General features: G+C 44.3%; 59 protein-coding genes, 1 pseudogene and 1 riboswitch (1 of these 61 running past the window's edge). Of the genes and pseudogenes, 18 read left to right on the top strand and 42 right to left on the bottom strand.

From position 1 onward, the window contains the following. The 8 genes from A7K91_RS18595 to A7K91_RS18560 form a co-directional block, all read right to left on the bottom strand. Positions 1-457: the 5' portion of a TetR/AcrR family transcriptional regulator gene (locus tag A7K91_RS18595; protein WP_068685512.1), read on the bottom strand. Its footprint begins 320 nt before the window's first position; only the first 457 of its 777 coding nucleotides appear in the window; the start codon lies at positions 455-457; its stop codon lies beyond the left edge, outside the window. A 362-nt stretch (positions 458-819) separates the two neighbouring features. Then, positions 820-3,117: a glycoside hydrolase family 2 protein gene (locus A7K91_RS18590; protein WP_068685511.1), complete on the bottom strand. Its 2,298-nt coding sequence runs from the start codon at positions 3,115-3,117 to the stop codon at positions 820-822. Then, positions 3,117-5,411, bottom strand: coding sequence for a glycoside hydrolase family 3 C-terminal domain-containing protein (locus A7K91_RS18585; RefSeq protein ID WP_068685510.1), 2,295 nt, complete (start codon positions 5,409-5,411; stop codon positions 3,117-3,119). Before A7K91_RS18585 ends, A7K91_RS18590 begins: the two co-directional genes overlap by 1 nt. A gap of 27 nt (positions 5,412-5,438) precedes the next feature. Then, a complete protein-coding gene (locus A7K91_RS18580; RefSeq protein WP_068685508.1) occupies positions 5,439-6,326 on the bottom strand; it encodes a carbohydrate ABC transporter permease in 888 nt (295 codons plus the stop codon). Between the two features lie 18 nt (positions 6,327-6,344). Then, positions 6,345-7,211 (bottom strand): ABC transporter permease, encoded by an 867-nt coding sequence (locus A7K91_RS18575; protein WP_082967577.1) that lies wholly within the window; start codon positions 7,209-7,211, stop codon positions 6,345-6,347. Positions 7,212-7,372: 161 nt separating this feature from the next. After that, positions 7,373-8,881, bottom strand: a complete 1,509-nt coding sequence (locus tag A7K91_RS18570; RefSeq protein WP_068685505.1) for an ABC transporter substrate-binding protein — start codon at positions 8,879-8,881, stop codon at positions 7,373-7,375. A gap of 155 nt (positions 8,882-9,036) precedes the next feature. Beyond that, entirely contained in the window at positions 9,037-10,638 is a 1,602-nt protein-coding gene (locus tag A7K91_RS18565; protein ID WP_068685503.1) for a response regulator transcription factor, read from the bottom strand. Positions 10,639-10,654: 16 nt separating this feature from the next. Then, the gene (locus A7K91_RS18560) at positions 10,655-12,397 is read right to left on the bottom strand and encodes a sensor histidine kinase (protein WP_169833429.1); all 1,743 of its coding nucleotides are present in this window, start codon (positions 12,395-12,397) and stop codon (positions 10,655-10,657) included. 218 nt (positions 12,398-12,615) lie between these two features. Between A7K91_RS18560 and A7K91_RS18555 the strand changes: the two genes are divergently transcribed. Continuing rightward, entirely contained in the window at positions 12,616-13,575 is a 960-nt protein-coding gene (locus A7K91_RS18555) for a metallophosphoesterase family protein (protein ID WP_068685499.1), read from the top strand. Positions 13,576-14,050: 475 nt separating this feature from the next. On the opposite strand, the gene A7K91_RS18545 is transcribed toward A7K91_RS18555, so the two are convergent. From A7K91_RS18545 to A7K91_RS18525, 5 genes are read right to left on the bottom strand one after another with little or no spacing between them, the layout of a single operon-like run. After that, positions 14,051-14,662: a hypothetical protein gene (locus A7K91_RS18545; protein WP_156739654.1), complete on the bottom strand. Its 612-nt coding sequence runs from the start codon at positions 14,660-14,662 to the stop codon at positions 14,051-14,053. A gap of 59 nt (positions 14,663-14,721) precedes the next feature. After that, complete coding sequence (locus tag A7K91_RS18540) at positions 14,722-16,011, bottom strand: ABC transporter permease (protein WP_068685487.1); 1,290 nt, start codon at positions 16,009-16,011, stop codon at positions 14,722-14,724. Further along, the gene (locus A7K91_RS18535; RefSeq protein ID WP_068685485.1) at positions 16,008-16,883 is read right to left on the bottom strand and encodes an ABC transporter ATP-binding protein; all 876 of its coding nucleotides are present in this window, start codon (positions 16,881-16,883) and stop codon (positions 16,008-16,010) included. The genes A7K91_RS18540 and A7K91_RS18535 overlap by 4 nt, the downstream gene beginning before the upstream one ends. Before the next feature lie 36 nt (positions 16,884-16,919). Further along, the gene (locus tag A7K91_RS18530; RefSeq protein ID WP_068685483.1) at positions 16,920-17,243 is read right to left on the bottom strand and encodes a hypothetical protein; all 324 of its coding nucleotides are present in this window, start codon (positions 17,241-17,243) and stop codon (positions 16,920-16,922) included. Further along, a complete protein-coding gene (locus A7K91_RS18525) occupies positions 17,221-17,793 on the bottom strand; it encodes an RNA polymerase sigma factor (RefSeq protein WP_068685481.1) in 573 nt (190 codons plus the stop codon). Before A7K91_RS18525 ends, A7K91_RS18530 begins: the two co-directional genes overlap by 23 nt. 243 nt (positions 17,794-18,036) lie before the next feature. On the opposite strand from A7K91_RS18525, the gene A7K91_RS18515 reads away from it, so the two are divergent. After that, entirely contained in the window at positions 18,037-18,312 is a 276-nt protein-coding gene (locus tag A7K91_RS18515) for a SemiSWEET family sugar transporter (RefSeq protein ID WP_068685477.1), read from the top strand. Between the two features lie 116 nt (positions 18,313-18,428). Here A7K91_RS18515 and A7K91_RS18510 read toward each other — a convergent pair whose 3' ends face one another. Further along, the gene (locus A7K91_RS18510; protein ID WP_068685475.1) at positions 18,429-18,893 is read right to left on the bottom strand and encodes a VOC family protein; all 465 of its coding nucleotides are present in this window, start codon (positions 18,891-18,893) and stop codon (positions 18,429-18,431) included. 97 nt (positions 18,894-18,990) lie between these two features. Between A7K91_RS18510 and A7K91_RS18505 the strand changes: the two genes are divergently transcribed. Then, a complete protein-coding gene (locus A7K91_RS18505) occupies positions 18,991-19,908 on the top strand; it encodes a helix-turn-helix transcriptional regulator (RefSeq protein ID WP_068685473.1) in 918 nt (305 codons plus the stop codon). Between the two features lie 22 nt (positions 19,909-19,930). Here the strand turns inward: A7K91_RS18505 and A7K91_RS18500 are convergent, their stop codons facing one another. Next, positions 19,931-21,139 (bottom strand): hypothetical protein, encoded by a 1,209-nt coding sequence (locus tag A7K91_RS18500; protein ID WP_068685472.1) that lies wholly within the window; start codon positions 21,137-21,139, stop codon positions 19,931-19,933. A gap of 193 nt (positions 21,140-21,332) precedes the next feature. Then, positions 21,333-21,953, bottom strand: a complete 621-nt coding sequence (locus A7K91_RS18495) for an NAD(P)-dependent oxidoreductase (protein WP_068685470.1) — start codon at positions 21,951-21,953, stop codon at positions 21,333-21,335. Between the two features lie 502 nt (positions 21,954-22,455). Here A7K91_RS18495 and A7K91_RS18490 point away from each other — a divergent pair. From A7K91_RS18490 to A7K91_RS18480, 3 genes are all read left to right on the top strand, one after another. Beyond that, positions 22,456-22,809 carry a hypothetical protein gene (locus A7K91_RS18490; RefSeq protein WP_068685468.1) on the top strand — a complete coding sequence of 118 codons (354 nt, stop codon included), beginning with the start codon at positions 22,456-22,458 and terminating at the stop codon, positions 22,807-22,809. A 50-nt stretch (positions 22,810-22,859) separates the two neighbouring features. Beyond that, positions 22,860-23,207 (top strand): SH3 domain-containing protein, encoded by a 348-nt coding sequence (locus A7K91_RS18485; protein ID WP_068685466.1) that lies wholly within the window; start codon positions 22,860-22,862, stop codon positions 23,205-23,207. A 208-nt stretch (positions 23,208-23,415) separates the two neighbouring features. Then, positions 23,416-23,808, top strand: coding sequence for a hypothetical protein (locus A7K91_RS18480; protein WP_068685464.1), 393 nt, complete (start codon positions 23,416-23,418; stop codon positions 23,806-23,808). 162 nt (positions 23,809-23,970) lie between these two features. Here A7K91_RS18480 and A7K91_RS18475 read toward each other — a convergent pair whose 3' ends face one another. The 3 genes from A7K91_RS18475 to A7K91_RS18465 form a co-directional block, all read right to left on the bottom strand. Then, the gene (locus tag A7K91_RS18475; RefSeq protein ID WP_068685461.1) at positions 23,971-24,879 is read right to left on the bottom strand and encodes an alpha/beta fold hydrolase; all 909 of its coding nucleotides are present in this window, start codon (positions 24,877-24,879) and stop codon (positions 23,971-23,973) included. Between the two features lie 13 nt (positions 24,880-24,892). Beyond that, a complete protein-coding gene (locus A7K91_RS18470) occupies positions 24,893-25,504 on the bottom strand; it encodes a DUF2239 family protein (protein WP_068685459.1) in 612 nt (203 codons plus the stop codon). Between the two features lie 206 nt (positions 25,505-25,710). Then, the gene (locus A7K91_RS18465) at positions 25,711-26,412 is read right to left on the bottom strand and encodes a TetR/AcrR family transcriptional regulator (RefSeq protein ID WP_068685457.1); all 702 of its coding nucleotides are present in this window, start codon (positions 26,410-26,412) and stop codon (positions 25,711-25,713) included. A 137-nt stretch (positions 26,413-26,549) separates the two neighbouring features. Here A7K91_RS18465 and A7K91_RS18460 point away from each other — a divergent pair, with 137 nt between their 5' ends. Both A7K91_RS18460 and A7K91_RS18455 read left to right on the top strand, forming a co-directional pair. Further along, positions 26,550-27,902: an MATE family efflux transporter gene (locus A7K91_RS18460; RefSeq protein WP_068685455.1), complete on the top strand. Its 1,353-nt coding sequence runs from the start codon at positions 26,550-26,552 to the stop codon at positions 27,900-27,902. 274 nt (positions 27,903-28,176) lie between these two features. Continuing rightward, on the top strand, positions 28,177-28,638 hold the full coding sequence (locus A7K91_RS18455) for a CBO0543 family protein (RefSeq protein WP_068685453.1): 462 nt from the start codon (positions 28,177-28,179) through the stop codon (positions 28,636-28,638). Positions 28,639-28,734: 96 nt separating this feature from the next. On the opposite strand, the gene mnhG is transcribed toward A7K91_RS18455, so the two are convergent. Genes mnhG through A7K91_RS18425 form a run of 6 tightly spaced genes read right to left on the bottom strand, consistent with a single transcriptional unit; the run spans position 28,735 to position 34,444 of the window. Next, complete coding sequence (gene mnhG / locus A7K91_RS18450; RefSeq protein ID WP_068685555.1) at positions 28,735-29,109, bottom strand: monovalent cation/H(+) antiporter subunit G; 375 nt, start codon at positions 29,107-29,109, stop codon at positions 28,735-28,737. Beyond that, positions 29,102-29,386: a Na(+)/H(+) antiporter subunit F1 gene (locus A7K91_RS18445; RefSeq protein WP_068685451.1), complete on the bottom strand. Its 285-nt coding sequence runs from the start codon at positions 29,384-29,386 to the stop codon at positions 29,102-29,104. Before A7K91_RS18445 ends, mnhG begins: the two co-directional genes overlap by 8 nt. Beyond that, complete coding sequence (locus A7K91_RS18440) at positions 29,383-29,712, bottom strand: Na+/H+ antiporter subunit E (protein WP_068685449.1); 330 nt, start codon at positions 29,710-29,712, stop codon at positions 29,383-29,385. Before A7K91_RS18440 ends, A7K91_RS18445 begins: the two co-directional genes overlap by 4 nt. Positions 29,713-29,724: 12 nt before the next feature. Next, positions 29,725-31,239 carry a Na+/H+ antiporter subunit D gene (locus A7K91_RS18435; RefSeq protein WP_068685447.1) on the bottom strand — a complete coding sequence of 505 codons (1,515 nt, stop codon included), beginning with the start codon at positions 31,237-31,239 and terminating at the stop codon, positions 29,725-29,727. Next, positions 31,236-31,571, bottom strand: a complete 336-nt coding sequence (locus tag A7K91_RS18430) for a Na(+)/H(+) antiporter subunit C (protein WP_068685445.1) — start codon at positions 31,569-31,571, stop codon at positions 31,236-31,238. The genes A7K91_RS18435 and A7K91_RS18430 overlap by 4 nt, the downstream gene beginning before the upstream one ends. Before the next feature lie 2 nt (positions 31,572-31,573). After that, positions 31,574-34,444 carry a Na+/H+ antiporter subunit A gene (locus A7K91_RS18425; RefSeq protein ID WP_068685443.1) on the bottom strand — a complete coding sequence of 957 codons (2,871 nt, stop codon included), beginning with the start codon at positions 34,442-34,444 and terminating at the stop codon, positions 31,574-31,576. A 350-nt stretch (positions 34,445-34,794) separates the two neighbouring features. Beyond that, positions 34,795-34,946: riboswitch (cyclic di-AMP (ydaO/yuaA leader) on the top strand. 118 nt (positions 34,947-35,064) lie between these two features. Here A7K91_RS18425 and A7K91_RS18420 point away from each other — a divergent pair. The 3 genes from A7K91_RS18420 to A7K91_RS18410 all read left to right on the top strand — a co-directional run bounded on the left by A7K91_RS18420 (position 35,065) and on the right by A7K91_RS18410 (position 37,055). Next, positions 35,065-35,436, top strand: coding sequence for an adenine nucleotide alpha hydrolase family protein (locus A7K91_RS18420; protein ID WP_068685441.1), 372 nt, complete (start codon positions 35,065-35,067; stop codon positions 35,434-35,436). A gap of 78 nt (positions 35,437-35,514) precedes the next feature. Then, on the top strand, positions 35,515-36,372 hold the full coding sequence (locus A7K91_RS18415) for an alpha/beta fold hydrolase (protein ID WP_068685439.1): 858 nt from the start codon (positions 35,515-35,517) through the stop codon (positions 36,370-36,372). 302 nt (positions 36,373-36,674) lie between these two features. Beyond that, positions 36,675-37,055, top strand: coding sequence for a hypothetical protein (locus tag A7K91_RS18410; RefSeq protein ID WP_068685437.1), 381 nt, complete (start codon positions 36,675-36,677; stop codon positions 37,053-37,055). A gap of 118 nt (positions 37,056-37,173) precedes the next feature. Here the strand turns inward: A7K91_RS18410 and A7K91_RS18405 are convergent, their stop codons facing one another. The 8 genes from A7K91_RS18405 to A7K91_RS18370 form a co-directional block, all read right to left on the bottom strand. Further along, positions 37,174-37,401 carry a hypothetical protein gene (locus tag A7K91_RS18405; protein WP_068685435.1) on the bottom strand — a complete coding sequence of 76 codons (228 nt, stop codon included), beginning with the start codon at positions 37,399-37,401 and terminating at the stop codon, positions 37,174-37,176. Positions 37,402-37,554: 153 nt separating this feature from the next. Continuing rightward, on the bottom strand, positions 37,555-38,316 hold the full coding sequence (locus tag A7K91_RS18400; protein WP_068685433.1) for an SMI1/KNR4 family protein: 762 nt from the start codon (positions 38,314-38,316) through the stop codon (positions 37,555-37,557). Positions 38,317-38,568: 252 nt separating this feature from the next. Next, positions 38,569-39,633 (bottom strand): NAD(P)-binding domain-containing protein, encoded by a 1,065-nt coding sequence (locus A7K91_RS18395; RefSeq protein ID WP_068685431.1) that lies wholly within the window; start codon positions 39,631-39,633, stop codon positions 38,569-38,571. A 125-nt stretch (positions 39,634-39,758) separates the two neighbouring features. Further along, positions 39,759-40,205, bottom strand: coding sequence for a MarR family winged helix-turn-helix transcriptional regulator (locus tag A7K91_RS18390; protein ID WP_068685428.1), 447 nt, complete (start codon positions 40,203-40,205; stop codon positions 39,759-39,761). Between the two features lie 279 nt (positions 40,206-40,484). Next, complete coding sequence (gene arsC / locus A7K91_RS18385) at positions 40,485-40,907, bottom strand: arsenate reductase (thioredoxin) (protein ID WP_068685425.1); 423 nt, start codon at positions 40,905-40,907, stop codon at positions 40,485-40,487. 21 nt (positions 40,908-40,928) lie between these two features. Further along, positions 40,929-41,984: an ACR3 family arsenite efflux transporter gene (gene arsB, locus A7K91_RS18380; RefSeq protein WP_068685423.1), complete on the bottom strand. Its 1,056-nt coding sequence runs from the start codon at positions 41,982-41,984 to the stop codon at positions 40,929-40,931. A 13-nt stretch (positions 41,985-41,997) separates the two neighbouring features. Then, positions 41,998-42,321 (bottom strand): ArsR/SmtB family transcription factor, encoded by a 324-nt coding sequence (locus tag A7K91_RS18375; RefSeq protein ID WP_068685421.1) that lies wholly within the window; start codon positions 42,319-42,321, stop codon positions 41,998-42,000. Positions 42,322-42,485: 164 nt separating this feature from the next. Continuing rightward, positions 42,486-43,016, bottom strand: coding sequence for an arsinothricin resistance N-acetyltransferase ArsN1 family A (locus A7K91_RS18370; protein ID WP_068685419.1), 531 nt, complete (start codon positions 43,014-43,016; stop codon positions 42,486-42,488). Between the two features lie 333 nt (positions 43,017-43,349). On the opposite strand from A7K91_RS18370, the gene A7K91_RS18365 reads away from it, so the two are divergent. The 5 genes from A7K91_RS18365 (at position 43,350) to A7K91_RS18345 (ending at position 47,827) form a co-directional block, all read left to right on the top strand. After that, positions 43,350-44,408 (top strand): sensor histidine kinase, encoded by a 1,059-nt coding sequence (locus A7K91_RS18365; RefSeq protein WP_068685417.1) that lies wholly within the window; start codon positions 43,350-43,352, stop codon positions 44,406-44,408. Positions 44,409-44,838: 430 nt separating this feature from the next. Continuing rightward, the gene (locus A7K91_RS18360; RefSeq protein ID WP_082967571.1) at positions 44,839-45,402 is read left to right on the top strand and encodes a class I SAM-dependent methyltransferase; all 564 of its coding nucleotides are present in this window, start codon (positions 44,839-44,841) and stop codon (positions 45,400-45,402) included. Between the two features lie 55 nt (positions 45,403-45,457). Further along, the gene (locus tag A7K91_RS18355; protein WP_068685413.1) at positions 45,458-46,153 is read left to right on the top strand and encodes a response regulator transcription factor; all 696 of its coding nucleotides are present in this window, start codon (positions 45,458-45,460) and stop codon (positions 46,151-46,153) included. Further along, positions 46,137-47,225 carry a sensor histidine kinase gene (locus A7K91_RS18350; protein WP_068685411.1) on the top strand — a complete coding sequence of 363 codons (1,089 nt, stop codon included), beginning with the start codon at positions 46,137-46,139 and terminating at the stop codon, positions 47,223-47,225. The genes A7K91_RS18355 and A7K91_RS18350 overlap by 17 nt, the downstream gene beginning before the upstream one ends. Positions 47,226-47,269: 44 nt before the next feature. Continuing rightward, entirely contained in the window at positions 47,270-47,827 is a 558-nt protein-coding gene (locus tag A7K91_RS18345; RefSeq protein ID WP_068685409.1) for a class I SAM-dependent methyltransferase, read from the top strand. 148 nt (positions 47,828-47,975) lie between these two features. Here the strand turns inward: A7K91_RS18345 and A7K91_RS18340 are convergent, their stop codons facing one another. Next, positions 47,976-48,980 (bottom strand): NADPH:quinone oxidoreductase family protein, encoded by a 1,005-nt coding sequence (locus tag A7K91_RS18340; RefSeq protein ID WP_068685407.1) that lies wholly within the window; start codon positions 48,978-48,980, stop codon positions 47,976-47,978. Between the two features lie 167 nt (positions 48,981-49,147). On the opposite strand from A7K91_RS18340, the gene A7K91_RS18335 reads away from it, so the two are divergent. Then, positions 49,148-49,741 carry a TetR/AcrR family transcriptional regulator gene (locus A7K91_RS18335; protein WP_068685405.1) on the top strand — a complete coding sequence of 198 codons (594 nt, stop codon included), beginning with the start codon at positions 49,148-49,150 and terminating at the stop codon, positions 49,739-49,741. A gap of 173 nt (positions 49,742-49,914) precedes the next feature. Here A7K91_RS18335 and A7K91_RS18330 read toward each other — a convergent pair. Together A7K91_RS18330 and A7K91_RS26145 are read right to left on the bottom strand one after the other, a co-directional pair. Beyond that, positions 49,915-50,124, bottom strand: a pseudogene (locus tag A7K91_RS18330) (manganese catalase family protein); the annotation flags it as partial. 40 nt (positions 50,125-50,164) lie between these two features. Further along, positions 50,165-50,707, bottom strand: a complete 543-nt coding sequence (locus tag A7K91_RS26145; RefSeq protein ID WP_082967570.1) for a bifunctional transcriptional activator/DNA repair enzyme AdaA — start codon at positions 50,705-50,707, stop codon at positions 50,165-50,167. A 149-nt stretch (positions 50,708-50,856) separates the two neighbouring features. On the opposite strand from A7K91_RS26145, the gene A7K91_RS18325 reads away from it, so the two are divergent. Continuing rightward, complete coding sequence (locus A7K91_RS18325) at positions 50,857-51,483, top strand: flavin reductase family protein (RefSeq protein WP_068685403.1); 627 nt, start codon at positions 50,857-50,859, stop codon at positions 51,481-51,483. Between the two features lie 166 nt (positions 51,484-51,649). Here the strand turns inward: A7K91_RS18325 and A7K91_RS27475 are convergent, their stop codons facing one another. From A7K91_RS27475 to A7K91_RS18295, 6 genes are all read right to left on the bottom strand, one after another. Then, the gene (locus A7K91_RS27475; protein ID WP_068685401.1) at positions 51,650-51,991 is read right to left on the bottom strand and encodes a transposase; all 342 of its coding nucleotides are present in this window, start codon (positions 51,989-51,991) and stop codon (positions 51,650-51,652) included. Positions 51,992-51,998: 7 nt separating this feature from the next. Next, the gene (locus A7K91_RS26765) at positions 51,999-52,631 is read right to left on the bottom strand and encodes a transposase (protein WP_068685399.1); all 633 of its coding nucleotides are present in this window, start codon (positions 52,629-52,631) and stop codon (positions 51,999-52,001) included. After that, a complete protein-coding gene (locus A7K91_RS18310; protein ID WP_068685397.1) occupies positions 52,628-53,008 on the bottom strand; it encodes a transposase in 381 nt (126 codons plus the stop codon). The genes A7K91_RS26765 and A7K91_RS18310 overlap by 4 nt, the downstream gene beginning before the upstream one ends. A gap of 181 nt (positions 53,009-53,189) precedes the next feature. Then, a complete protein-coding gene (locus A7K91_RS18305) occupies positions 53,190-53,663 on the bottom strand; it encodes a hypothetical protein (RefSeq protein WP_068685395.1) in 474 nt (157 codons plus the stop codon). Positions 53,664-53,783: 120 nt separating this feature from the next. After that, complete coding sequence (locus tag A7K91_RS18300) at positions 53,784-54,842, bottom strand: fibronectin type III domain-containing protein (RefSeq protein WP_245697639.1); 1,059 nt, start codon at positions 54,840-54,842, stop codon at positions 53,784-53,786. 521 nt (positions 54,843-55,363) lie between these two features. Further along, a complete protein-coding gene (locus A7K91_RS18295; protein ID WP_068685393.1) occupies positions 55,364-56,668 on the bottom strand; it encodes a Kelch repeat-containing protein in 1,305 nt (434 codons plus the stop codon). Positions 56,669-57,113 lie beyond the last annotated feature (445 nt).

Genomic DNA, 57,113 nt, shown 5'->3' with positions numbered 1-57,113 from the left:
CCAGCAGCCATTTTTTAAGCGCCTCCGACGGATTATCTGACGCAAGCATGGATGCGGCATTCATAGACACATAACGGATTTGCTGCTGCAGCCGAAGCTCCAGCAAAGCCAAAAAAAGCTCTTGCTTACTGGAAAAATGCCAATATACCGCGCCTTTTGTCATTCCGGCATAATCGGCAACCAGATCCAGCGAGGCCTGATTATATCCCAGGCTGGAAAATACGGCGCCTGCCGCTTCTATGATGCGAGAGCGAGTATCGGAATGCTGCAGTTCCTCATTCTTTTGATTATCGCGCAGCCAATTTCTCATTTCGCTTTTCCCGCCAAAGCAACGGCTGACAGTAGTCCAGTGTACGCCCGCCAATTCAGCGACTTCGGCAAGCGTAATCTGATCATAGGGCTTTTGGGCCGCTAGCTCTAAAGCAGACTTATAAACCTCATCTTTAGCAGACATCATCTATACACCTCTTTATGTTATATTAACATACCGTTAAGTATGCTTTTATCGTATCACGAATTTGCTTTTCTGAATAGCAAAAAAAACCAGCCAGAGCATTCCGGCTGGTCTGATCATGCAAAAGGCTGGTCTAATATGCAAAAAGCTGACCGTGAATTCCCGATCAATGAATTCGCCTAATAAGGCGACCTTGCGTTTGCAGCTCTATTCTGAGGCTGTGAATAGCTGCAATGACAGCCTCTTCATTGGCCACGGTTGAGGAACGTCTCGCAGGATCGTACTGGACTGGGAGCAGCTTGATCGGATGTCAAACGGGCTTCGCTACGATTAAATACAATTCAATACAATCGCGTGAAATTACCTTACGATTGTGGTTTGGGAATGACATTCAGCTCCCGGTTTATGACGGTCAGCAGCTCCGGCGGAATATGATAAAACGCAAGCTGAGACATTTTCTGAATCGACATCACGTTCATCGTTGCTTCAAAAAACGGATTGGCCGTAAACTGTCCGAAATATTTCAGAAAAACAGCTTTGGCCGTTTCGTCCTTGTAAAGATCATCAATCGTATCGAACGTAGAATAATAACCGTCCTTCAGCTCAATCTCCTCTGCGTCCGACAGATCGAATTTTTCAAACCAGTTGATTACGTGGTCATTGCCTTCCTTCTTCGGAAGCACGTATGCCGGATCTGCTTCTTCAACCCGGCGAACAATGATATGATTATCGCAGCTTGTGCCTGAACCATCATCCCCCACAGCACGCAGCGTATGCTCACCCAGAGATAAAGAGATGTCCTTGACCACTTTAAGCGGCTCTTCATTGTCAATGGTGGCAATTAGCTTGTCGTTCAGGTAAACGCTGATATGGCGCATATTGCTAAGAATGACAAAATCATTGGATTCCTGATGCCGGTTGACGAACCGGCGTCCCGCTACATGCACAAAAGGAGTTTTGGACCAATAGGCTTTGTACAAATAAAACGCGTCTTTTTTGAGCTTGCGGTCAATGGTGACGAGACCTTTCAGGTTTTTCCCCGTTTCGCCTCCCTCCCGCCGGTTGGCGCTGCCGAAGTCGAACATGTTCCATACATATCCCCCTAGCACATAGGGACGGGCGTTAATCGTTTGAATCGCGTTTTGATGGAACAGCAATTGATATTCTTCGGTATAATCCTGAACGCCGGGAGAATAGGAATGAAACTTTGGATTGGTATCGACCCCATATTCGGATAAAATGACCGGGATGGACGGATTCGTATTGTGAAAAGCATCAAAACGGTCGCCAAGATCCTTGATTTCCCCATAATACCAGCCGTAATAGAGGTTGTATCCGACAAGATCGGTATACGTATTGATAATGCTGTCATCCTCAACCCCGTTAATATTGGCCTGAACCGTCATCCGATGAGGATCAAGTTGTTTTGCCAAGGCCTCAAGCCTCTGTATCGTGCTGCGGGTATGCTCCGTCTCAACGGCGATTGTAATTTCGTTTTGAACGCCCCAGCCATAAATCGAAGGATGGTTATAGGCTTGTTTGATAAGCCGCTCCAGCTGATCGTCGGCATTTCTGTTTTCAGGGTCGATGGATGACGGAATGGATATAAACGGAATTTCCGCCCATACAAGCAAGCCGTGCCGATCGCATAAGGTGTAAAAATAATCGTCGTGCTGGTAATGGGCAAGACGTACGCTGTTTGCGCCGACCTCCATAATCAAAGACATATCCAGCTCCATATGGTCTTTTGTTATGGCATTGCCAATGCCTCCAAAATCCTGATGGCGGCATACGCCATTTAGCTTGATCGGCTTGCCGTTCAGGAGCAGCCCCTGCTCCGTTGTTGCTTCAATGGTTCGGAACCCGATCTCTATGTTGCGAAAATCCCGGGTCTGGCCGTCTGATTCAACGCTCACGACCGCCGTATAAAGATAAGGCTGATCAATACCATCCCATAAAATCGGCTGATGAATCTCTTTACTCAGCTGGAATGCAGCTTCACCCTCTAGCAACAGCTTGGCTTCCGATTCTATTACCGTACGCCCTTCGCCGTCTTGAAGACATAACCGGATGGTTGCTTCTTTGTTTTCACCGGTTTCGTTGATCACCCGGCCGCTTGCGGTAAGCAGGAAGGAATCGCTGCCCGTTTTTTCCTGCGTCAAGTAGATGCCGTCCCTGCCCTTGTCCATAACATCGAAATGAACGGCGTCCATAATAAGAAGATTGACTTCCCGGTAAAGTCCGCCGTAAAACGTAAAGTCGGCCAATAGAGGAAAAATATCATTGCGATAGCTATTGTCCACCTGAATGGAGATCAGATTGCTGCCGGACCGCACATAGGGCGATAAAGGGATTCTGAACATGGCGTAGCCGCATTGGCTTTCACCGGCAAGCTGACCATTGACATACACTCGCCCGCTATTGCCGGCAGCGCCAATCTCCAGAAAAATCGGATTGGCCAATACCTCCTCCGAAAACTGAAGGCTGCGCTGATACCAGCACGAGCCGCGATAATACGTTTCATGCCCGCCTTGCCCATCCTCCATGTTCCAGGTATGCGGCAGCGTAACGGCTTGCCCGCCGCTGATTGGCTGATTAGCGAAATCCGGCGCATCGCTCCTGCTGAATATCCAATTATCGTTAATCGGAATAACATGCGACATTACTCCACGCTCCCCTTGCCCAAAATAGCATTCAATTCGCCGACCAGACTCTCCAAATCCGCTTCGCTAAACCGGCCGCCGCTAAAAGAAATCAATGCGCGCAGCGGCAAATACCGCAACATCGCCTCTACCATTTCGGATGCTTCACCGCCGGCATCGCCAAGGGCGCCAAACGGATTATTTTGCTGAAGGAAATTCGTTATTGCCGTGCGCGTCCTTCCATCTGCCAATAAATCGCCAATAGTGGAATTTCGCGTTACGGTAACGTGAACGGGAGCGGTTGTGGAAATGACGTTAACCTGCCCGACCAACCCGATTTCTGCACATGATTTGCCGATTAACAGCTCGAAGGCTCCGGTTTCAACACGCCAGTCTTTTAACCCGGCATCATAAAAAGCAAACGATCGTTTATCCAGCGTAAAAGCGGCCGTTTTTGTTTCTCCCGGCTCCAGCTCTACCTTCGCGAACCCTTTAAGCTCCTTATCCGGCCGGATAACCGAGGTCTTCAACTCCCGCACATACACCTGGACAATCTCTTTGCCCCGTCTGTCTCCCGTATTGGTCACGTCCACGTATATGGTCATCTGCTCATCGTCGCGCATTTCCTTGACCGGCACGACCAGATTGCTGTAGGAGAAGGTTGTGTAGCTAAGTCCATGTCCAAAAGGAAATAGCGGCTCCAGCTTTATGGCATCGTAATACCGGTATCCGACAAAAATGCCTTCGCGATATTCCACCGTATCCTTTTCGCCTCCGTAATAGAGATGAGCGGGCGTGTCCTGGAGCCGCTTCGGGAACGTTTCCGCCAGCTTGCCGCAAGGATTGGCATCGCCAAACAGCAAATCGGCAATCGCGCCGCCTAATGCCTGTCCGCCCAAATAAGCCTCCAGCACCGCTTTGGCGCTTGAAATCCAAGGCATTTCAATAGGCGCTCCGTTGCTGAGCACAATAACCAAATTTGGCTGTACAGCCGCAACAGCCTGGATCAGTTCAATCTGGTTGGCCGGCAGCCGGAGATGGGAACGGTCGTAGCCCTCGGATTCGTAACGATCCGGCAAGCCGGCGAACAAAACGGCCCTGTCCGCTTTAGCTGCAATACGCAGCGCTTCGGCAGTCAAGTCATCGTCCGCATCGTCCCGATTCAACTCGTACCCCTTGGCAAAAGCAACCTGGACGTTTTCTCCCGCCGACTCCGTAAACGCCTCCAAAATATCGTCCAGCTTTGTTGGATTAACATGCGAGCTGCCCCCGCCCTGATAACGCGGCTTAACCGCCAGCTCCCCGATAACGGCAATTTCGCCTTCTCTGCGGAGCGGCAACATATGTTCATCATTTTTGAGCAGCACCATGCTTTCACGCGCTATCCTTCTTGCCAGCTGATGATGCGCGGATTTATCGTATTCGGCATTTGCCTTGCTGCCGTCCGCCGCTTTGAACACAATCCGCAGCACCCGCTCCACCGCTTGATCCAGCACAGCCTCGCTCAGCTTGCCGGAGGTTACGGCTTCCACGATTTTGCGGTCGCCTTCCCCGTTGCTGGAGGGCATCTCCAGCTCCAGGCCGGCGGCCAAGCCGTCCACCCGTTCGTTCACCGCTCCCCAATCGGACACAACAAACCCTTGGAAGCCCCATTCTTCGCGTAAAATATCGTTTAGCAAAATGGCATTTTCGGAGGCAAAGGTTCCGTTTACTTTATTGTAGGAGCTCATTACTGTCCAAGGCTGAGCCTCTGTAACGGCGCCCTCGAAGCTCGCAAGATAAATTTCACGCAACGTCCGTTCATCCACAACCGAATCGGAAGTCATTCTGCGATGCTCCTGATTATTTGCGGCAAAATGCTTAAGAGAAGTTCCGACGCCTTGGCTTTGCACCCCTTGAATATGATGGGACGCCATTTGAGAGGAAAGATAAGGGTCCTCGGAGAAATATTCAAAATTGCGGCCGCAGAGCGGAGACCGTTTAATATTGACGCCGGGCCCCAGCAGTACTGATACATCCTCAGCCTGGCATTCCTCCCCAAGCGCCCGGCCCATGCTCTGAATCAGCTCCCGGTCCCAGGAGCAGGCAACGCCCGCGGCAGATGGGAAACAGGTGGCCGGGACGCTGTCGAATAATCCGACATGGTCAGCCCCTTCCTTCTGCTTGCGGAGACCATGCGGCCCGTCCGTTACCATTATGGATGGAATGCCTAATCTTTCAATACCCTTGAGCCGCCAAAAGTCCTGGCCGGAGCATAACCCGGCTTTTTCCTCCAGCGTCATTTGAGCGATCAATTGCTTTAAATCCCGTTCCATAAAGACAAGCTCCTTTCTTCTGCTGCATTATTTCACTGCGCCAATCGTAATGCCTTTAATGAAATATTTCTGGAAAAACGGATAAGCGATCAATATAGGAAGCACGCCCACAACGGCAATGGCCATTCGCACCGATGTTGTCGGCATCTCCGCCATTGCTTCACCCGCTGTTGACGAAAGATTGCTGTTATTGGATAAAAATTGAATGTCCGTAATGATTCGATTCAGAATATTTTGAATACTGAATAGGCTCGGGTCCGTCACATACGTCATGCCGTTAAACCAGTCGTTCCAATACATAATGGCTTCGAACAATCCAATGGTGGCCATAATTGGCATGGATAACGGAAGCACGATTTTGTAAAACGCCTTGATTTCTCCCGCTCCGTCGATTTGAGCCGCTTCGATCAAGGCTGGCGGTACAGAGGTCATAAAAAACGTGCGAACCAGCAATACGTGAAAACCGTTCATCAGCAAGCCGGGGACGATCAACGCCCAAATCGTATTTTTAATTTCGAACACCTGCGTGTAGATCAAATAAGTAGGAACAAGCCCCCCATTAAACAGCAGTGTGAAAAAAACGAAAAACGCCCAGAAGTTTTTCCACGGAATATCTTGACGCGACATGGGATAAGCCAGCATGGAGGTCATCGCCAGGCTGGCAGCAGTGCCAACGACGGTAATAAATATCGTAATGCCGTAAGCTCTTCCCAGCTCTCCCCAATGGTCCCACAAATAATCGTATGCCTTTAAGCTGAACTCCTGCGGAAAAAAGGAATAGCCGTTGTTGATAATGCTTTGCTCACTCGATATCGAGGATATGATCAATAATGCGAAAGGAATCAGGCAGGCGAAGGAAAACGTCATCAGAACGCTATGCGCCAGCCATTTGATCCATTTGCTTTCATGTGCCATGGTTTCTCATCCCTTCCGCTAGAATAAAGCGTTTTCTTTGTTGAATTTGCGTACCGTATAGTTGGATAGGATAACAAGCACAAATCCGACGATGGACTGATAAACGCCGGCAGCCGACGACATCCCGATATCGCCCAGGTTCATTAAAGCCCGGTAAACATAGGTGTCGATAACGCTTGTTGTATCCGATAGGATGCCGGAATCCATAGGCACCTGATAAAAGAGGCCAAAATCGGAATAAAAAATACGGCCAATGGCGAGCAGCGTCATAATTGTAATGACTGGCATAATGAGCGGGACGGTGATTTTACGGATTTGCTGCCATTTGGAGGCTCCGTCAAGCGTTGCGGCTTCATAATACTCCGGGTCGATGCTTATAATCGACGCCAAATAAATGACGCTTAGGAAACCAATGCCTTTCCAGATATTTACGGTGGTCAAAATGTAAGGCCAATATTCCTTGCTGGAATACCATGAAATTTCCTCAAGGCCTAGCAAGGGCAAAATAGACTTGTTAAGCAAGCCGGAATCGCTGCTCAGCATAGCGAAAACCAAATAGCTGACAATGACCATAGATATAAGATGCGGCAAAATGACGACACTTTGATAAAACCGCTGATACAGCTTGGCGCGGATTTCATTAAGCAGGATAGCGATAGTGATGGCGCCTAGCGTATTCACTATGATAAAAGCACCGTTATACAACAAGGTATTGCGCGTAATAATAAAAGCATCCGATGTTTTGAATAAATATTCAAAGTTTTTAAGTCCAATCCAGTCGCTGCCGAATATCCCTTTTGCGAAATTGATATCCTTAAACGCAATAATCATGCCGAACATGGGCAAATAATTGTTGATCAACAAGTACAATAAACCCGGAAGCATAAGAAGCAATAATGGAGCAAACCGCTTCCAACGATTTTTTGCCACTTCATCCACGACCTTTCCTGCTGTAAATAGGGCTTATCGGAAACGCCATCCAGCTCCTTCTGTTTCTGATCCGGCTGGATGGCGCCGATTTCTACAAGAAGCCCATTGCCCTTTTGTTATTGTGCGGCAGCCCAGGCATCCAGCTGCTTTTGCTTCTCGGCAATGATTTTTTCGATGCCCGCATCTTTAAGCTTTGAATTAAATTCCGGCAGTACCTTGTCGGGGTCCAGCGCACCGCATTCCAGGGCAATTCGATATTGCGTAATGACATTGGACACGGCGGCATATTCCGTTTTGACAGGTGAGGAATCAAAGGTGAATCCAAGCGCCTTGGACTTAACCGCCGTATCGTTAAAGTCCTTCATTTTTTCCCAGAGCTGTTCATCGTCGCCTTTAAACGTATAGGACAGGAATTGATTGCCGAACATCCAGCCAAGTCCCGCATAACCAACCGTGCTTGCAGTAACGCCTTCCGGATAATCAATGACATTGTCAGACACTTTCAAATAGTGCGTTCCTTCGATTCCCCAATCCAGCAGGTTAACAACGTCCTTGTCGCTATACATGAGATTCAGAAACTGCATCGCTTTTTCCGGGTTTTTGGAGTTTTTGGCGATGCCCCACATAATGTTTGTAACCGTGTTTGTTTTTGCCGTTGGCGGCAGCATTTCAGCAGAAACGATCGGCATGCCCGTTTGGCGCTCCTCTTGAACGTCGAAGCCTGGCTTCATGGCCGCCAGCGCGCTTCCGCCTTTTCCGGCTTTAATCAGGTCTGACTTGGACTCTTTAACGGTAACGGCATCCTTGCCAATATAGCCGGCTAAATACCACTCTCTCATTTTTTTGACGGTTGCGGCATATTCCTCGGTTTCGAACCAGTTGACAACCTCAAGGTTTTGGCCGTTGTCCAGAAGCACGCCCATGTCGTCGCCAAGTGAATCCCTTGTGCTGAAGGTCGTAACCGGCGAAGCGTTAACGCTGTTTACGATGGGCACCATATTAGGTTCGCTTTCTTTAATCTTCTTTAGAATCGGCTCCAGGTCATCCAGCGTTTTGACGTTGGACAGGTCTATCCCGTGCTTGTCCGCCAGCGCTTTTGGCATATAAAAGCCGTATTTCTGGGCCAAATCTCTAATGGTTGGAACGCCATATGTTTTGCCGTCAATGAGAGCAGCCTTGGCATAGTCCGGCCCAAGCGCCTCGACGATGCCGCTTCCATGCTCCTTCAGCAAGCTGTCCATTTCAACCAATTGGCCCTTGGAAACCTGGTTTGCATAGCCGGTTCCCATCAAAACCATCAAATCCAGCTTTTCGTTGCTGGTCAACATGAGATTGATCTGATTTTGCCAAGCACTGAAGCTGATAGGCAGCAGTTTGACAGTCGCATTGATTTTTTCCTTTGTAATCTCGTTAAGCGCCTGCTCGATTTGCAATTGATCCTTTGGCACGCTCCCGAACGTGAAGTAGGCTACTGTCAATTCATAGCTCTCTTCCGTTTCGTTCCCTTTAGCAGGTTCGCTTTCACCAGGTTTGGCCGGACCGTTGCTTGACCCGTTTGACCCGCAGGCAGCCAGCAGTAAAGCCAAAACTATAAACGCGATGCCCCAGCTTGGAAATTTTCTCATGTGTATCCCCCGTCCGTAGAATGTTGAATCCGAAGCTCAATGTTAGCGTTTTCATATGAAGCACAGCCTCGAATTACTTCTAATAGTAAGCTACTGCGCGACGCTCAACTACCACGATATCGACCTCAAAATGCCACCTTGTCGACCAGCGCCGATTAATGCTTCTGCTCCTCTTGTCTGAATTCAAGCGGATTACGATCCGTATATTTCCGGAAAATGCGCGCAAAATGCGAAAAGTTCGTAAAACCAACCTGCAAGGCCACGGCATGAACGGGAATGCCCGTTTTGCCCAATAGCTGCTTGGCCACCGCAATCCGCTCCCGAACGGTATATTCCGTTACCGAAACGCCGCTAACCTTTTTAAAAATCCGGTCGAGGTAGTCCGCGTTTAGGAACACATGCCGGGCAATATCTTCGCGCGTCAAGCTTTGATCCAGGTTTTGCTTGATATATGCCTTCGCCTTGTCAACAACGGAATCCGATTGCTCCACAGTGCGAACGTATTGGGTAGCTTTGCCCACGATGTGCCTGCTCCAGTTATTCATGTCCTTTACAGAGCGGGAGGCGTAAAGCGCCATTTCCATGGATTGATCGTCGCTGAACAACTGTCTGGCCTGAATGCCCTTTGCCTGCAAAAACGAATATAGCAGCTGCAGCAAATCCTGCTGGAATTGATGCAGACGTTTGGCATCCAGCCCCTTTGCCAGGCTTGCCGCCGCCAGAAAACGTGCAATTTCATCAATAAGCTTGTCCGCTTGGCCCTCCGTCAACAAGGTGGACCAAACCGCGAATTCCGGATTTTGATGAGCTTCAGGTATAACGGGTACTTCGTCCAATTGAATGACCAGATTATCCTGCGCTACGTTATTCCTGTCCACAATCAACAGCTTATCCGTCATAGCGGGCAGCTCGTGCGCAGAAGCCAAATGGCCTATATAGCTATTCAAATCGCAATAAAAATAGTCCGCGCAGGAGGCAATAAACGAGGCGCAGCTTTGCTTTAACATACGAGCCTCGGCTTCGCCATAATGCTGAAAGGACAAAATAGCGAGCAGGCTTCCTTCACCCCAATTTAACAGATGGCCGTAGACGCTATGCTTCAGGAGCAGCTCCTCTGCGGAATTGCGCAGGGCAAACTCCAGTATTTTGGTTTCGCGCTTGCTTAACGGTTTATGCCAGCGCTTGACGACGATCAGCACGGGCACAAACCGCAAGTCATTGGAAAACGGAATGTTGCGCTCCTCTGCGGCCTGGCTGATGGCCTCCTTGTGAGTGGGAATGGTCCGATTCAGAATGTCCAGCCAGAATCTCTCGATTAACAAAGGCTGATGCTGAAGCCAGAACTGGCCATAATGACTGGTCTGGGATTTATTGTTTTCTTCCACTCGCTTTTTTAATGCTTTTGCCATAACATTCTCAAGCTCCGGAATGGGCACCGGCTTTAGCAGATAATCGAGACAGCCAAGCTGAATCGCTTTTTTTGCATAATGAAAGTCTTCATGGCAGGTCAAAAAAATCGACTCCGTCTCCAGCTGGTTTTCCTTCACCCATTCCAGAAGCTCCAGTCCGCTGCCAAGCGGCATCTCGATGTCGCATAACAGCAAATCAATGCCGTCAGCCTCCTTAAAAATCTCTTTTGCTTGCTGAATATTGTAAGCCGTATAAACGGAGGAAACACCGGCTTTGTCCCAGTCTACTGCTTTTTTGATCCCTTCCACGGCATGAAATTCGTCGTCCACAATCAACACGCTAAACATGATGGGCAGCTCCCTTCTAGGATGAGGCTTGAATGGGCAGCACCAGCTCTATGCGGGCGCCCGAAGGCTCATGGTTGGATACATGCAGTCGGGCCGCATCTCCATAAAGCAAACCAAGCCTTCTTTTGACATTCCAAATGCCGATATGCTCTCCATGCTCGTCCACGATGCGATTCCCTTTGGAAATTTCACTTAAAACCTCCTCGGAAAACCCGCTTCCCGTATCTGTGATCCAGATCTTCAGAAGCGGCTCGGAATCAACAGCCTCCTCCAGCTCCATGCAGACGTTTATGTCAATCGAAGCATCCGGAGTGATAGCATGCTTGATCGAATTTTCAATAAAGGTTTGAATAATCAATGGAGGAATCCTCGTATCCTTCAAATATTCGGGCATGGATAAACGAAACGACATCTTTCCGGGAAAACGCAGCTCCTGGATTCGCATATAATTGCGAATATGCCTGATTTCGTCCTTTAAGGGCACCAATGTTAAATTGCTCCGAAACATATAACGGAAATATTGAACAAGACTCATAGACATTTCCTGAATTAATTCATGATTCCGGACATGCGCCAGGTTATAGATAATATTTAAAGCATTCATAAAAAAATGGGGATTAATCTGAAGCTGCAAATGCTGAAGCTCGGCTTTTTGCTTACTCAGCTTTTCTTCATATACGTGGATGCGAAGCTCCTTAACCTGGCCGATCATTTCATTAAACGTTTCATTGACGACCCTGAACTCGTTGGATGTGGGAAAAGCTTCGATCCGCGTGTTTAAATTCCCTTCGCCAATACGTTTCATCACGATAAGAATACGATTGAGCGGGCGCAGCACCATTTTTCTCAAGACAAGAAAACAAACGGGGATCAAGATCAAGCCGCCAATGGGAACCATAAATGAAATGGCTCTTAAATAAGGCAGGTTTTCCAATACCTCTTTGTCCGGAATGAGTGCGATCAGGCTGAAATTCCCCTTCGCCGATTTCTGGGCAAGCACAAGATACGGCTCGTGGTCGCCGGACAAGTAATAGTCGTGCTCGTCGTTGTTCAGTTGAATGCGGTTATCCTGAACAACCTCTTCATTTGTCATTGGCGTTCCGGCTTCGGTAGCGAACAAGGAAACCCCTTTTTCGCCTAATGAAATCAAATCCAGCGGAACCGACAGCTTTTCCATGTTTGCCCAAGCCCCTACATAGGCATCCTTGGTTTGCAGGAAACGGAGCAAATAATATTTTTTATCAATTTGTTTGACCTTCCACTGGCTGTCCGTTGTCCCCTCTTGCTGGATGAGCTGCTGAATACTTTCCCGCACGTAACCGCTTATGGCCATTCTATCCTGAATGCTATCGTAATCTTTGTAAACCTCGATATAATCCCCCCCGTTCACGGTATACACAAACAAGGAATCAATAGAGGGATGAGACGAAATATCGGCCTTCAGCTTGTCATCAAGACGAACCTTGGCTAAAACACGGTTTTGCTCCGAATAATAAAACTCAAGCTCCTGCAGGTCTTTATCATTTACGATAAGATTGGTTAAATATTTATCGACATCATTTAAGTTGCTATCAATCTGGGCCATGTACATCGTAATTAAATTCCGGTTGGATTCCGCGACTTTGCTGTGTACAACCTTAATTGCATAGCCATTGTTGTAAATCAATAAAATCACCATTGGAACGGTAAGCAGCAGCAAGCCCACCACCAGCTTGAAGCGTATGGAGTTCCAGCTTAGACGAAACAGTCCGTTTTTCATGTCGATCATCCTCTCAGATGGCACACCAAGTCTAATATACCCTTATCATATCGGAACAACACGAGCGGAAATGATACAATCTCGACCTAATTCTGACACAGAGTCGACGAAAAAAACACAAATTCCTATGCAGGGCCGAACAGGAAACGTCATTTGCGAAGGAATGGAATAATGGGAACGAGATACGGGGAATTCAATAAACTCGGGAGGAAAACACTATGCGAAAAAAACGAGTGAACGCAAGCCGAATCTTTGGTATCATGCTCATACTATTGTTTTGCTCATTGAACAAAACGGCGGCAAAAAACGACGAGCCTCAAATGACCTTTTCCGTGCTCAGCGATATTCATATTGTGGATTTAGATAAAGTCTCGCATCATCTGTTTCTGGAAGCCCTCAAGGATCACAGGGAAATAAATCCGCAAAGCTCTTTTCTGGTGCTAAACGGGGATATAACGGATGGCTACAGAGAAGATTATGAGCGGCTGAATCAGTTGCTAGGCCAGATTTCGCACCCCGCTATACATGCCGCTATGGGGAATCACGAGTATTACCAGGTATGGGACAGATATCAATTGGGCCATAAGCTCAACCCGGACTGGACAAGCGGGCAAGCCAAGGAGCTTTTCCTCTCGTATTTTAATTATGGAGAAGTTTATCATGATTTTTGGCTTGGCGGGTATCACTTTATTTTTCTGAGCGGAGAACGATATCGGGATGAGGACCCTGCTGTAAGGGAAGATGCTTACTTAAGCCAACGCCAGCTTCAATGGCTTTCAGAGCGGCTTAACGATGAGCCTGCAAGCTCTGCCGAACCCAAACGCCCTGCTTTTGTATTTGTCCATCAGCCGCTTAAGCATTCTCTGGATGGCTCGGCTTTGGAGAGAGGGATTGTCCAGCACGAACAACTGCGGCATATTTTGAGTAAAAAACATAGGCAAATCATCCTGTTTACCGGTCACACTCATGAGGATGTGGAGGATACAAAGCAATTTCGTTATGATCAGTTCTACATGGTTGGAAGCGGAGCTGTAAGACAGGTCGTAAAAAACCAGTCGCCATGCAACAAAAGCGAAAGTCTCGTTGTGGAGGTCTACGAGAACCGGATAGTCATAAAGAAACGCGAGCATCTGCAAAAGCGGTGGATTCTCCCCCATGATGTTATTGAGCTGAAATAACCAATTCACTAATCAGGTTACCTGCACGACAAAAAGCTCATTTAAAACCGGCTCAACCTAATAATCACCACAATGCATATAACTTGTACGAAATATCGCACAAAAATAAAGTTCCACCCCCTCTGAATGGATAATATTGTACGATTTTTCATATATAACGACCCTAATGGCATTCAAAAGCTCACCTTTTATACGCAATTTCATACAAAAGACAGCAGCCGTGAAGATCCAGCAGGCAGAACCAGTACATGATGCAATACGTGATACAAATCGTGACACAATGCCGAGACTGTCCGATGACTTTTCGGACAGCCCCATAAGAAAGCCAGGCATCAGTGAGTTCAAGCACATAATAATGTTTTGACTGTTTTGAGTCATAAAAACAGCCCCCTCTTAGCTCTTAGCCGAGAGGGCTGTTCCGTGTTTAGGCGTTTGGCTTGGCGCAATAGTGTTTCCTCAACGGCTTTTTACTTCTTCAAAAGGCTCTTTTCTTTATCAATCGAGGCAGCAGCCATGCTGAAACGGCCAAACAAAGCAAGGCCAACACGAGGAGCCACAGCTTGTCCGTATTCCAGGTCCCGTCTGACATGCTGAACAAATACAACTGTCCCGTCCATTTTCCTTTTGTCATCCAGTCCAGCAGGTACCATGCGAAGACAACTATATATCCCCCAGATAATCCGCCCAAAAGAATGGCTGCCAGCAAGGCAACAGAACCTAGCGCCAAGCCGGTCATAAAGACTCCTGGAATAAGCGGCAGTTCAAAGTCTGCTCCCATTAAGGCCGCACCCCCGTAAAAAAGGGCTGTCAGAACAGCTAGCCATGCTGCGGATATTAACCAGCGGCATACAAAAACCGTTTCATGGCGTTGTTTCTTTGACAACAAGCCTTCGCCTATTCCGCCAGCTTCCAGCAATGCGAGGGGCGGCAATAGAAGCAATGACAGCAGCGCCACAAAGCGCTCGCCCCAATACGCGGCATCAACAGCCCCCATAAGAGATGGGTTGCAAAAAAGCGAAAGCACGATAACAATCAGGAATGACAATAACCAAAGCGGCCCGGCAAGAAGACGCAGATTCCATATCAAAAGGGCCGCTGCTCCCTCCCCTCTGCGTAAGGAGAAGGGCACAGCCGATAATGGAGCGCTCATCCTTCACTTCCATTCTTCACAAGCCTGCCTGCTTGCCTTCTGCGAAATCCAAAGCCAATTTTGGCCCCTTTCCCGCTGCTCCGTTTGCGTTCCCATATCATAACTGCCGCAGCAACCATTGCAACGGCCAGCAGAACGTAGAAAATGCGATTTGCGATAATTGCATTTTCGTACCGATAAAAGGTTTCCTGCTCTGCCCCTGTATTAAATCGTAGAAAAAGCTTGAAAAACCGATAGTCTCCAATCAATGGCAAGGCCGAAATAAACCACCATACGATTTGAAGCGGGATCGCGATAATGCCGTTGCCAACCGCCATGCTGATCAGCAATCCAAAAGCAAGGGTGACCAGTATGGTTGGAAGCAGCCAGCCGGACGTATAGGACAGAAAAATCGGCAAGGCGTCTCCAAAGGTCCCCGCCTCCTCAAGCGCTCCTGACGTTTGCCAGGCGCCAACTGCCGCAAGCAGCAAATAAAGGAATGAAATGATAATGGCATGGGCCAAATATCGGGCGCCTACATAACGCCATGCCTTAATTGAACGGCTGGAAACAAGCTCCATCATTCCGCTGCTTCTATCGCGTCCCATCATGAAGGCCCCCAGAAAAACAGGAAACAATCCCGCCGTAAGCCCCATATAATCGCTGAATAATCTGGCCATCCCGGCGTATATCCCATTATCCGCCACCCTTTTTTCATACTCATCCAACGAGGCCGCATACATGTTCATCGCGTCCTCAAATGTTTCAATCGGCTCCATGAAGGAGACGCCATCCCTCATATAGCTCGTCCATCCTCCCAGATGGCTGTCCAGATCCGCCGCCATTTGCAGCACTTCGATTCCGGTATAAGCAGACGGCTCCTTCACAACCTCCTGGAGTCTCGACATACTTTCCTTCATATGTTCACGATCGCTCTGCGATAATTTGCGTTTGCCTGAAAATGCCCCAAAAATAATTCTTTGCTCCATCCATCCCCTCTGCAAATCATTCTTCAGCATCGAGAGGTATCGCTCCGCTAAAAATTCGGGATCGGTTGCCTTCTGAAAACCGTAAACGGGCATCGGAGGCACACCTTGCGATCCCCCGCCATCCCCCGTTTCCCCATCCATTGCCAGTGCTTTTTCTGTTATTTCTACAGGCGGCGCAGGAGCCTTGCCCTCACTCCAGCTTTCCTCAGTTGCGTAATTAGTCCAATAAAACACAAAAATAACAGCCAAGAACAGATACAGCACCCTATTCCGGCCTAACATGCCCATTTCCTTGCGAAGCAATGTCAAAAAGCTCATTGGAGGCTCCCCCCCGCCTTGACCAGGCATAGGTAGCCGTCCTCCATGGTTGGCTCTGCAGCCTCAGCCCCGGGTAGCGGAGGGGAATCAGAAAGCAGTCGGACACTCATCCGGGAGCCCTTGGCTACTGCTGAAACGATGTTGAAGGACTGATTGGCCATATGCCATTCAGAGCTATCCATTTCGGCCGCCCACACCTTTCCCCTGGCTTGCTCCGCCAGCTGAGCAACACTGCCTTGAAAGGGAACCGAGCCTTTTGTCAGCACAGTGACTTCCCGGCAAGAGGATTCAATATCCTCCGCAACATGGGTAGATAAAAGGACAACTCGATTAGCGGAAAAACCGGCAAGCAGCTGGCGGAACCTTAGCCTCTCTTCCGGGTCCAAACCTGCGGTAGGCTCGTCCACAATCAGTAACTTAGGCTCGTGAATCATCGCTTGAGCAATGCCCAGCCTTCGCTTCATGCCGCCGGACAACGCTTTGACCTTTGTTTTTCGATGATTTTCCAAATTAACGGCTTCCAGCAGTTCGTTTATTTTCTTTTTCCGGCGCGCTGCTGCGTCGAGCCCTGACAGAATGGCTAGATAGTCCAATGCCTCCACTACAGTCATGCCGGGATAAAACGAAAATTCCTGAGGCAAATAACCGATCAGCTCCCGGATTGCATGCTTCTCCTTGAGCGGAACTCCATCGATTGTTGCGCTCCCTGAAGTTGGCGAAAGCAGCGTGGCCAGCAATCTCATTAATGTTGTTTTACCAGCGCCGTTAGGCCCAAGCAAGCCCTGCACTCCTTCCTCCCATTTCAGCGTAACGCCATTTAACGCGGTTTTACTTCCAAACTGCTTGGTCAACTGCTGCAGAGTTACCTCCATTACATTCACACTCCATTGTATATGCCTTGGTAGCTTCTATTCCTTATTGGCGGTCATTCTCAGCTCTATATACTCCAGCAGCAGACCCAACATAATGAGGACCGAGGAAAGAGGCAGAACAGCCGTCATAGCAAAAGAGCTCATCTTCATCATCATTATGAATCCAATGCCTGCACCCATCATCGTACCCGTTCGAATAAGCCATTGCTTGCGTAATGTTTTGCGATTAGCCAATACCCGCTCATTTTCCATTCGTTCATATTCCAGGATTGCCGCTTTTCGATAGATGCCGCGCAAAAAGCGTTGGTTATCATCTTGATTTCCATTTTCGCCCCATTCAGTGCCATTCCGGCTTTCCATGCCACCCCTCCTTTTCTGCATGCGTCCTGAGCTGTTTTCTTGCCCTAAAAAGCGTCACTCGAAAGCCCGCTGCCGTTTTCCCCTGTACTGCGGCGGCTTCCTTGGGCGACATCCCTTCAACATCGACCATATATAGAGCTGTTTTGTACTCTATGCTTAGTCCGTTAAGAAGCTGCTCCCAATAGTGCCGGTTTTCGTTGTCCAGCACCATCTGTTCCGGCCCCGGAGCCGTATCCCTCAGCCTGTCGCTTGTGTCCTCCTCTTGCTCCGCGCATTCCCGCCTTCTTGCTTTTTTCCGCAAATAATCAATGGATTTGTTGCGAATCAGCGTAAACAAAAAGGTTTTAAAGGAAGCCTGGAAATTGTATTTCCATGGATATACATACAAGTAGGCAAAACAGTCCTGAACCAAATCCTCCGCTATGTAAGGATCATGGACATAGTGGCAAGCAAAACGGATTGCAGGCTCCCGGTAAGCCAAAACAATATCTTCAAAGGCAGCATGACTGCCCTGAACAAACCGTTTAAGCTTCTCCTTCTCCTGGTACATCCCACCCTCTCCGCCCTTCAACTTTTTGACATGTCCTCTCTTATTCGTCCGTTCCTTATAAATCGTTACAGCCCATTATTAAAAATTACCGCTTTTAGTTCAATGACAAATTTAACGCCTGCCAGTCGTTGCCGGAGCGGAAACTGTCTGTTTCTGTCAAACAGGAATAGCGGCAAGCCGGTACACGGTCGCAGAATGGGCTGCAAGAACATATCCTTTTTATAAAAGGTGGAGGTGGACTGCATGATTTTTGCTCTATTTCAGTTGGTTGGCGGCATTATTTTGTCCTTTGGCTGGATACCCCAAATTCTACAGATGATAAAAACAAAATCCGCCAAAGACCTGAATCAAAATACATTCTGGTTATTATTTACGGGAATTGGATTTATGGAGGTTTATGCGGTCAGTCTGGCAATGGATGGCGTGGGTTATGCATTTCTTATAACTAACAGCCTGTCGTTGGTTTTAATCGTCATTATTCTGGCATTGATTATGAAATACAGGCACAACAACAACTAAAAAAAGCACATTGGCACAAAAAAAGCCAGGCGAGTAAACATCGAGTTTACCACCTGGCCCTATTGTTAGGTTGTTTATTGGACATCCCTTTCGTCATGAGATGGTTTCAGCGTCACTTATTGCTTGCTGGATATGATTTGATCAAGAAACTTTTCCGCATCGCTATTGAATTTCCAGTTAATTCCGTATTTATCAACTAGCAATCCAAAACAAGAGGACCACGGAGTATCGGATAACGGCATGATGATATGTCCGCCAAGGGATAAATGATCAAAGTATTCTTTCAGTTGTTGCTTATCGTCAATGACCAAGCTGATCATGATCTGATTTCCTTTTACCAGCTCGCCTGTTGCCGCCTTCATTGAAGGCAAGAGATCGGAAAGCATGATTTTTCCGCCTGCAAACGCGATGGACGATTCCATAACCATATTTAACTCCTTTTCCGGCAACGGGTAGCTTGGATTTTGCGGCATATCCCCGAACTTCACCATCTTGACTTCCGTTGCCCTTAAAGCCTCCGAATAAAATCCAATCACTTCCTCCGCATTTCCATCCAATTGTAAATAAGCAATAGCTGACATAAATAATAACCTCCTTTGTTATGCCTGTAGTATAATCTGCAATAGGTGACTACAGTATGTCGCCATTTCATAACGATACATAAAAAAAGGAGAACAAATGGAAAAAATCGAGAGACTTATCTCTATTATTATGATCCTACTGAAAAAGGAGCTGGTTTCCAGCAATGAATTTGCACAGCTGTTTAACGTCTCCAAACGAACGATTCTTCGAGATATGGAAACCTTAAGTTTATCGAATATACCCATTTATGCGGTCCATGGCGTTAATGGCGGCTTTGGCATTATGAATGAATACAAGGTTGATAAACGTCTGTTAAGCACCTCTGACCTAGTGAATATATGGACAGCGCTTGGCGGATTGGAGCAAATTCTAATGAGCGAAGAAGTCGAAATGACGATCAAAAAAATAGAAGCTATGGTTAGCCCATTAGCTCCTAAAGATTCCATTCATCTTTCTTTTTATGAGTGGGAAGGACGATCCGAGATTCAACAAATTCTGAAGACCTGTCAGGAGGCGATTTCCAAAAGATGCTTGCTCTCCTTCGACTATATCGATAAAAACAGCGTTGTGACAAAAAGGACGATTGAGCCCTATCAGGTTCATTTTAGCGAAATGAGCTGGTATGTCAGAGGATTTTGTTTGCAGCGCATGGGGTATAGAACCTTTAAACTATCCCGGATCGATCGTCTTGACATGATGAAGGAGAAAACATTTAATCTGCGGGAGGATTGGCGGGATCAGGAGCAGAAAACAAGCTATCATCCGGAACTTATACAAGTCAAAGCGCTAATTTCTCCCGGCATCCGGGATCAATTCATTGAAAGGTACGGCCGAAAAAGCATTAAAGAGAATCCTGACTCTGATTTGATCCTGGCAACCATCCATCTTCCTCAAGGTACTATGGGATTTCAATTTTTGGCCAGTTTTGGCGAAAATCTAAAAATTGTAGAGCCCCAATCCTATGCAAATAATTTCCGCAATTATTTACTTCGGATCGCAAATAAATATGACTAATCAATCTACGTTCAATCAGTAATCAGTAATCGCGCGCTGAATCAAACCAGCGCTGAGCCAGCTCCTCTGGAATCGGCTCGCCAATCAAATGATCGCCTTGGCTAAGCTGCCATACCGCTTCGCCAAGGTCCTCGCGTTCGGTTGTTTCAATCCCTTTGAGCGTATTGAAGCGTTTGGCGAAGCCGGTAATGGCAGCTTCGGCTTCGGCTAAGCTTTTGGCCTGTGCCAGTCCTTCCTTTGCCGCGTCATACGCTTCGTTAGCCGCCTTGGCCAGACGTTTCGGCCAGGACGAGAATGGACGGCCATATTCCGTTGTCCACCACTCCGCCTTTCGCAGCTTGCTCACTGATGCGTAATCATCCCATGGACGGTTTATTCCGCGAGCCTTCATTTGTTTTTTTAGCTGCTTGCCCATATCCTCCTCAACATTAAAAGCAATAAACCGGTCAAGCAGCGGCCAGGAATCCAGCGAAGGCAGATGAGTCAGATCGGGCATAAAGCGCAGCTCCAGATTTACCAGACCTTCCAGCTCGGCCAATGTGCCCAAATCGCAGAAATTTCCCCACAGGCTTAATGAAGTCAGGTTTGGAAACCGGCTCATACAAGTTAATGAGATAGGCTGGGACATAGGTTCATTTTGAAGCGTCAAGTTCGTAACCTGATGCAGCTCTCCCAAGTCGGGCAATGTGTAAGGCTCTGCATTTTTACGCCGGCTAGTATGCGGCGCCAGCACCAGCATGGATGGCAAATCGCCTGTTGCGGAAAACCGCAGCAGATCGCCGGAGACGCCGAGGCGATAATATTCTTTAGGCAGCTTCAGGCTTAGCTTGCCTCCTGGCTGGTCGAGATTAATGCTCAAGCCATGAAATTTGGATAGAGTCGCATCTACTGCCGTGGCCGCTGACAGAACAGGGCTCCATGTCATCTCTTCAACGGGGCGGTTTTTCGCCCATTCAAAAAAGCCTCTATCGCTGCCTGTATAGTTCAGGTACCGCGGCCATGGAGAGCCTGCAGGCGTCGCAAAGGCTTCAAATACACTCCAATTTAAATGTGCATCAGCTGCAGCATGAAGGTCTGCTTTCGTCCCTAAATGAGACGGTCCTATGGACAAGCTGCCCACTCCGGGCTTAATAATCAAGGTGTGGCTATGAGGTCCAGTCAAATCGATAGGATAACGGCCAGGCTCGGTTATAGGACCGGCATGGGGCAGATCCTTCTTGTCATTTGGCATTTTTATACCCCTTTCTTCTGCATCTATCCTTGTTGGATGAAAAAGTTAAGCAATGTTAAAATTTTCTACTCTATTTAACTATCGCCCCTATTGTAGGGCATATTTTTGCTCTGAAACAACTGCCTAACGAACTAATATTCGTATTTCTCCTCCCTTAACCTTTTGTATACAAGCATTAAGTTTATCTTTTGATTTAGTAAGCAATACCTACCCGCGACTTAATAAAATCACCGGCTTGTAGTTGACTATAAGTAAACTCCGCCGTATCCGGCACAGATATTTCAGTACCACCTTCAGGCAACCTGTTTTTCTTCACACGATAGTTGCCCAAACGTTCTCCATTAGGCAAATAAGTAGGACATACAATAGTCCATTCCAGAGTCGATTCATTTAGTAAACGGTATACTTGATGATGCTCTTCGGCTGCGCGAGTTGATTTGCGTTTTGATTCACTTGATTGATAACGCAAAAGATCAGGGGAGCTTTCACTTTGCAAAATACCGGCAGTGCCGACGGTTATGATCCGTTGTATGCCTTCCTTATACATAGCTTCAATAATTAAAGGCGTACTCTCTGACAGAGTTGTTGTGCCATCTGTATTTAGTGCACTAATAACGGCATCATTTCCTTGTACGGCTCGGGTAATATCTTCTTTATTTAGAACATTGCCTTGAATAACCGTTAGTTTTGGATTAACCTGTTGAAGCTTCTCCCGAGAGCGGACTACTACTGTGACATGATGTCCATCTTGAAGAGCATGTGAGGTTATATGCCTCCCAACCCGGCCAGTGGCGCCAAAAATCAGCACATTCATAAGAAAACCTCCCATATGATATGACGAAATAATCCTTTACCGTCCTCTAAGCAAACTCGCTGGCTAGTGGCGGTACTAAATAAAGTTGGTACTCGTCTTATACATAGATTTTATATAATATTGATTTGTAAGATGTTGGGCGCACTTTTTTTGACATGAGGGGGAGACTGATGCCATTTTTCACTATCATGGCGGTGTTAATATTGGGAATAGTAATCTTATCGATCGGATTTATAACTAAAAAGAAATGGATAAAACTGCTGTCAATTATTCCACTAGCCATTTCATTGTGGCAAATTACTATTTTACTACTAATGTAAAAGGTTATTGCATTGAGCTATCTGATAACGATAGCAATATGGATTAGAGGCTAATGTAATATTCCATCATTCAACCGGCGGATATTTGGTGGCTCAATGATTTCTATAAAAAAGATTATCTATGGTATACTATATAAATTATTTTATAAATCCTAACGCGTTATGAAAGGCGGGCTACACGAATGGAACACACAATTCAATTAATGGAAAACCATTTAAATATCGATCTTGGAAATCCGCCCTTTATGAATTTAGATAACGGGTTGCAAATACCATATTCTTCGATTACGGGGATAACAACAGGCAGCCCCATACCAAATGCTTTCAAGATTCATGGTTTTTCTTTTTTAGGAAAAAGAAATGGATTATTTAGATTCGATGGGGATTATCATCTCTACTTTTTTAATAATAAGGTTGATACCCTTCATTTTGACTTGAATCAATTTGTTGTTGGCAAATTTATAATATCAAAGTTAATCATTGAAGTTAAAAACCCTGAAGAAAAAAGTAAAACAATTTCGGAAAGATTGACGTGATAGTTCAATATCGAAAGGTTAGACCAGTAATACAAAAGGAGAGAGTTTATTTGCAGCGATCCATTGTAATTAAAGGTCATACATCAACTTATCCTGACCCTATCATCTTAGAAAAAGGACAGGCGGTTTTGTATGGAAAAGAAGATACGGAATTTCCTAATTGGATTTTCTGTAAATCGATTATTACTAATAAAGAGGGTTGGGTCCCAAAACAGATTTTAACGACTCCCGATGCACATGATATAGCAGTAGTTACTAAAGACTACTCCGCTCATGAGTTAACCGTTAATCAAGATGATATCCTATTTGGCTTGGAGCAACTGAACGATTGGACCTACTGTAAAACAGAAAACGATGAATATGGATGGGTTCCTAGCTTTTGTTTAACCGCGCTATAAACCACTTTACACTAATCAGGTTAAACGCCTGATTTTTTTATGCTTAAAAAACAATGCTCATGCTATAATCCCAAATAGGGGTGATAACATTGAGTGGATTTGTAATCGTCGTTCTAATATTCGCAGTTCTTTTGGGCTTTTTTAAAAAGAAAAAAAAGTGAACTGGAGGCGATCAGTCTTATAAAAATAATGAAAAGGCGGTTTGCTCATGGAAAACGCATCTATTGCTGTTCAATTAGAAGCTGTCAAATCTCTACAATCGACGATTCGAAAACTTGAGAATGCTCTTTCTCAAATGACTCAAAGCGGCGCAAATACTACCTTGGTAAAAAAAAGGCTCCTTGCTATTTCCATTGGTCTGGCTGTGCTTGAGGAGATTTGGAATCAAAAATCCCATCATTATTCACATGAAGCATTGGAAGAAGCTCACCATGTTCTTATTGGTTTAATTCCCTCGGTAGAGAGCAGCTACATCAAGTCGAAGCCGGGCAGCTCCCAAAAAACGCTCCTGGAAAGAAGAATTACTGCATTAAGACTAGTTATTCAAGCGTTAGATGAAACAAAATCCAATCATGCAGCCGCAGCACAAAAAGAAACTTAAGCTTTACTCCTCATTTAGCATTACCGGCATGTACGTTCCATCTCATCAGTGTCTCCAAAATACAAAAACAGAACTCTTCCGTTCTTTTTTCCAAAAAACCACTCTTCATGCGAAAAGCAGACTATTAAAGGTACTGTTCACTGAACCATCATCTTGATTCTATTATTCAGAACGTGTGCGCCCGTTCCGACGGGCTGTTCGTTCAATGCCATCAACCACTACCTCATACAGCTCATAGGGAAGATCATGCCCCATCCCTTCAATAAGCATAAAGTCTGCGTCCGATATAGAATTGGCCGTGTCTTCGCCGCATGCTGGCACAAACAAGGGATCATCCGTCCCATGGATTACAAGAGCGGGCATTTGCAGTGCTGCCAGCCGGGGACGGCGGTCGCCAGAAACAGCAATAGCCGCAATTTGCCGTCCAACGCTGCCTGGGTCATAGGCTCGCCTGACCTCCTCTAAAATAAGCTTCCTGTATTCTTCCTCTTTAAACGGGTAGCCCGTACCCGCGATTCGTTTTGCAAAAGTAAGACTGTGCGTTACATATCCGGCTTCATCCTCAAACGGGTTTGGCGCCGGTTTCGTCATCATCCCCATCACCTCCGGGGAGGCTGGCGGAAGTGCGGGATTACCGGTGCTGGACATAATCGAGGTGAGCGATAAAACCCGTTCAGGGTACTTACTCGCTGCAAGCTGCGCGATCATCCCGCCCATCGACCTTCCAACAAGATGCGCCCGGTCAATGGAAAGAGCATCAAGCAGTCCGATAACGTCGCCAGCCATGTCATCGAGCGTATAAGGAATGTCCGGTCGTTGTCCCGACATGAGCGCAGCCCCCAACGCTTCAAAATCCAATGCTTGTTCAGATCTATAATGCGTCGAGCATCCCACATCTCGATTGTCAAAACGAATGACACGAAACCCTCGCTCTGCCAACATGCTGCAAAATGAATCCGTCCATCGAATCATTTGCGTGCCCAGACCAGCGATTAATATTACTGCCTCGTCATTTTTGTTGCCGAAGCTTTCATAAGCCAATTCCACGTCATTAACTTTTAAAATGTTCATCCTTCATTCTCCTTCACCGTTCCGAAAACGCATCAACGGTTAATTTTTGAATATAGTTTCTAATATCTGGCGCCCACTCTCTGATGCTATGAAAAAAACGATCGTTATCGCCAGCATAGAGCAACCGGAGAGCCTCTTCGTATTGCGGGAAGTTCCCGGCCATGGCTGTCATGAAGTGATAGGCTGCTTCTTGTGAAGCTCGCGCCTTGTTTTGCTCTGCCCCAGCGCGGCGAGCCTCATCTATAAGCTTACGCAAGGTTACCGAAGCGCCGCCGGGCTGACTCTTTAGCCATTCCCAATGGCGCGGCAATAATGTAACCTCGCCGGATACGACTCCCAGCTTGGGACGTCCGGCCCGCCTGGGAAGCTCGTCGTTTAATACCGTATCGGGCAAGCTGCCAGTTTGTCCTCCTGATTGGTCCCATTCATCCTCCGCCATGCCACGAATATCAACATCTATTTGCTTTCCCGTACGATCGTCGAATATAAGCAGCTGTAATCGTTCATTCTCGTCAAGACTATCCTTCACATTCAACATAACGTGGCGCAACAAACCGGTCGCGACCATCCTTGTGCCCAAAAAAGCCGTATAGCTGACGTTTAAGCTAGTATCGCCATCACTCATACTATATTCCTCCCTTGTCCTTCGATTTAATTATACCCGGGTAAAAACCAAGAAGTCAATATCATCCGGGTAAAATTATATTGAGCGTTCTGCACAACCGACCCCCATTCATCCTCCTCACATTCATATTAAGCTAGCTTCTTTGTTGTCCGTTCTCCATAAAAAAGCCCGGCTTATCCGTCGCTGGACAGGCCGAGCTCTGAGGTTCATCCTTCCTGAGGCTTCGTCATCTGCTGCTGGATCATTTGCTGCACGCCTAGCAGTATCACCTGCAAACCAAACTCGAACGCCGCATCGGTCCCCATCATCTCGAACAGTTTGTTCCTGTACATGCTCCGGAACAGTCCCGCTTCATCTTCGCCCATCGAATCGAGGAGGCGCGAAACGCGGTCGCCAGGCAGCGACGTCTCTCCCTCCTCCTTCATGATCGCGGCGACATTGCGCTGGTGCTCGTAAGCGTCGAGTACAAAGTTAAATACATAATTCATCAGCGTCAGCACGACTTGCAGCTTCTGCGCTTGCTGCAACGGCGTCGACTCTATGCAGAGCAGCATCCGGTTGTTGAACCGGATAATATCGGGCTCATGCGGCAACGTCGCCATCATGAGCTGAGTGGAGCAGGGGTACTGACTGAGGACACTTCGTATCGCAACGGCCATCCCCTGTAATTGCTCCCTCCAATCCCCTTGCGGGCGGTGCGATTCCAGAATTATCCGCGACACCTGATTGGCCAGGCGCAGGTAAATCGCCTGCTTGCTTTTGAAGTGCCAGTACAAGGAAGGCGCCTGTATTCCCAATCGGTCGGCCAATCGCCTCATACTGAACTTCTCAATTCCTCCCTCGCCCAGAAGCGCCCACGACATAGCCAATATTTTATCCTCGGATATTTGCGGCTGCTGTTTTTTCAACTTTCCCACCTCTTTATCTAACAGTGTAAGTTTATACTTTACAGGCTTATAAACTCATGATATCATCTAACACTGTAAGGTTCAAACTAACACCGTTAGATGGGGCCTGCCATTTATTTATGAAAGAGGCGATATGCATGGATGCAGAACATCTCCATTACTTTGAAAAGGCTCCTATCAGCAAGGCGGTTGCCCACTTCGCCATTCCGATGATGCTGGGTACGTCCATGAGCGTGATCTATTCGATCTTGAACGCTTATTTCCTGGGCACGCTCCACAATACGGCAATGCTGACCGCACTTGCGCTCACCCTGCCGCTGTTCTCGATCCTGATGGCTTTAGGCAATCTGCTGGGCATCGGCGGGGGCACCTTCATCTCCCGCCTGCTGGGGGAGCAGCAGTATGCGTTGATCAAGCATGTATCCTCGTTCGCTTTCTACAGCAGCCTGGGGCTGGGGCTGCTTGTCATGGCAATAGGCCTGCCGTTGATCGATCCTATTGTTTATAGCCTGGGGGCCACGCCTGATGCATTTGAATTTACCAAGGACTATGTAACGATCATGCTGATCGGCTCTCCCTTCGTCATCCTTTTTTTCACGCTGGAAAATATTGTGCGCGCCGAAGGAGCCGCGATTACTTCGATGATCGGAATGCTGCTTAGTGTTGTGATCAATATTTGTTTTGATGTAATCGCCATCTTCGTGCTTCACCTGGACGTGGTTGGCGTAGCATCGGCTACGGTTCTTGCCAATCTCATTGCCAGCGCATATTACGGTTATCATATTGGCTGCAAGAGCAAGTTTTTGACCGTCTCGATACATTGGTTTCGGGCTACCCGGCAAATAGTCAGCCAAGTGTTCAAAATCGGCGTGCCCGTCTTTATTATGAGCCTATTTCTTGGAGCAATGTCCCTCATCGTCAATCATTATCTGGTTGCATATGGAGATTCCTCAGTTGCGGCTTACGGCATTTCATCGCGCCTTTTGCAATTTCCCGAATTCATTCTGATGGGGTTATGTGAGGGCGTCGTACCGCTGATTGCTTTTTCCTTCACAGCCAACAAGCTCCGCATGAAGCATACCATCGGGTTTACGATCAAGACGATTGTTGTATTAGCGGTTTTCTTCGGTATTATTGTCTACTTCGTATCGGATCATTTAATCGCTTTATTCACGCAGGACGCTCAGTTGATCGAGATGGGCACTTACATTCTACAAGTCACGTTTTTGTCCTTGTTTATCTCCGGTATCACTACGCTGTTCACCGGCATCTTCCAAGCAACCGCGCAAGGTACTGCGGCGTTTGTCATGTCCATCGTGCAAGGAGTTACCCTCATTCCGACCCTCTTTGTCGCCAGTCGTTTAAGCGGCTTTCACGGCGTCATCTGGGCATTGGTCATTGCCGACGCCGTCGCCTTCCTCGCCGGAGCTCTTATGCTCTACGCTCTAAGGAACAAATTGCAGCCGGATATGAATGCTTTGGCTCATTAGGCAAAGCAGCTTTCAAAACGTAAAGTTTACCCCCGTCTATATGGAAGACGGGACTAACCATGCTCTGTCCGAAATCACTGCAGCATCCGGGGTAGCCATGACCTGCAGTGATATCCGCATTATTATCCATTTTGAAGCGGATGCGGAATAACATTTGCGGTTCCATTACATAATACTTGAAGTAAACACGCCGATGAAAATAGGTTAGCTTTGATGAAAAATGACATTAGAAGACTATCGACTTATAAATATTGTGACAAGGAGATTACCAAGCATGTTTCTAAATATTATAATCGGCTTCATTCTTCCATGGCTGCTTGCGTATCCCCTTGCTTGCAAGTATGCAAAGTTGTTTTTGGTGATGAGTCCCATTACCGCGATTATTGCCCTTTTAATTAACACGATCGGGTTTTATTTTGACTTTTGGCATTTCAAACCAGTCCTGGAACGAAACGAGACCATATCAGCCATACCGCTTGACCTTGGTCTATACGCAGTGCTTGGATCCCTGATGGTTTATTTTTTAACAAAGCGATTATTCGGTATTCCCTCCATCATCGTTTTCTTGTTATTCGTTTCATTCACCACATTGCTTGAGTACCTTGCCCTGATGTTGGAACGTGTGACGTATACGAACGGCTGGCATATCGGATGGACATTCATTTCCTATTCCACAGCGTTTTTTTTAGTCGTTTTAGCCTGGAGATTTGTAAAATCCCACATCGATTTGGCTTGAATAAGTGAAAGAATAAAATAAAGACCCCAATTAATTGGAGCCTTTACCGTATGGTTTATGAATTCAGCAGGCCGATTTCTGACCCGATTCTAACCCTCATCTGTTTTTCTGCTCACCCTCGCGTCTTTCGTTTTGAGCGGTCTCTTTCAAAGCATCCTTTACACTGCCCTTCCACAAGGCTACGCCTGATCGGTACGCAGCTCTGGCATTTAAATGGCCGGCAACCGGCGAGGTCAGGAAAACGAATAAAATGCCAAGCAGCAGCTTTAAACTGAAATGATGTTGAAAGATCCAGAAATATAGAAATACGCCACTAAGAATGAACAACACACCAAGCGTAGCACTTTTCGTTGCGGCATGGGAGCGCAAATAAACATCCTGCAATCGGATAAGCCCTAGCGCACTTATAACTGCGATAATCGCTCCCAGCAAAACAACGACCCCTAACAAAATTTCTGCAATCTTAGTCATCAGCTCCGGATTCAAGCACAATCCCCCTCTCAATGTACCTGGCCATTGCTGTAGTACCAATGAAAGTCAATATTCCGATGACCAAGATCAAATCAAAATACGCCTCGGTCTTATTCACCATCCCGATTACGGCAACCATAGATAAAAGCAGGATGCCAATCGTGTCAAGCGAAGCAATACGATCTGCGATCGACGGCCCCAGCAGCAGCCGATAAAGGCAGCCAAGAATGGCGACCGCCAATAGTCCCAAGGCTATCCAAAGAATCGTTTCCATCATCGTGTTACCTCCAGAATAGCCTTTTCGAAGGAGTTTTTTATTTGTGCGGCCAAGTCTTCCGATTCATTGATATTCATTGCGTGAATAAATAAAGTGCTCCCATCGCGCGATACATCTAGCGTGAGTGTGCCTGGCGTCAAACAAATTAAACATGCCAGCAGGGTAATCTCAAAATCCGTTTTCAGCTCGGTATCCAATCTGATAATACCGGGCCGAACTTTAATTCGGGGGCGTATAACCTCTATAAGAACTGCAATGCCGGACACCAGCAACTCTTTGTTGAACAAAACCAGCAGCTTTACAATAGCCCATACCTTTCTCAACATTCTCAACTCACTCTACTCCTTCAGAATCGCTTGCACATACTCGGCAGGATTCAATAAAGTATGCCCGGCCTGTTCAACAAATGGATAAATCCACTCCGCCCCTACACCCATTGCTATAATAATAATTAGCAGCCCTGCCGCCGGCAGCAATAATCCAGGCCGATTCATTTGAAAGCCTGAAAGGCTTCGCTTTTTTCCATCATCCGAATCCAGCGGCAGCTTCTTCCTTTCCTCTCCCCAAAATGCCGCCATAAAAACCCGGACAAGCGAATACAAAACGATGAAGCTGGTTAAAAGAGATATGGCGGCAAGCCAATAATGTCCTCCCGCGAAACCGCCGGTAATAATCTGCAGCTTTCCCGGAAACCCGCTTAATGGCGGAATTCCCGCCAAGGCCAGCGCCGTAACGAAAAACATCCAGCCAAGCGCAGGATGGCGCTTTAACAAACCGCCCATTTCATCCAGATTGCCCGTACCGGCCGCCTGAATAATCAACCCGCCTAGAATAAACAAAAGCGCTTTGGCCGCCATATCGTGCAGCAAATAAAAAACGACTCCCGACAACGCATCTGCATTCGCCGTAGCCAAACCAAATGCGATAAAACCGATACTAATGATGACGTTATAATTCAATATTCGCGGGATATCTCGGTAGGCTAAAGCCCCCAATGCTCCCATAATCATGGTTACGCCCGCCATCCAGGCAATCCACGTATGCGTTACAGCAGGATCCCCGTTAAATATCAACGTAAATACACGTACTAGCGTATAAACTCCCACCTTGGTGAGCAATGCCCCAAACAAGGCGATAACAGCCGCAGGAGGAGCGCTGTAAGAGCCCGGAAGCCAGAAGAACAGCAGCAGCCCCGCTTTTAGAGAAAACACGATCAAAAATAAAATCGCAATAACATTTAAGATCCCGTCTTGTCCCGCTTCCGCCACCTTAACGGACAAATCGGCCATGTTAAGGGCTCCCGTCACTCCGTAAAGATAAGCAACTGCCGCTACAAAGAGCGTAGATGAGACCACATTGATCAACACATATTTAATCGTTTCCTTGAGCTGCAGCTTGGTCCCCCCCAGCACAATTAAAGCGTAGGAAGAGATAAGCATAACCTCAAAGCATACAAACAAATTGAATATATCTCCCGTCAAAAAGGAGCCGCTGACCCCGACCAATAAAAAATGCAGCAGCGGAAAATAAAAATGACTTTGTCTTTCGTTATCAATGCTTCCAATCGAGAAAAAAACGATAAACATACCAATCAAAGCCGTCGCCAATATAAGTAAAGCCGACGTCATATCCGCCACAAAAACGATGCCGTAGGGCGGAGCCCACCCGCTCATAAACAGAGTTTGAATGCCGTTTTGCTTCACCTGGGCCACTAATACAAGCGCCACAGCCAAGCCCGCAATGCTTCCAATTGCGCTTACCCAACGCTGAAAGGCTATTTTTTTTCTGAACAATACAAGTACGGCTGCCGTCAATAAAGGAACCAGCAAGGGCCATATGAGCAAGTTATTCATTCGGTGTCCTCCCTTAGCTTTTCCATATCATCCGTCCCTAATTTTTGATAAGACTTATAGGCAAGCACAAGCAAAAATGACGTGACGCCAAAGCTAATAACAATCGAGGTCAGAATAAGCGCCTGCGGCAAAGGGTCCGTGTACGATTGAGCCTCCTCGCCCAACAATGGAGGAGCCCCCGTTTTTAGCTTGGACATCGTTAACAGCAGCAAATGAACGCCGTGGGTTAAAAACGAGGTCCCCAAAATAATCCGAAGCAAGCTTTTCGACAGCAGAAGGTAAACGCCGATTGTAAACAAAACGCCAATCGTAATGGACATGTACAACTCCATCGTTACTTGTCCCTCCCTATCGTAAATAATATCGTTGACGCGACCCCGATAACGGTGAGGTAAACGCCTAAATCGAACAATGTAGCTGTAGCCAGCTCTAGTTCCCCAATTAACGGAATGTCAAAATAACCAAAGGTTTGGCTAAGGAACGGCGCTTTAAACAGGAACGAACCCATTCCTGTAATGACCGCAATTAAAATGCCTATGCCCGTCATACGTTTAAAATCGACAGGCACTGTTTTCTCAAACCGCTCCATGCCAACTGCGATAGCATAAAGCAGGAGCGCGGCCGATGCCATCAGTCCTCCGATGAAGCCGCCTCCGGGATGATGATGGCCCATGTAGAACAGATACAACGAATACAACAAGATCATCCCTACCGCAAACCTCGAAATCGTCCGAAGGATCACATCGTTGCTTCGAATGCCGCCGTAAATGTCCAGCTTAAAACCGAATTGATCCTGCGAATTCAGGGCATTTTCTTCCCCTCTCATTTTGATGAGGGCATAAATGCCGAACGAAGCAATGCCTAGCACAACAACTTCCAGCAGCGTATCAAATCCGCGAAAATCAACAAGAATGACATTGACGACATTTTTACCGCCCGCAAGCTTATAGCTATTTTCGATAAAGAAATGAGAGATGGAATCAAACTTCCTGCTGCCGCTCACGCTTAACGATACAAGTGTCATAACAACGCCAACGCTCACAGCGATACCGATATTCCATAGCTTGATTTTCCTTTTGACAACCTCTTTCTTCAAGTTAGGCAGATGATAAAAACAGAGCAGGAAAAGAGCAACTGAAACGGTTTCTACAATCATTTGGGTTAATGCAAGATCCGGAGCCCGAAAAATAACAAAAAACAACGTAACCATATAGCCCGACATGCCTGTCAAAATAATTGCCATCAATCTGGAATTAACGAAGGGCACCGCAATGGCAGATAAGACGAGCGCCGTAATGATCACCGCTTCATAAAAAGAAATGGGGGCAAAATCGTCCATCTTCAATGTAATGTCGCCCGCCAAAAACAGATTCAACCCCAGGGCTGCCGTCAGAAATAAAAAAATGTAGATCAGATAATGCCTGATTGAGCCCGTCATATAGTTGCGCGTAAACCAGCTCGCGCCGGAATCCAATCCTTTTAGCGAATGGTCATACAAGCTGTTTAAAGAGACATTTAGCTCCATGGGCTCGTTTACCCACGCAAAGCGGCGATGCAAAAAGAAGATCGCTATGCCAATGACCGCTACCCCAATCGTCATAAAAAGCTCGGTCGTAAAGCCGTGCCACATTTCGATATGGACCACAAACGACTCATTAGGCTGCAATCCAAACGGATAGACGGCCGCCATCGCAGGTTCAATGAGCGAATGGGAAAGCAGATTGGGGAAAAAACCAATAACAACGACCAGCGAAGCCAGCACTAGTGGTGAAATCAGAAGCCCAAGCGGCGCCTCGTGCGGCTCTTTTTCCAGTTGATGGAATTGCGACTTTCCGCCAAACGTACGGAAAACGACCAATAAGCTGTAAGCAAAGGTAAAAACGCTGGCAACCCAGGCAACCACCGGAAATAAGGCTCCCCACGTATCCATGCTGGCAAAGGACATTTCTCGAATATTCAGCATAGCGGTAAAAAACATTTCTTTACTCAAAAATCCGCCAAACGGGGGAATCCCGGCCATGGAGAACGAGCCCAGCAGCGCGATTGTAAAGGTGACAGGCATAACCGCCATAAGACCGCCGAGCTTGCGGATGTCACGTGTGCCTGTCCCGTGATCGACAATACCGACTACCATAAATAATGCGCCTTTAAATACCGCATGATTAATCAAATGAAAAATAGCGGCGGCCGTAGCTATCGTGAAAAACTCATATTGACTGGTTCCGACGTAAAACGCGGCAGCCGATCCAATGCCGAATAAGCTCATGATTAGACCTAATTGACTAATCGTTGAAAAGGCAAGCAGCGCTTTTAAATCGGTTTGCTTAATGGCCCGATACGATCCGTAGGCGAGCGTCAACAAACCAATGCCGGAAACGGCCCATAACCAGATTGAACTTCCAGCAAACAAAGGAGAAAGCCGAGCAACGAGGTAAATACCGGCCTTGACCATTGTTGCGGAATGAAGATACGCGCTTACTGGCGTAGGCGCCTCCATCGCATCCGGCAGCCAAATATGAAAAGGAAATTGGGCCGACTTCGTAAAAGCGCCAAGCAGCACAAGCAGCATCGCCGGAATGAACAGATCATGCCCGGAAATAGCAGAAAAATCTGCAATCAGCTCTTTAATGCTGAAGGTGCCGGTCATGATATACAAAAGCACAAACCCGGCAAACATTGCGAGCCCGCCGCAAACGGTAATCGTCAACGATTTTAACGCTCCATAACGTGAGCGCTCCCGTTTGTTCCAAAATGCGATGAGCAAAAACGATGAAATACTGGTTAATTCCCAGAATCCATAAAGCACCATCAAATTATCCGATAATACAAGTCCTAACATTGCGCCAATAAATAACATCAAATACACGTAAAATCGGGCCAGATTTTCTTTTTGTTTATCCAGATAAAAAACCGAATAAAGCACGACCAAGGATCCAATGCCTGAGATCAGGAGTCCGAACAAGAGACTTAGTCCATCAAGCAAAACCGTAAACTCCACACCAAGCGACGGAATCCACGGAAGAGAATAATGGAATACGCCTCCACCCATTACAACAGGTATGAGATTGATCAGATAAGCAAATAGCGCGATGGGCAGCGGAAGCATAAACCAACCCATATGAATGCCAGGCCAAACCTTCTTAAACAATGGAATACAAATCGCTAACAAAAACGGTAAAGTGATGATGACATGAATAGCTGACATTCCGGTCCCCCTTATTTCATTTTCCCCAAGTATTCCCTTGGCTGATTTAACCAATTCATTTATCAAAAATGCCCGTTCAAACACGGCCCCATGTATTTTAATCCCAAAAAAACACAAAAAGAGCCCGTGTTGGCAGGCTCCTCCGATTTACAACTATGAAATTGGTCCTCAAATCTGTTAGTTATTATACAGCGCATTGTTTCAAAACTCAAGAGTATAATTCACAATGATAAATGAATTTGTGGCGTCGCCCTTTATAGAAGACATAGCAGACCTCGTTCCACTTTACATTTTTCGGGCCCACCTATTTACAATCCCGGATAACTGAACTATGATAGGTTACATCAATTTCAAATTTATCGCTGAATCCTCTTTTGAGGAACGGGGGAACCAACGAAGCCATATGGCTTCAGGGGTGAATTCTTTCTAGGTTACAGAAAGGACGGGGACTCTCAAACCCGAATCCGACAGCTAACCTCGTAAGCGTTATGGGAGAGAATATCCATGCTTCTTTGGTTTGTCATGAAATTTTACATTCCAAAGCCTGGCGGCAGAATATCTCTGCGCCGGGCTTTTTTGTCGTTGCCTTGTTTAACCGAGTTTCAAAAGGAGTGCAACTAATGAATAACAGCGAAAAAATTATGGTTTGTATTAACCAGCCTGCAAACGCAGATCGACTCATTCGTCGAGGCGGGCACTTGGCCACTCTCTTACAGTGCCCATTGCTTATTTTAAGCGTAGATGATGGCTCTCCCAATTGGATAACGTTGGCCGAGCAATACAAAGCCATCTTGTTGACACAATTTCCAAGGAGCAGCAGCATAACAGAAATCATTGCCGACACAGCAAAACAACATGATATTACCCAAATTATTTTAGACTGTCCCGATCAAACACGATGGCAGATCATTTGGCAAGGTTCTTTTTTCAGCAGCCTGCTCAAGCATATAAAAGATATTGATATACATGTCGTCTCCGCAACACAATCGTAAACTTGTTATTGACAATCGTGTCGCCTTTTACGCTTTGTTACCGGCAACCAACCCAAATGATTAGAAAGATGTGATCCAATGAACCGTGAAATTTTCGTTTACCAATGTGATGGTGTTACGCTGGAGTATTCGGTTATAGGCAATGGAATGCCTATACTGCTATTCCACGGCGGACATTCCAACTGTCATGAGGAATTCGGGTATATGCCATTGCTAACCTCAGGTTATTCTCTCATCACGCCTTCTCGCGCAGGATACAGTCAGACTTCCATCATTGCGGATATAAGAAAAGCATGCTGGATATATAAATCGTTACTTGATCATCTGGCTATTGAAAACGTGCATGTTATATCTGTTTCAGCGGGAGGGCCTACAGGAATCGTATTTTGCTCCATGTTTCCAGAGCGGGTTGCCAGTTTCACGCTACAGTGCGCGGTTACAAAACCATGGCTCACAAAGGAAGATAAGGAATATAGGATGGGTAGCCGTATTTTTAAACCCGGTGCTGAAAAAAGAACATGGAGGCTGCTTGCAACGATGAGCAATCTGTTCCCTAAACTAACTTGCAGATTGATGGCTCCTTCATTCTCTAAGCTGCCATTTTCACAAATAAAAGAGCAAATGAATGGCCATTTCATTGAGGAGTTTCGTAGAATGAATAACCGTCAACGTTCATACTCCGGTTTCATGATTGATTTAGAACAAACTCAACAAGATTATTCCGAGGAGCTGGCAGCGATTCAAGCCCCCACCTTGATCATGCACAGCAAAAACGATAAATTGGTATCCATAAGTCATCCAGAAAACGCTAAAGCAAAAGTCCCTCAATCGGAAGCGGTCATTCTTGACTCATGGGGCCACTTGATTTGGCTTGGAAAACATGCGGCAGAGTACAATAACGCACTTATTTCCTTCTTATCTAGACTGAGAAACTAAGAAACGTTCCTGATGGCTTCCCTAAAGTCCAGGGCCACCCCAACCAAACGAAACAACCCGTCAGGCTTCTGCCCGACGGGTTTATTTCTTTCAGTCAGCTCTACTATTTCCTAAATTGATTCGGCGACAATCCGGCCCCCATTTCTTGCGCAAGCTCTTTAACACTGGGTATACCGCTGTTAACAACATCATGATGAATTGTTATGCACTTTGATAAAATGAATCGAATATTCGAGGCAACAAAACGATGCCCGCTTCCGTTTATAAATATAAAGAAATCTTTTTTTAAGGGAGAGGCACGGATGAAGAAGAAATGGAAGGTTATTTTATTTAGCATTATTGGGGCTAGTGTGCTTTTAGCCGTGTTAGGAGCGTTATACGTCAATAACATTGGATATAATAATGTAAAACATATGTATCTTTTAGAATCAACCGGTAAATCTGTTATGAGGATAGATAGTGATACGCCTAGTCGAGAGCGCTATCTCACTAAAGAAGAGGGCGATCCACAGGAATTGTTGAAGTCACGTATGGAACAAGAAGGGTGGGTATATAGTCAACAGGAGGGATCGGGTTATTTTTTTAAGAAAGATGGTAGGGAAGAAATCGTCACTATGCAGCAATGGAATCATTTCTATATTATATACAGTTTGAATGCTGGAATTGCAAACCTTGAGGATTAGACAAGAAAACACCCCCTCTACTTTGTAAGTGACCACTGAAAAATCCTTTTGAACCGACCTCCGTGATGACCAGCGTACCGTGCTGTCGCCAGCAACATTGCCTGCCCCTGCTTACAGACTATTGCTGCATCACTGCTGGCAGCTCGGCGAGCTGGCCCTCCAACGAAATCGGATCGCCATATAACCAATCTGTCGTCAGCAGATGGACGCGTCCAGCTTGTACAGCCTCTATGCTGCGCCACAGCTCACTCTCACATAACCGTTGAAATTGCAGACGGTCCTCCTCTTCCGGCCCCACCACAATAAACAAGCGATCCCCGGCATAATGGGATAGCTCGCTAATCAACGCATGTTGATTCTGGTCGTGGTCAACTTTTTAATACTATTACTGTGCGTGACTGTGAAGACAAATTCACGAGTGCAGTATGTAAGTAAACGGATTTGATAGTTGAAATGTGGACGTTCCATCTCTTTTTCACTTCATATTTTATGAATCCGCCTAAGTTGCAGACTCAGCATTTGGCCGAAACTCCACCGAGGCCCCTAATTCAATCAAATTTTCCTGAAAGTGCCGCAATCGAATTAAGAAGCCACTGCCAACAACAATCTCTCGCTGAGCTGCCAGAGCCAGAGCTTCCGCCAATGACACATCGAGCACTTGCCTGAGAATCTGCACGACCTTTAGTTTTTGTGAACCAATATCCGTGATGACCAACGTGCCGTGCTGAAGATCATTTGGATCGTAGTCCGCTTCTGTCTCCACCGCTTCTTCCTCGCACTCACGACTGCGACGCTCCTCATGAACCTCGCGCCAAAACGAAACCGACATGTCGGTTTCAGTCTCAATGAACAGCAGCGCCTCCGGGGCAGCTTCTTCCAACCCGCACAGCGCTGATAATATCTGGCTAAAACGCTGAATGCTCGGAGCAACTACCGACGCCTCCCAGCTTCCAGCGCCATGCGGAGCGTAATAGACTGGAAAGTTGGCCGCTTTCTCGTTGACATCGATAAAAAATGGATCGTCAAAATAGTTTCTGGCAATCACATACCAACCCGGCTGCCATGCCCCTTTTGTTGTTGACACGAGACTTTCACCCGTCAGCCCATTAGAGTGGAAACCAACCTGCCACGCCTCTAGCTCATTGGTGCGGGGATAGTGGTAGGGTAAGGTTAAATCACCAACGACAACTTGCGACTCAATAAAATGCTCAACTTCATGCGAAGTTATTTCATAGAATGGATCACGTTCATTAGGCGACATGCAGCATATCCCTCCGCATACTGTTTAAATGACACATTTAATTTCTCGACCTCCATATCGTCATCATTGGCTTTATTAATCTTGCTTTTTGATACTTTTAAGTATATCAGAGTAAAAATTATGGCTCAATTTAGTAAAGCGTCTGTGAAAGGAGTTTAGCGAACTGGAGAATTTGATCTTTACTCACTGAGTTTTCCATCCTGGTCGCTCCTTTAAATTTAAGTCATTTAACGAAAGTGCAAGTAACTGAAGTTACTTTCTCATCACCTGCAGATATCTTCTTATATGTCGAACAACATATTTCGAATCCGGCCCCACCCCCCTCAACGTGGCTGAAGAAAAGGAACGCTGTCCTTCTAGGCCAATAAAATATAGCCCGGAAACATTCTCACATATCCCCGCTCTTTGAAGTGGCTTCCCGTCTAACCCAATTGCACCGGTTTTTTTAAGATGAGTAAGTTCTGGGCGATAACCCGTAGCAAAAATGACAGTATCAACTTTTTCTTCAGTTGAGTCTGGCCATAGAACCCCATCTCTAGTAAATGAAGTGAACATTTGCCTTTGACCCGGATTGCCCCCCTTCAATCTGACTTCATAATCGCCTAAATCAATTACAGAAGAAGTGGTAGGTGTCTTCTTTCCCAAACGCCAAAATTGGAATGCATCTAACCCTGTTGACCTTAACCAATAGTGCAAATCAATTCCAAAACGCTTCTGATTAACGATTTTAATGGGTTTCAAAACAGCAAGGGACGTATGGCTTATTGCAGACAGCTCAACGGCAATCTGAACGGCGGAATTTCCGCTGCCAACAACAAGTATCCGCTTATCTTTAAAACGCTCTGGGGTGCGATATTCGGAGGAATGAAGGATTTCCCCTTGAAACACATCAGTTCCATTAATACTAGGCATGAATGGACAATTAAAAGAGCCTGTTGCATTGATTATCGCCTTTGCTTTGTAAACCTCACCTGATTCTGTATGAATGTCGAAGTCTTGATCCTTCTCAATGGATGTTACCTTTTGTTGTGTTCGAATTGGCAATTCAAATTTCCTTGCATAATTCTCCAAATATTGAATAACTTCATTTCGGTAGGGGTATTTAGACCAACGCCCCTGCATCTTCATCCCTGGTAGTGAGGATAAGCTGGTTGGGGAAAAAAGCTTCAAGCTGTCATAATAATGCGGCCATGATCCATAAGCATGCGAGCTTGCTTCCAATATAAGAAATTGGAGGTTCAACTTTTTCAAATAATATCCCGAGGCAAGACCAGCTTGGCCCCCGCCTATTACAATAACATCCCACAATTGATTCATTACCTTCAGGCTCCTTTTATTTGCATTTTGCAAGTAATATTCAGCACTAGCCATCATACTTACAACACGGTACTGTTCATTAAGAACTCAATACTTGTAATTTGCAAGTATTTAAGTTGTTTTGATTATTGAGGCGGTACACAGCATGAGCCCGATGTAGCCATGGTCTTATTTAATAATTGAATGGATTGAAGAACCGTTTCCTTGTCGGATTCACTCATGTGGGAAAATATTTCATCGAAGTACATTTTCATCTGCTCATCAATCATTGTTGCTACAAATTTCCCTTCTGTTGTTAAGGACAAAATAAAAATCCTTCGATCCGCGGTATCTGGTTTTTTTTTGACCAGGTTCATTTTAATCATGGTTTGAATTTGTCTGCTAAAGGTCGTAATGTCTGTCCCTAGCGTATCTGCAATTTGTTGGATTGAGGGCTGATGTTGACGGTCTATTTCATAAAGAATATGGCTTTGATTTAATGTAATATTAAAACCACCTAAGGTACAGCAGTTTTTGTTTAGGAAGCCAAACCGACGTGTCATGATTTGAAATAGATCTCGTACGTTCTCCACAGCTATCACCTCCTCTACAGTTATACAATCATTATTTGCATTTTGCAAGTATTAATTTATTTAAAAAATCCTATGTATCCATTGTGCATTTAAAAAGGCCGATTGAAAAGCCCATTGCCAGTTAAAAGACAATGAGCCCTTTCTCAATCATTCACCTAAAATTTTCTTTAAGGCTTCGCGTTGATATTCCCGGTTATTAATGATTGGACGAATGGCTACAGTCATCGTTTCTGCTCCAGTCCTCCCCTTGCCGCCGCCAAAATGAAAGCCTACTAAGGCTCACTTCCCATCAATGGCAAACTGTTTGATTCGAGCCTCGATCTCGTCCCGAACACGTTGGAACACGCCCCACCGCTCTTCTTCGGTGCCGGTTGCTTTGGCAGGGTCATCAAATCCCCAATGGAAACGAATAACATGCGGTGGTGTAATCGGACATTTGTCATTTGCATCTCCGCAAAGGGTAACTACAATATCGGCTTTATTTAAAATTTCCGGATTAATGATATCCGAGGTTTGATTTGAAATATCGATCCCCTTCTCTGCCATAGCTCTAACTGCTTTTGGATTCAACCCGTGTGCCTCGATGCCAGCGCTATACACATCGAATTTCTCACTAAGATAGTGATGTCCGAATCCCTCTGCTATCTGACTCCGGCACGAATTCCCTGTGCATAAAAAATATACGATTTTTTTGTTCGACATTACGATTCCTCCAGTTCTTCTTTAACTAGCTTCTTTTGAAAAGTACTTGCGTTGAAAACGAAGAGCAATGTTGACTAATGCAATCATCACCGGAACTTCGACCAAAGGACCAATGACAGCAGCGAAGGCAGCACCGGAGTTCAATCCAAATACGCCGATGGCCACTGCGATTGCAAGCTCGAAATTGTTCCCTGAAGCCGTGAAAGCTAGGGATGAACTAATTTTATAGCTGGCTCCTGACCTCTTCGCCATGAAGAATGAAATAAGAAACATCACTACAAAATAAATCAATAACGGCACAGCGATTCGAACCACATCAAGCGGCAATTGTATAATCATTTCACCTTTTATGGAGAACATAACAACGATGGTAAACAATAACGCAATCAAAGTAACTGGACTAATTCTAGGAATGAATTTCTCTTCATACCAAGATCGCCCCTTCGCCGTGACCAATACATAGCGAGTCATCATACCAGCCAGAAACGGGATCCCAAGATAAATGAAAACACTCTTGGCCACTTCCCACATCGTAATGTCCACCACGATGCCTTCGAGTCCAAACCAACCGGGCAGAACCGTAATGAACACATACGCATAGATCGAATAAAACAAAACTTGAAAAATGGAATTAAAGGCAACCAGGCCAGCAGCGTATTCTGTATCTCCTTTACATAAATCATTCCATACAATGACCATGGCAATACAACGAGCCAACCCGATCATGATTAGACCAATCATGTATTCTGGATAATCATGAAGAAAAACAATCGCTAATATGAACATAAGAATGGGACCAATTAGCCAGTTTTGCAGTAAGGAGATTAATAAAACCTTTCGATCCCTAAATACATGACCAATTTCTTCATAACGTACCTTAGCTAGTTGAGGGTACATCATTAGAATCAGCCCAAAGGCGATTGGGACAGATGTGGTTCCCACCTGAAAGCTATTTAACAGCCCTGTAAATTCGGGTAATATATAGCCAATACCAATTCCCAAAACCATAGCAACAAAAATCCAAGCTGTAAGATAACGATCAAGAAATGAAAGCCGCTTACTCACTATTTCCTTCATCATCCGAGCTCCTTCACTCACAATTAACAAGCAGACCTTGCTGCCTCAACCTTAGCAGTTCACCTGATAAATCGGGGAGATTGGACAGCGCAAAGCCAATATCTTTTAAAGGCTGCTCATTAAGCGAATAGAACACCCACTGCCCCTTCCGAGTTTCACTTACCAATTGAGCTGATTTCAAGCGACTAATGTGTTTGGAAATGGCCGGTTGGGATATATTAAAAATGGGGACCAGTTCACATACGCAACAATCTCGCGTACGCAGTAAAGAGATCATTTTTAGTCTTGTTGGATCCGCAATCGCCTTTAATACATCCGCTAATTTATCAAACTCCACCTTAGTCACCTCCTCATAAGTATATAACTATATTGTTATGTGTTTATAAATATGTCAAGCTTTGATTACTGCTCACCATTGATTCTTACTGAAAAATTGAAAAGATGTGCTATTCAAATGAAAAAGGAGCTTAATTTAAGCCCCTCCATTTGCCTTATGCAATTTTAAGTTTGTTTCTTTAACATCTTTTCCATGATCATAACATCAACCATATTTCCATCTAAAACCCCTTGCTTTTCAAAGATCCCTACCTCTCGATAACCATGTCTACGATACAATTTTTGACCAGCAATATTATTGGGAAATGTGAAGAGGATGATTTTATAAAACTGATTTTCTTTTGCTGCTTGTTCAAGAGCTGATAACAGGTGACCGCCCACGCCTTTACCCCTATACTCACGTAATATGTAGATTGACAAATCTGCGACACCGTCATAGGCACGACGTTGAGAGTACCGATTTAAAGACGCCCAACCTACCAACCTTCCTTCATTTTCTGCAACTAATACTTGATATCTGTCCTGGTGATCTTCAATCCAACTTCTCATGTAGTCCATATTCTTTGTTTCTGTCTCCAGTGTAGCAATCCTATCTTCAATTCCCTGGTTATAAATTTTTAGGATTGCCTCTAAATCAGATGATAATGCAGATCTAACAATATAAAATCTTTTCTGTAACGAATCACTAGGTTCCATTCTTACAACCTCTTTCATAGTTATACTGAGTCACCGTCATACTCTACATTGATTAATCAAGAATAAACTATTTCTTTTTTATTGTGAATTAATTTCATATCATCTATTCCACATATCTTGACCTGATTATCTCACCAACCGTGCTTATTCCATTCCCTCAGAGCCGCTTCCGTATTGAAAACCTGCTCAATCGAAGCAATTCATCAGTGTGTGCGTGTGCCCCAATCTTTAGAATTTCTTCAGATTTCTCACCAGAAGTTCTTTATAGGTTCTTTTTATAATGATTGCAAGTAGAAGCATTAATTTAAAGCACTTATCATTGGAGTGGTTGATTTGATCCATTTTCCATCATCATTATTTCGTAACAATACTATTCGAACGAATATTTTAATTAGCGCCATAATCAGTTTCTTGGCCGGCTTTTTCTCTACATTCTTTTTCACATTTTTATTAGGTTCATTTGCTTTTCTAAGTAACATTTTTTTCATTTATACACAGTTGCCTTACTTCATCCCGACCTTTTTTTTAGTTGCCTTCATCCTGTCGTTTTTAGTGTTAACACATTTTATTGTAAAAGATTTAAAAGTGATTAATCGCTCTATACGAACCATCGCTAACGGCGATCTTGGATATAGATTTCCAGATATGCAAATTAGTGAATTCAAAAATTTTTCAATTAATCTGAATACCATGTTAAATCAAATTCAAAATGAAGCCATAGAACATAGCCATATGGAGGACGCTCATATGCACTTAATGAAAGCAGCGTGCGAAGAATTATATGTTCCTGTGAATCAATTAATTAGCAACGTACAGCATTTATATATCCATTCAGCCAAAAAATCACAACAATACGTACACCTTTTACAAGTTATTCATGAGGATGCACTTCAGTTGAAAGAAATCATGGATGATTTATTTGAACTGGCACGACATACCTTCACAGAAAACCGCTTGAATTTAATTCGTACTGACCTTTCCCTCTTTGTAGATGAGGTCATTCTCGGCTTAATTCCGTTTACAGAAAAAAAAGGAATTTCAATTAAGAAAGAAACAATTTTATTTCCTGTTTACCTACCGATCGATATAACCAAAATGACTATGGCCATAACTCATCTTTTTAAAATTCACACGAGTAATATAAACAATAATAGAGTAATTCGTTTCACAATGGACGTGGAGAATAACAACATCGTTTTCAGCATGGAAAATCAAACTGAATCTGAATTCGATGCTGCACAGAATCCGCTTATGATTAAGTCTCATAGGACACTCGCACTATCTATTGCTCGCACAATCATTGAGAAGCACGGAGGCTCTTTATCGTTAAGCCATATCAACAATACCGTTTTGATCAGGTTACCTTTGGATAGACAAGGCTCTCCGCAATGAAACATACAAATCTTTAGATTTTCATCCATTTGTTTTTTCATCATTGCTTTTTCGTTAGGTCCATTTGGCGTTCCCATTCCAAATGAAATCAAAATCCTTACTGCGGCGATATTAAGTCAAAGCGGAGAACATTTTAGACCGTAAAGGGAATACTGCTATCTGTGTTGGCATGTTTATCCCCGTCGTCCGATATTTTTCACCTTTACTAATTGGGCTAAGCGGCATTAAGTACAGAATATTTGCTGTGATTTCATACTCCGTTGCAATTTTCTGGACAACGCTACTGTTTGCAATCGGTACTTTTTTTGGTGAACACCTGCTCTCTGGGCTTCCGATTCAAGACAAGCTTCCTGCCCTTACTATCTGAGCTTATGGCTATTTAAAACTCAACAAGATGTTAATTCCTTAACTTACGATGGAGGTCATCAAGATGAAAGTCAAAGATAATATGGTTTTTTTACGTAGCTTTATGAAAAACCCAAAACACATAGGAAGTATCATTCCTAGTTCCAGGTTCCTAGCTAAAAAAATGGTCAAACAAGCGCCCTGGAGTGAGGTTAAGGCCATTGCTGAACTCGGATCGGGAACCGGAGCAATAACTCGACATATTAGCAATCATGTTACGGATTCAATGAAAGTGCTAATGTTTGAAATGAATGATAAGATGAGAACAAGTCTGGAACACGAATTCCCCCAGTACTCAAGTTATAAAAATGCAGAAAATCTGGCAGAATGCATGAAGCAACAACATATCGAACAATTAGATTGTATATTCAGCGGTCTTCCCTTTTTTAACTTCGAATCTGAATTAAGAAAAACACTGGTGGATCAAATTGTTCAGGCTTTGAAGCCTGGAGGATTATTTATCGCTTTCCAATACTCATTACAGATGAAGAAGATACTTTCTGAGCATTTTATTATTGAGACCATTCCTTTTGTTCCACTGAACATTCCGCCAGCTTTTGTTTACGTGTGTCGGAAAAAGAAAACGTAATTGAATCATTTATGATTTTGAGTTTCTATTATATGATCCAAAAGGAGCAATTCCAATGAATACCATTCTTGTTGTAGACGATGATCCTGAGATCAGAGATATCATCCACGTATATTTACGTAATGAAGGGTACACGATCATCGAGGCTGCAAATGGTGAAGAAGCCTTGCAGGCGTTCGAGCACCAAGCCTCAATCCAACTTGTAATCCTAGACGTCATGATGCCAAAGATGGACGGCATTCAAGCCTGCTTCAAAATCAGGGAGATCTCCGACGTACCGATTATTATGTTATCAGCCAAAGAAGAGGACATTGATAAAATTACAGGATTAACTACCGGTGCAGATGATTACATGACCAAACCCTTTAATCCGTTAGAACTTTTGGCTCGAGTAAGAGCCCAGCTCCGGCGTCAGAATTTACTAAGCAAAAAAGAAGAAATCAAAGACCTTATCATCATTAGAGATCTAATCATCGACAAGAGCAAACATTCCGTTAAAAAAAACAACAAAGAAATCTCATTAACACCTTTGGAATTTTCTATTTTAGAGCTGCTTTCAAGTCGACCCGGGCAAGTTTTTAGCCCGGAGCAAATTTATGAAACGGTTTGGAACGAGCCCTATGGTTATTCAGACAATACCGTGATGGTTCATATCCGGAATTTAAGAGAAAAAATCGAGGATACACCAAGAAGCCCTCAGTACATTAAAACTGTGTGGGGAGTTGGGTATAAAATTGAAGCGACTATTTAAGAAGCCCCGGAAAAGAATTCAAATAAACATCTTGCTCCGCGTTGTATTAAGCGCCACACTTGCGGCTGGTTTAAATAATCTTCTCATCTTTTTCATAACCAATATGAATGGGTGGGAGAACGAATGGATTCGAACTCTCTTCCCTTATTTTATTACACCCTTTTTTGTTTTGATATTTATCTTAACATTTTTACTTTCCACCAGACGCATTGTTAAAGATTTAATGTCCTTAGAACGTGGACTTCAGACCATATCGGAGGGAAACTTAAGTTATCGTGTATCCATGAATCGCCAAGATGAACTCGGGCGAGTTGCTCATAATATTAATCAAATGACCGAACGTTTACAAAAGCAGATGTTGAAAGAGCGTGAGATCGAAAATTCCAAAATGGAAATGATTACGGGTATTTCACATGATCTCAGAACCCCTCTTACAAGCATCATCGGCTATATTGAGCTTCTGAGAACCAATACGTTTCAAAATCAGGAAGAATACAACCGATTTGTTAATAACACACATAACAAAGCCATTCATCTGAAAAAATTGCTTGATGATCTGTTTGAATATACAAAGTTAAATTCAGTGGATGCCACATTGGATTATAAACAAGTTGATTTATGTCAACTAGTAGATCAATTATTATTTGATTTTGAGCCTATCGCTCAAGAGAACCATATTCAACTGCATAAAGATATTGGTGATTCCCCGATTATCATGAGTATCGACAGCAATAAAATTGCCAGAGCTATCGATAACCTGCTCATGAATGCCTTGAAGTATTCTTTTAAACCCGGAATGATCTATGTTCGGATCAAAAAGGAGCTTACAACGATTACATTAGAAATCGAAAATAACGGAACACATCTCACGAGAGAACAAGAAAACAAACTTTTTGATCGCTTTTACAAAGTTGACCATTCCAGGAGTAGTGAGGGCATTCAAAGCGGTTCTGGCTTAGGACTTTCCATATCCAAAAATATTGTGGAGTTGCACCGCGGTACAATTGTATTAGATCATGTAGACACTCGGTTTACGTTTAAAATCACTTTGCCTATCAATAATCCCAGTTAAGATGTACTCACACCATCATTTGATGTTTTACGGAGGAGAAAGACTTGAAGCTCTACAATTACTTGCTTTTATTACTAGGATTTTTGAGGAACCCCAAACGGGTTGGAAGTGTTTTACCTAGTTCAAAATGGTTAGCGCAAAAGGTGGTACACTCAGTGCCATGGAACGAGGTGAGTTCTATAGCCGAGCTTGGTTCAGGTACAGGGGCAATAACCCGATTAATTCAATACCACATAGCTGAGCCTACAAACGTTTTTTTATTCGAACGAGATCCCGGTATGAGAAAACGCTTGAAATCGACTTACCTTCACTTCCAAATCAGTTCAAACGCCTCATATTTATACAAAAAAATGACTCAGCAAGATCTCCAAAGCGTAGACTGTGTCATCTGTGGTTTGCCCTTTTTCAATTTTTCCAATGAAATGAGGCAGCGAATATTAGACCAGATTCAGTTAGCCCTGAAACCTGGAGGCATACTTATTGTTTATCAGTTTTCTCTTCAAATGAAACGCACACTAAACCACCATTTTATCGTCGAAGAAGTGGCCTTTGTACCTTTCAATTTCCCTCCTGCATTTGTATACGTATGTCACAAAAAATGAAAACCTTCATTATTATGTCGGGACATAAATCAAATGAGCAAGATGACAAACGGCATTTCCTCTGCTCGTTTGCTACCTTGCTCATTTTTTCACAAACGTCAGAGCGCTTGTTGAATTTGAAACACAATCTGGTGCATGACGGATCCCACTATTGTTGCAGATCCAGCATATTTACAACTGTTCTGCCTCTAACTTTACCTTGTAAGATGTTAGTTAGCGTTTGGGGTAACTCTCTTAATGATACTTCATTTATTATTGTCTCTAAACCATCTGGCTTTAAATCCGTGGCCATTTGGTTCCATAGTGCTTCTCTTAAATCTTTTGGACAATAAACCGAATCTATTCCTAATACATTCACACCTCTAAGTATAAAAGGGAAAACGGTTGTTGGCACTTCGGCTCCTCCAGTTAATCCACTCACAGCAACAGATCCTCCATATTTAGTGTTGCTTAGGATAGCAGCTAATGTCTTACCGCCTACTGGGTCAACTGCGCCTGCCCAGTTCTCTTTTCCAAGAGGACGTATTTTTTCAGGTGTAACATCTTCGCGCGAAATCACTTCCTGGGCTCCTAATTGCTTTAAGTAATCATATTCAGATTCTTTGCCTGTACTTGCGGTTACCTGATAATTCCGTTTGGCAAGCATTAAAACTGCCATACTCCCTACGCCACCAGTTGCTCCAGTGACTAAAACGGGACCTTTTTCTGGCGTTAGTCCATTTTTTTCTAATTGATGAATTGAAAGAGCCGCAGTAAATCCTGCAGTTCCAAAAATCATCGCTTCTTTCAATGTCAAATTATCTGGCAGAGGTACTATCCAATCACCCGGAACTCTTGCATATTCACTGTATCCGCCATAATGAGAAACACCTAACTCATAACTTGTGACAATAACCTCGTCACCCTCTTTATAGCGAGAATCTTTAGAAGAAATAACTGTTCCTGCAAGGTCGATTCCGGGAACAAAGGGATATCTTTGAACAATTTTTCCGTTTGGCGTACTTGCTAAACCATCTTTATAATTTACACTTGAGTAATGAACTCTTATCGTCACATCTCCGTCTGGCAAGTCATTAAAAGATAGTGATTCAATATTTACTGAAAAACTCTCCTCCGTTTTATTTACGACAAGTGCGCTAAATTCCTTTGGCATCTAAAAACTTCCCCTTTCAGACTAGTTAGTTAGTCATATTCCTAAATTTATCGTAATACATTTTATTCTGTCCGGTCAATATATTTTTGATGTGCCGTATAAAATACTCGTAGAAGTTGAATTTTTTTTGTATAATATTCTTTGGTTTCGAATGGAGGTTCGATTGGATGGTTAAAAAAGCTGAACAAAGACGCAAACAGATATTAAAAGCTGCCTTTCAAGCGGCAGCTGAAAAAGGTTATGAATCCGTGACATTGCAGGATATTGCAGAGTATGCACAGGTAAGCAAGGGAGTAACGAACTACTATTTCAAAAATAAAGCAGATGTATTTGCTCACTTATTTGAGTGGTTAACCTCAAGAATTTATGAAAAAGAAATTAAATCTATTGATGAAAAAGAAACAGCTATTGAAAAGTTAGAAGCATATATAAATCAGGTCTTTACCAGCCCTAATGAAAATAAAACTTTCTATCGTGTGTACTTGGATTTTTTAGCACAGGTAAAAAATAATAATCGATATAAAGAAATTAACCAACAATTCTATGAAAACTGTTGGTCTATCAGTAAAAATATTATCACGCTGGGAATCCAGGAGAATGTGTTTACAGTAGATAATATTGAGCAATCTGCCATTAGTATTCGGTGCATGATTGATGGCAGCTTAATTCAGTGGTTAATGAGGGATGATGATAGCTTGCATAATTATTACCGAATTGCATGTTATGAATCAATTCTCCAGATCTTAAAATATAAAAAATAAACATTTAGATAGATGAAGTGGAATCGAGTTGGGACGGTTTACCCTTTTCAAACCGGATGCAAGATTTTTTCAAATTGATTCTACAACTGCCAGGGTGTCCAAAGAGCAGCCTACCCAAACGAAATAACCCGTCAGACTTCTGTTTGACGGGCTCGTTTTTATTTTGATCTCTATCAATAAAAAATCCGCTCGTCCCGCTTCTCCTTCAAAATCTCCACCGCCTCGCGGAACCGCATGGAATGCACAATTTCCCGCTCCCGCAGGAACTTCAGGCTGTCCTGCAAATCGACGTCATCCGTCATGTCGATCAGCCATTGGTACGTTGCCCTCGCTTTTTCCTCTGCCGCGATGTCTTCATACAAATCCGCAATGGGATCGCCCTTGTCTGCCGCGTTAACTTTTTCGAGGTCTCCTCCGCTTTCGTCATAAGTAGAAACTTGAACGATACCCCGAAGGTGATATTCCAAGCCATTTACGAAAGGTAGTTGAAAAATGTGCAGCACTAGAAAATCCATTAATGACAGCAATACGCGTTATAGTGTAATTTGAGTTTTCCAATAATTGTTTCGCCATCTCAATACGTTTTTTCATGACATATTCCATTATCGTTATGCCTGAGACACGTTTAAATGTGTGGTGAAGGTAATACATATTGATATGCAAATTTTCTGCTATTACGCTGAGTGTTAAGTGCTCTTTATAGTTTTCATTTATAAATTTAGTAATTTGGCTAACCAATTCTTCTGTTGGACATAAAAATCGGTCTGGTCTACATCTCTTACAGGGTCTGTAACCCCCATGAACAGCATCATCCACAGACATAAATATTTCAACATTAATCTGATTTGGAACTCGTGATTTACATGATGGTCTACAAAATATCCTTGTAGTTTTTACCGCATAAAAAAACTTTCCGTCGTATGAATGATCGCATTGGGTAATGGCATGCCATTGTTCTTCTTGCATATTATGTGAATCCTCCTCACATGTTTATTATAACTGACAATCGATCCTTCCCTATAGATTTTTGAATGAGACAACAAGATTTTGAAAGATCACCATCACATTCCCTTGTTATAATCACTTAGAAAAATCGAATGTGAAGGAGCTTATCTATGCATAAAATTGTAAACCCGAAAATTTTCTATTTCGGAACTCCAGTCGTACTTATCAGCACTCAAAACGAGAATAATTCGGTAAATTTAGCCCCTATTTCATCTGCATGGTCGCTACACCAGTCGTTTATGCTTGGAATCAGTAACCGATCTCAAACAGTGCAAAATCTTCTTCGTGAACGCGAGTGTGTCTTAAACTTTCCATCCGTAGATCTTGTTCACGCTGTGGATCGATTGGCTCTCCTCACTGGGCGCAATCCTGTTCCTGATTACAAAGTACGACAGGGGTATAGGTATGAACCAGACAAATTTGGTACGGCCCAATTGACTCCAATACCATCAGATATAGTAAAACCCTCATGTGTTAAGGAGTGCCCCGTTCAACTTGAAGCAATTGTAAAACATGTTCATGATTTTGGTGATGATCCGAGCACATTAGCTGCTATCGAAGTTAAAATTGTGAAATCGCATATTAACGAGCAAATATTGATGGATGGAGAGGAGAATTATATTGATCCAGATAAGTGGAATCCGCTAATAATGAACTTTTGTGAGTTTTATGGTATCGGTGAAAAGGTTCATCCGTCTAGATTGGCTCCAGTCTTCGCACCACCTGTCCGTCAATGATGATACACTCAGTTAATAAGAACAGACGCCCAAGGGGCTGTCCAAAAAGTCCTAAAATAAAAGGGCTGGGCTAGAAAACATAACGTTTTCCGTCCAGCCCTTTTATGTGTCTGCTTTTGCAGGGATATCGGGAGGTGGATCCCCGCCACTTTCAGCAGGTTGTGGGCTAAAGCACAATCCCAAACTCCGTGTGAACCTTCTCCAGCCCTCGCAAGGAGAAGCATCGGAACGACCGGTTGCCCTTGATGTGACCAAATACGCTCTCGACTTCGACTTTACGCCGAACATAGATCGCGGATTTCCCGTCATCCTCAAGAGCTCTTTTGGCCTTCGCTTTTAACTCCTCCCAAATGGTATTCCAGTGAACCTGGCGATTTCCTTTGGCTTTCGTGCAGCTAGCCTTGAAGGGGCATTCCTTGCAATCTTCACATTCATAAATCTTGAAGCTTGCTCCATACGGAATGAGAAAATCAAATCGGGGATCCTTGTCCTCTCCTACCGCATACAAGTAGTTTTCATCGCTGCCGTAGCCCGCATCCGCTATGACCGTTTTGGCATGGGCAAAGAAGACACCGCCAATTGGGCAACTGAAGCCGGGGTACAATGTGCAGATGGCAACCGAAAACCAGTTTGTTTTGTTCTACAGCTTGCACCAACGTCCTCCCGATACGCGCTGCTTGATTCCACATATGGAGCACGGTTTTCGAGTAGCTGTTGCGGTCGCCAAAACAGGCCTTCTGCTGCTCAAACTTGGTCAGCCTTGGTAGAAAGCCCTCCTGGATTTGCTTCAATGATTGCTTGCAGGTACTTCGTGCTTGGCGTAATACCTTTCTCTTCTCGCGATCCGCAGTCCCAGCCATCTGTTCCGTAAAACGTTCTACCTGCTCTTCCAGTTGAACAGCTGCTTCTTCAAGCTTAATGGGGAGTTGGTCTGGATCTGTCACGATGTACTCACTCGCTTCTTGTTGTGTGAGCTTATGAATATGCGCAAGCGTCTCCCGTACCTTCTCCTTCAGCTTTGCCTCAATGCGTAGCGTGGATTTTTTCCATACAAAAGAGTACGTGTTTGCGTTGGCTTCGATCTTTGTGCCATCGAGAAAGCGCGTGTCCATCGTGATGTAGTGGTCCGCAATGAGCTTCTGGATCATCCTCTCAAACAGCTCATAGCAGGGATGTTTTCATGGAGTAGTTTTTCGATGCCGCGGCACAAATACACCTTTTGAAAGTAGCCGTACAGCATGACCTTGATCATCAATTTAGGATGGTAAGAGCTGCGGCCACCACCTGTATAGTGGGAGAATAACGGTTCGTCCGGAATCCCTTCAATCATTTCATTGATGACTCGCGCTACATGATGGGAAGGAATGTACATCTCTACATCTAGAATCATCTGAGCCTGTTTGTTGTCATAGGGCTTGAAGGTGGGGGCAAGTTGTCGTTTATTTCTTACATGTTCTTGCATTTCTTCTAGTGAAAGTGAAAGCTCCATGGTATACTGTTCGGTAGTAGTCGTTTGATTACGCAAAAAAATCGCCCCTTCTGTAGTGGTTGTGTGGTGACTCCCATTCTACAAGATTTGGCGATTTTTTTGTTCCTATTTTCTACATAACATGATAAAGGGGCAGCCCAAGGGTCAGTTTTACTGACTTTTTGGACAGCCCCATATTAATCCATTGACGTCTAATACTATAAAATAAATTATTACATTAGAACTGGAGTCCACTATTAATAGTAATGGGTACACGATTTAAACTAACCCACTGCGGAATATTATCAGCAAAAAAATGTCTTCTGCCAACCACCTCACCAGTTGCCATTAAAATCCCTGAACTTGAATGTACTACGATTTTGCCGTACGCTGGTCGCATATCGCAAGAAAGATAAGATTGTGTAGCGTTTTGGTTACCGAAATAATTGTTATACTGAACTGTCGAGTTAGCATTAATTGTGAAAGGTGTACCTGGTACAATGTCAGCATCTATTCCAATGAAAGAAAGATCATTTATCGCTGGTTCAGTAAATTGATTTCCATCCTTAGTGTATAAGTATAATGTAGCTTGGACAGGAACATCGCTTATATTATTGATATTTAAATAATAGTCTGTGACATAAGCGCTATTTGTTCCTGCGTATCCACAATGGGTATTGCTTTGAATTGAGAAATTAATTACACGACTCACTTCGGTAAACTCCCCGTTGCAGATGCTGACGTAGTAAACGTCAATACCACAGTTAGTACCACAAACAAACTGAATTTCACTAATTTGCTTTTAGCCATCTTCCAATCTCCTTTGCCTCGTTTAATATTCGCTTACTTCAAAAGTTAAGATCCGGTCAAATAAGATGTAGTCTTTGCGGCTCTTGAATGGGCCTTTAATATTGTCGTGTTTGTTAATTGCATATGAAGCCTTTCCTGTTCCTTCTTGCTTCGCCTCATACCAATTAATAAAGTCGTTAACTTCTTGCATGCTGAGGTCGTATTCCTTTTCTAAGCCGGTTGTCATTGTAACTATCAGGATTGCTCTCGCAGCCTCTGGGATCGGTATTGTAGCAGAGGCAACGTTTGAAGGCGCTCCTTCTCCGCCTACATTTATTGCCGTTACAACGTAGTAATATGTGATTCCAGGTATTACACCCGCATCTGAGTACGTAGTTCCAGGAACACTCGTTGCAATCGTTTCATATGGTCCACCGGATGTTAAAGCTCTTTTAACATTATATCCTGTAGCATTTGTGACAGAAGTCCAGTTCAGATCAACTTTAGCCTCCGAAGCTTGTGCAAATAAACTTGGTGAAGCAATATTTGCATTAATTAAGTAGCCAGCCTCATCGATATCAATTGCATCTAGTCCAAATGGAGTGAACGAGGTAGTTGAGGGGACGAAGTTGTTCATAACAACTTCATGAACTCCGTTATCTAGACCTGTTACTTCATATGCCAATGTCTTCCAGTTATTAATCGTTGACGTATTATTAAGTGCAAAGCTATTTTTCGCACCATCTACATAAATATCAACATTACTAGCTCTATTAGAACCACCAACTGCAATAATTCTGAATTTTGTTCCCACAAACTTGAAACTGACTTCACCCTTATTTGAATAAGGAGGTGTACCATTCGAGTTTGGTGAGGCTGACCCATTGTACAAATTTTCATTATTCCAACGTACATTTACGTCATAACCTTTAGAATACACAATAGCCGGGTTTGTATCATCATATCTTGTCCAGCCAGCCTCTGCCTCTGTGAGTATATCACCTACAACCGCAGCATTGGATATTGAAGGAAATCCAACCAAAGCTACAACAAAGGCAAGAAGAAAAGCAGTAATCATTTTCATTTTTTTGTAATTATTCAAATTATGTCACTCCTCTGTTTGTTTGTTTCAATTTTATATAAGAAAAATCCAAAATAACAGTCTGTTTGTTTTTTCCATTTAGCAGTATGTTTAAGAGTTACAAGTAATATTTTCAGTTATTATTTCCATGCAATGAAAACGCCCGTCATCGTAATGAAGCGCCCCTAGCTAGAATGAAAGTATGAATGAGGAAGTTTCGAAAGTTGGGAGAGTTCGGTCGCCAGAGTCACCAAGAGGCATCACTAAAAAAGTAAAGAACCCTTGATACACAAGGGTTCTCAAGTTATGTGGTAGAGAGGGCTCCAATCTCCATAGGTATACACCCACTACCCCTCAATAAAGCGGACCGCACTTATAAAATATTTTCTAACATCTAAATATGCACTTAGACAATAACTTCACTAGAAAATGGTACATGTACTCCCGTGTAAAGCATAATCAAATGTACAGTTCGTCAACAAATCGTCTCTTAGGCGGACTGATACCTGACCGGTTAATTTTATTTATTCGTTAAGTTATTCTTAAGCAGAATACTCGTCAACACTAAAAGTAAGAATTTTATCGAAAATTACATAATCTTTCCGACTTATGAATGGCCCCTTATTGTTATCATGTTTATTAATGGCATAGGATGCCGTGCCACTTCCGGATTGTTTGGATTCGTACCATGTAATAAAAGAATTGACTTCTTCCATGCTCAAATCAAACTCTTTCTCCAGCCCAGTGTTCATGGTCACAGTAAGAATTGCACGATCGGCTGTGGACTGTCCTGGGGTTGGAGTAGGTAATGGTGTTGGAGTAACTGATGGTTCAGGTGTTGGCTCTATTGTTGGTATCGGTGTTTCAAGAGTTATGCTTTCGACGGTGTTTAGAGTTCCGTTTGTTCCTCCAGTAGAGCCTCCGATAATGTACAATTGGCCATCCACTACAGCTGCACCGCTCTGAAATCTACTAGTAGTCAATTGAGTAAAACTAGAGACTTTGTTTTCTAGTGGATCATAAATCTGAACCGCAGAATGTTGTACGGTTTCATTAGCACCACCTAAAATATAAATTTTCCCATTGAGTGTTGCTATTGCAGCCGATTCAGTAGCAGCTAGTAAGTTCGTTTTTGCTTTCCACATGTTTGAACCCGGATCATACTCATATATTGAATTATATGAAGCACGAGGTGCATTATATGATTTCAATCCTCCCACTAAATAGATTTTTCCGTTATAAGCCACTGCACTTGGTGCATTAGCAGCTACAGGTAAATTAGTTTTAGTTGTCCAGACTTCAGTCGTCGTATTTAATGCCTCGACTGTCGATACAATTCCTGCGCTTTCATTTGCTCCACCTATGACATAAATACTGTCCCCAACTACAGCCGATGCAGCCCACGATCTTCCAACTTTCATCGGGGTCGAAGTAACCCATGTATCCGAATCGGGACTGTAAACCTCCACTTTAGGAGTTCTTAAAGCAACCCCCTTGTCATTATCGTAATAGCCTCCAATAACATAAATCTTATCACCCACAACCGCTGCGGTGGCAGCTGATCTTGCAGTAGGCATATCGCTTTTTTTAGACCAAGAATCTGATGATGGATCATAAACATATGTAGTTTTTTGCTTAATACCAATAGCAGCGTGGCCTGCGTTACCTACACCTCCAAAAGTATATATCTTACCTCCGTATTCTACTATTGCAGCTCCGGCTCTTGCTTCAGGAAGACTAGTTTTTGAAGTCCACACTTCACTGGATTCTGCAAAGCCTGAAGTAATACTAAACAGAGATCCAAAAAATATAAATATTGAAACAAGCCCAATAAACTTCCTCTTCAAAATCAACAACTCCTTTGATATATATGCATCGAGTCTACACTAAAAAAAGGCGAACAAACAGTCTGTTATTCGACAATTATTTACAATACACTTAAGGGTTAATGAAGAATAATATAGAATTTGAAGCATCACAATTATCTGTGCAGATTACTGACACCTTGGCTTGTATCAAAGCAGTCGTCAAGAATTCTATATCGCTCCATACTTAGTTTCCAAACATAAGGAATCAATTTTGTTTATGTTCTTTAACCCTTCTATAAAATGTCGCTTTCTTCAAACCTGCCTTGCTCATGGCTTCAGTTGCAGTGATCTCACCTGATTTCCATTCATCATAAGCTTGAATAAATGCCAAATTAATAATCGACCTAGTACTCTGTAAACCTTAAATTACAGGGTATAGCTTTCTAAGCCTGATCCTAGCGTCTGCTGTAGTAAATTGCCAATT

Source organism: Paenibacillus oryzae, assembly GCF_001675045.1.
GTDB lineage: Bacteria > Bacillota > Bacilli > Paenibacillales > Paenibacillaceae > Pristimantibacillus > Pristimantibacillus oryzae.
The sequence above is the reverse complement of the archived record's forward strand: the minus strand, read 5'-3'. Positions and strand labels throughout refer to the sequence as shown.

What these genes read in the sequence shown, in the direction of transcription:
- A7K91_RS18415 (WP_068685439.1), top strand. Translation starts at nt 35,515, where the DNA reads ATGAACCGTGAAATTTTCGTTTACCAATGTGATGGTGTTACGCTGGAG.
- A7K91_RS18470 (WP_068685459.1), bottom strand. Translation starts at nt 25,504, where the DNA reads ATGAGTGATGGCGATACTAGCTTAAACGTCAGCTATACGGCTTTTTTG.
- A7K91_RS18505 (WP_068685473.1), top strand. Translation starts at nt 18,991, where the DNA reads ATGGAAAAAATCGAGAGACTTATCTCTATTATTATGATCCTACTGAAA.
- A7K91_RS18480 (WP_068685464.1), top strand. Translation starts at nt 23,416, where the DNA reads ATGGAAAACGCATCTATTGCTGTTCAATTAGAAGCTGTCAAATCTCTA.
- A7K91_RS18355 (WP_068685413.1), top strand. Translation starts at nt 45,458, where the DNA reads ATGAATACCATTCTTGTTGTAGACGATGATCCTGAGATCAGAGATATC.
- A7K91_RS18340 (WP_068685407.1), bottom strand. Translation starts at nt 48,980, where the DNA reads ATGCCAAAGGAATTTAGCGCACTTGTCGTAAATAAAACGGAGGAGAGT.
- A7K91_RS18590 (WP_068685511.1), bottom strand. Translation starts at nt 3,117, where the DNA reads ATGTCGCATGTTATTCCGATTAACGATAATTGGATATTCAGCAGGAGC.
- A7K91_RS18440 (WP_068685449.1), bottom strand. Translation starts at nt 29,712, where the DNA reads ATGTTGAGAAAGGTATGGGCTATTGTAAAGCTGCTGGTTTTGTTCAAC.
- mnhG (WP_068685555.1), bottom strand. Translation starts at nt 29,109, where the DNA reads ATGACTAAGATTGCAGAAATTTTGTTAGGGGTCGTTGTTTTGCTGGGA.
- A7K91_RS18585 (WP_068685510.1), bottom strand. Translation starts at nt 5,411, where the DNA reads ATGGAACGGGATTTAAAGCAATTGATCGCTCAAATGACGCTGGAGGAA.
- A7K91_RS18530 (WP_068685483.1), bottom strand. Translation starts at nt 17,243, where the DNA reads ATGGAAAGCCGGAATGGCACTGAATGGGGCGAAAATGGAAATCAAGAT.
- arsB (WP_068685423.1), bottom strand. Translation starts at nt 41,984, where the DNA reads ATGAAGGAAATAGTGAGTAAGCGGCTTTCATTTCTTGATCGTTATCTT.
- A7K91_RS18455 (WP_068685453.1), top strand. Translation starts at nt 28,177, where the DNA reads ATGTTTCTAAATATTATAATCGGCTTCATTCTTCCATGGCTGCTTGCG.
- A7K91_RS26765 (WP_068685399.1), bottom strand. Translation starts at nt 52,631, where the DNA reads ATGATCCAGAAGCTCATTGCGGACCACTACATCACGATGGACACGCGC.
- A7K91_RS18435 (WP_068685447.1), bottom strand. Translation starts at nt 31,239, where the DNA reads ATGAATAACTTGCTCATATGGCCCTTGCTGGTTCCTTTATTGACGGCA.
- A7K91_RS18495 (WP_068685470.1), bottom strand. Translation starts at nt 21,953, where the DNA reads ATGAATGTGCTGATTTTTGGCGCCACTGGCCGGGTTGGGAGGCATATA.
- A7K91_RS18490 (WP_068685468.1), top strand. Translation starts at nt 22,456, where the DNA reads ATGGAACACACAATTCAATTAATGGAAAACCATTTAAATATCGATCTT.
- A7K91_RS26145 (WP_082967570.1), bottom strand. Translation starts at nt 50,707, where the DNA reads ATGCAAGAAGAACAATGGCATGCCATTACCCAATGCGATCATTCATAC.
- A7K91_RS18360 (WP_082967571.1), top strand. Translation starts at nt 44,839, where the DNA reads ATGAAAGTCAAAGATAATATGGTTTTTTTACGTAGCTTTATGAAAAAC.
- A7K91_RS18400 (WP_068685433.1), bottom strand. Translation starts at nt 38,316, where the DNA reads ATGTCGCCTAATGAACGTGATCCATTCTATGAAATAACTTCGCATGAA.
- A7K91_RS18535 (WP_068685485.1), bottom strand. Translation starts at nt 16,883, where the DNA reads ATGGAGGTAACTCTGCAGCAGTTGACCAAGCAGTTTGGAAGTAAAACC.
- A7K91_RS18460 (WP_068685455.1), top strand. Translation starts at nt 26,550, where the DNA reads ATGGATGCAGAACATCTCCATTACTTTGAAAAGGCTCCTATCAGCAAG.
- A7K91_RS18555 (WP_068685499.1), top strand. Translation starts at nt 12,616, where the DNA reads ATGCGAAAAAAACGAGTGAACGCAAGCCGAATCTTTGGTATCATGCTC.
- A7K91_RS18370 (WP_068685419.1), bottom strand. Translation starts at nt 43,016, where the DNA reads ATGGAACCTAGTGATTCGTTACAGAAAAGATTTTATATTGTTAGATCT.
- A7K91_RS18540 (WP_068685487.1), bottom strand. Translation starts at nt 16,011, where the DNA reads ATGAGCTTTTTGACATTGCTTCGCAAGGAAATGGGCATGTTAGGCCGG.
- arsC (WP_068685425.1), bottom strand. Translation starts at nt 40,907, where the DNA reads ATGTCGAACAAAAAAATCGTATATTTTTTATGCACAGGGAATTCGTGC.
- A7K91_RS18510 (WP_068685475.1), bottom strand. Translation starts at nt 18,893, where the DNA reads ATGTCAGCTATTGCTTATTTACAATTGGATGGAAATGCGGAGGAAGTG.
- A7K91_RS18420 (WP_068685441.1), top strand. Translation starts at nt 35,065, where the DNA reads ATGAATAACAGCGAAAAAATTATGGTTTGTATTAACCAGCCTGCAAAC.
- A7K91_RS18515 (WP_068685477.1), top strand. Translation starts at nt 18,037, where the DNA reads ATGATTTTTGCTCTATTTCAGTTGGTTGGCGGCATTATTTTGTCCTTT.
- A7K91_RS18425 (WP_068685443.1), bottom strand. Translation starts at nt 34,444, where the DNA reads ATGTCAGCTATTCATGTCATCATCACTTTACCGTTTTTGTTAGCGATT.
- A7K91_RS18325 (WP_068685403.1), top strand. Translation starts at nt 50,857, where the DNA reads ATGCATAAAATTGTAAACCCGAAAATTTTCTATTTCGGAACTCCAGTC.
- A7K91_RS18475 (WP_068685461.1), bottom strand. Translation starts at nt 24,879, where the DNA reads ATGAACATTTTAAAAGTTAATGACGTGGAATTGGCTTATGAAAGCTTC.
- A7K91_RS18430 (WP_068685445.1), bottom strand. Translation starts at nt 31,571, where the DNA reads ATGGAGTTGTACATGTCCATTACGATTGGCGTTTTGTTTACAATCGGC.
- A7K91_RS18580 (WP_068685508.1), bottom strand. Translation starts at nt 6,326, where the DNA reads ATGGCACATGAAAGCAAATGGATCAAATGGCTGGCGCATAGCGTTCTG.
- A7K91_RS18575 (WP_082967577.1), bottom strand. Translation starts at nt 7,211, where the DNA reads ATGCTTCCGGGTTTATTGTACTTGTTGATCAACAATTATTTGCCCATG.
- A7K91_RS18500 (WP_068685472.1), bottom strand. Translation starts at nt 21,139, where the DNA reads ATGCCAAATGACAAGAAGGATCTGCCCCATGCCGGTCCTATAACCGAG.
- A7K91_RS18395 (WP_068685431.1), bottom strand. Translation starts at nt 39,633, where the DNA reads ATGAATCAATTGTGGGATGTTATTGTAATAGGCGGGGGCCAAGCTGGT.
- A7K91_RS18565 (WP_068685503.1), bottom strand. Translation starts at nt 10,638, where the DNA reads ATGTTTAGCGTGTTGATTGTGGACGACGAATTTCATGCCGTGGAAGGG.
- A7K91_RS18445 (WP_068685451.1), bottom strand. Translation starts at nt 29,386, where the DNA reads ATGATGGAAACGATTCTTTGGATAGCCTTGGGACTATTGGCGGTCGCC.
- A7K91_RS18410 (WP_068685437.1), top strand. Translation starts at nt 36,675, where the DNA reads ATGAAGAAGAAATGGAAGGTTATTTTATTTAGCATTATTGGGGCTAGT.
- A7K91_RS18525 (WP_068685481.1), bottom strand. Translation starts at nt 17,793, where the DNA reads ATGTACCAGGAGAAGGAGAAGCTTAAACGGTTTGTTCAGGGCAGTCAT.
- A7K91_RS18560 (WP_169833429.1), bottom strand. Translation starts at nt 12,397, where the DNA reads ATGAAAAACGGACTGTTTCGTCTAAGCTGGAACTCCATACGCTTCAAG.
- A7K91_RS18570 (WP_068685505.1), bottom strand. Translation starts at nt 8,881, where the DNA reads ATGAGAAAATTTCCAAGCTGGGGCATCGCGTTTATAGTTTTGGCTTTA.
- A7K91_RS18335 (WP_068685405.1), top strand. Translation starts at nt 49,148, where the DNA reads ATGGTTAAAAAAGCTGAACAAAGACGCAAACAGATATTAAAAGCTGCC.